Here is a 55191-nt window from a genome sequence, read left to right on the forward strand (position 1 = left end):
CGTGCGCTCAAACAGCAGCACGCCGACCCGCTTCTCGAGGTCGCCAACCTGCCGGCTAACCGCGCCGTGGGTGAGGCCGAGTTCATCGGCGGCGCGCGTCATGCTGCCGTGACGGGCGGCGGCCTCGAAGGCGGCGAGTGCGGTGAAGGGAAGGCGCGGCATGGCGGGGTAAGGCTGTCGCTGTGAGAAATCCTCACACCCGTGCACGCCGAAGTCAATTGCGCGGCGCTGGGCACGGCGGCACGCTCTGCACACGCAAATGACCGGGACGACCGCGATGACCACGCTGACCATCACCGAGATCCGCAGCCTGGACGATCCGCGGGTGCTCGCCGGGCTGAAGGGGCTTCTCGAAGACGGCGTCAACGGTGGCGCCTCGGTGGGTTTCCATCCACCGCTCGACGCACAGAGCAACACCGCCTACTGGGCCGGTGTGGCCGAACAGGTAAAGGGCGGCGCCACCGTGCTTCTGGCCGCCAGCACCGACGACGGCGAGTTCATGGGCACGGTGCAGCTCGCGCTTTGCCCGAAGCAGAACGGCCCCCATCGTGCCGAAGTGCAGAAGCTGCTGGTGCACTCCGCTTATCGCCGCCGAGGCCTTGGCCATCGCCTGCTCACCACCGCCGAGGAGCACGCCCGCGCCCTCGGCCGCACGCTGCTGGTGCTCGATACCCTGGAAGGGCGCGAGGCCGTGCCGCTCTACCAAGCCGCCGGCTGGACCGAGGTCGGCCGCATTCCCGGCTACACCGTGGAGGTGGACGGCGGCCGCCACGCGACCGTGGTGTTCTACAAGCAGCTGTGAGGCCCACTCAGGCCAGCCAAAGGTTCTGGACCAGCATGCACACCGCGGTTCCCGAGCCGACGGAGACCAGCAGGTTGCGAAAGGCGAGGTGCGCCGCCACGGTGACCGTCGCCCCGGCGGCCTGGGCCACCTGCACGCCGGCCGAAGCCTCGCCGCCCACCGCCATGTAGGCGATCAGCACCGCCAGAACGGCCGGCGGAAACAGCTCGGCGAACAGACGGCGCAAGGCCGGATCGCTCAACCGGTTGCCGAGCAGGAACGGCAGGAAGCGCACGCCGGCGGTGGCCACGCCCATCAGCACCGCGGCAACGACGACGCTCTGGCTCACCATGCGCCGCTCCGCCGGTCCACCAGCGCCACAGCCACGAGGGCCGCCGCCAGGACTGGCAGCAGCGTGTTGGCCGTCCCGAAGGCCAGAACCCCGGCAAGCGCCACCGCGCCGCCAACCGCGGCCGCAACACCTTTGCGCAGGCTGCGCACTTGTTCGAGCAGCAGCACGATGAACAGAGCCGTCAGCGCGAAGTCGAGCCCTTGCGTGCCGCCCGACACCAGCCCGCCGGCCGCCGCGCCGATGACGCAGCCCGCCACCCAGTAGCCCTGGTTCAGCAGCGCCACGCGCCACAGCAGCCCGGGCTCACGCTCCGCCGACGCGGCGGTCAGGACGGCGTAGGTCTCGTCGGTCAGGGCGAAGGCGAAATAGGCCTTGGCGGCGCTCCAGCGCGGCAGGCGCTCCAGGAACGCCAAGCCGTAGACCGCGTGACGGGCGTTCAGCACCAGGGTCGCCAGGGCGATCTCCAGCGGCCCCTGCCCGGCCGCCAGCATGCCGGCGGCCATGAACTGCGCCGCCCCGGCGTACACGACGATCCCCAGCAGGGGCGCGCCGAGCGGGTCGAGGCCCTGTTGTACCCACAGCACGCCGAACGCGATGCCGATAGGCACGTAGCCGGCAAGGATGGGAAGGCTGAGCACGAAGGCCCGCCGCCACGGCGACGGGCCCTGCGCGATGGCGAGATCGGTCATCGCGGGCGGCGTCCGCTCACTTCCGCTCGATCAGCTCGATCTTGTAGCCGTCCGGATCCTCGATGAAGGCGATGACGGTGCTGCCGTGCTTCATCGGGCCGGGCTCGCGGGTGATCTTCGCGCCTTCGGCACGCAACGTCTCGCAGGTGCCATAGATGTCCGGCACGCCGATGGCGATGTGGCCGTAGCCGCTGCCGATGACATAGGGCTCCGCCTGGTCCCAGTTGTGGGTCAGCTCGATGACCGCGGTGTCCGACTCCTCGCCGTAGCCGACGAAGGCCAGTGTGAAGCGGCCACCCTCGTAGTCGGTCCTGCGCAGCATCTTCATGCCCAGCAGCCGCGTGTAGAAATCCAGCGACTTGTCCAGGTCGAACACGCGCAGCATCGTGTGCAGAAGCCGGTACTGGCTCATGGAACCCTCTCCCTGTTTTGGTCAGCCCATTATCTGGGGCGGACGCCCCGGGCGACCACAGCCAAGACGGCATGGGCGGCCCGCTCGCTCGGCGGGGCTTCGGCCCCGGCCCCGAGCCAGTGCGCCACCTCCGCCACACCCTCGATCTGCGCGCGCCGCGCCGCCGGGTCGTCGAGCAGCCGGCCGACCGCCGTCGCCAGCCTGTCCGGCCGGCAGTCCTCCTGCAGCAGTTCCGGTACCAGCATGCGGTCGAGCATCAGGTTGACGAGGTTGACGTACTTCACCTTGATGAAGCGGCGGTACAGCGCCACCGTCAGCCGCCCCAGCCGATAGGCGATCACCGTCGGCAGGCCCGACAGCGCCAGTTCCAGCGCCACGGTGCCGGACGCCGCCAGCGCCACCTCCGACGCCGCGAAGGCGTCGTACTTCGCCGCGTCGCCCTCGACGACGATGACCGGCACCGGCCAGTCGGCCACCGCCGCGCCCACCGCGTCGCGAACCGTCGCCACCGTCGGCACCACCACCACGAGGCCGGGGTGGGTGGGCAACAGGCGCTCCACCGCGTCGCGGAAGACCGGCAGCAGCCGGCCCACCTCGCTGCGGCGGCTGCCCGGCAGGACGGCGAGGACGTGCTTGGCCGGGCTGATGCCGTGCGCCGTGCGGAAGCGCGCGGCGTCGCCGTGCCCGGCGCCGCTCTCCACCACCGAATGGCCGACGAAGGTGCAGGGCAGGCCCTCGCGCTCGAAATAGGGCGGCTCGAAGGGCAGCAGCACCAGCAGGTGGTCGTAGATCGCCGCGTACTTCTTCGCCCGCTTCGGCTTCCAGGCCCAGACCGTGGGCGCCACGTAATGGATCAGCGGAATCGCCGGCGCCGCCTTGCGCACGCGCTTGGCGACGCGCACGGTGAAGCCCGGCGAGTCGATGCCGATCACCGCGTCGGGCGTCAGCCGGATGATCTCCGCCACCGTCTGGTCCATGCGGCGCAGCAGGTTCGGCAGGTGCGGCAGCAGTTCGAACACGCCGAACAGCGCCAGTTCCGCCTGCGGCACCAGGGTCTGCAAACCCTCGGCCGCCATGCGCTCGCCGCCGATGCCGGCGAAGCGCACCTTGCCGCCGGTCAGCCGCTTCAGCGCCGCCATCAGCCGTGCGCCCAGCACATCGCCGGACGGTTCGCCGGCGATCAGGAACAGCAGCGGGCCTTGATCCGTCATTCTTCGCTTTCCTGGGCCGGAACCTCGATGCCCACCACGAACAGGCCCAGCCGGTCGGCCAGCGCCCCGACCGCCTCGCGGTCCACGGTCAGGCTGCCGCCGGCCTGCACCGCGATGCCGGCGAGGCCCGCCGCCGCGGCCTTCTCCACGGTGGTGGTGCCGATGGTCGGCAGGTCGAGCCGGCCGTCCTGCTGCGGCTTGCGCACCTTCACCAGCACGCCGCCGCCGCCCGGCCGGCGCAGCGGCCCGGCGCGCTCCAGCATGGCGTCGGTGCCCTCGATGGCCTCCACCGCCAGCACGATGCCCTGCTGCACCACGCAGCCCTGGCCGACGTCCAGCCGTCCCAGGCCCTGCGCCACCTCGACGCCGCGCGCGATGTCGGCCTGCGCCTGCTCGTCCGGCAGCCGCGTTCCGGCCGGGCCGGGCCGGGTCAGCAGTTCGCCGAGGAAGTCGTGCAGGCCGAGGACGCGGAAGCCCTCGTCCTCCAGTTCGCGCGCCACCGCGCGCAGCAGGCCGTCGTCACCGAGCGCGCGGGTGCCGACGCGCATGAAAAAGCGCGTGGTCCGCCAGTCCGGCATCAGCTCGGCGAAGGAGGGACGGCGCACCGGCCCGGCGAACACCAGGTCGCCGACGCCCTCGGCGCGCAGCCGGTCAATGATGCTGCCGGCCGCGCCCAGGCGGCTCCACAGGTGCGGCAGGCCCTGGACGGTCGCGGGGTCGGTCTGCCCCTCGAAGGCGACGACGAACACCCCGCGCCCCGCCCCCTGCACCGCGGCGGCGAGGCGGGCCGGGATCTCCCCGCCGCCGGCGAGGATGCCGAGCTTAGGCGCCATTCTCCATGCGCGGCTGCAGGAGCGGACGCGACGCCTTGTCCTTGATGAAACCGAGAATCTCGCTCACCAGCGCGTCGCCCTCGTACTCCTTGGTGACCTCGTCCAGACGAGCGGCGAAGGTGTCGCCGGCCGACGCGAAGAGCATCTTGTAAGCGGCGCGGAGCGCCCGGACCTGCTCCTTGGTGAAGCCGCGGCGCTCCAGCCCGACCAGGTTGAGCCCGGCCAGCTTCGCCCGTTCGCCCATGACGAGGCCGAAGGGGATGACGTCGTTCTCCACGCCGGACATGCCGCCGATCATGGCGTGGGCACCGATGCGCACGAACTGGTGCACCGCCGACAAGCCGCCGATGATGACGTAGTCGCCGACGTGCACATGCCCGCCCAACGTGGCGTTGTTGGCGAAGATCACGTGGCTGCCGACGACGCAGTCGTGCGCCACGTGCGCGCCGGGCATGAACAGGCCGTGATCACCGACCTGCGTCAGCATCCCGCCACCTTCGGTGCCGGGATTCATCGTGACATGCTCACGGATCTTGTTGAAGCGCCCGATGATCAACTCGGACGGTTCGCCGTGATACTTCAGGTCCTGCGGTGGGTGTCCGATCGACGAGAAGGGATAGATATTCGTCCCCTCGCCGACCTTGGTGCGCCCCTCGATCACGACGTGGGAGTGCAGGTGCACGCGGTCGCCGAGTTCAACGTTGCCGCCGACGACGCAGAAGGGACCGATGGTCACGTCCTCGCCGAGCTCGGCCGCCGGATCGACGACGGCGCTTGGATGAATCGAGACGGTCATTTCTCGTCCAGGATCATGGCGGAATAGATGGCTTCAGCGACCAGCACGCCGTTCACCTTGGCCTCGCCCTGGAACTTCCAGACGTTGCCGCGGTGGCGTTGCTTGGTCACATGGATATGGAGCGTGTCGCCCGGCATCACCGGTTTGCGGAAGCGCGCCTCGTCGATGGTCATGAAGTAGACCAGCTTGCCTTCGGCGTCCGCGCCGAGGGTGGAGACGACCAGCACGGCGGCGGTCTGCGCCATCGCCTCAATGATCAGCACGCCCGGCATCACGGGGCGCGTCGGGAAGTGGCCGGCGAAGAACGGCTCGTTGATCGACACGTTCTTGATGCCGCAGGCCTTCTCGCCCAGCGTGATGTCGACGACCTTCTCGATCATCAGCATCGGGTAGCGGTGCGGGATCATCTGCATGATCCGCATCACGTCGAGATCGGGCACCGTGTTGTTGCTGTCCGCCGTCGCTTCCATCGCCGGTCTTCCGCTTTTCCTTTGCCGCCGCCATGCGGCGGGCCTTCATTCACAACCGCCTTCAGCGGGAGATGGGGCCGTTTGTGCCCCATTTCCCGCGGCGTATCAATCGCAACCCGCCGGTCACCCGGCGGTGCCGCGTCACTTTTTCGGAATGGTCACCGCCACCTGGGGCAGCTGCTTGTTCAGCCGCTCCAGGACGGATTCCGTCACGTCCAGGTTGCTGGCGAACAGGACCAGCAGGTTGCGCGGGATCACCACGTTGGCGCCACGCTCGTCCGCGATGTCCTGGACAATGTCGAGCATCGTCTTCTGCACGTGGGTCATGGCGTCGTTGAACGCCGTGTCCAGCGTGCGCTTGCGCTCCTGCACGGTGCGCTGCACGTCGGCGACCTGCTTCTCGAAGTCGCGACGCTTGGCGGCGAAGGCATCCGGCGCCAGCACGGTCTGCTGCTTGCGCAGCTCGTTCTCGGCGTTCTGGAGCTTGTCCTCCAGGGTCTGGATCTCCTTCTGGTACGAATCGCGCTGCGATTCGATGGCCTTCTGGATGCCCTTGGAGGCGGAGGACTCCTGCATGATGCGCTGGACGTCGACGACGGCCACCACCGGAGCCTTCAGCGGCTCGCCCTTGTTGCCGGCCGGCTGGGCCGGAGCCGCCGGGGCGGGCTGCGCCGCCGGCTTCTGCTGCGCGTTGGCCTGGAGAGGCAGGAGCGCGGCGGCGGTCAGCGCGACGGCGCCGGCGATCGCGCGGATGTTCTGGAAATGCATCGTTAGAACCTGGTTCCGAAGCTGAAGCGGAAGATTTCCTTCCGGTCGTAGCTTTCCTTGAGGATCGGGATGGCAAAGTCAACACGGATCGGGCCGAACGGCGACTTCCACGATACGCCGGTGCCGACCGACAGGCGCAGCGAGCGCTCGTCCGCCACGCCCGGATCGCCGGAGATGCCGCTCTTGGCCAGCGTGCCGACGTCGGTGAAGCCATAACCCTTGATGCCGAAGTCCTCCGGCAGGCCGAGCGGGAAGCTCATCTCGACGCTGCCGCGCGCGTACTCCTTACCGCCCAGCGCGTCGCTGGTGCGCAGGTCGCGCGGGCCGATGCCGGCGGTGCGGAAGCCGCGCAGCGTGTCACCGCCGATGAAGAAGCGGTCGTTCAGCGCCACGTCCTTGCCCAGGCCGACGATGTAGCCGATCTCGGCCGAGGTGCTCAGCACCCAGTCGTTGCTGAACACCGGGATGTAGACGCCGCCGCCGATCTTGGTGCGCAGGTAGCGCGCCGCACCGCCCAGGCCCGCGGCGTCGGTCTGCACGCGCACATAATAGCCCTCGGTCGGGTCGAGGCGGCTGTTGCGGGCGTCGTAGGTGATCTCCTGGCCGACCAGCGAGGTCACGCGGCTGCCGACCTGCTGCTGCACGTAGATCGACGCGGCGGTCGGCACGTTGGAGATCGTCGTTCCCTGCAGCTGGTAGTACAGGCGCTGGCGCAGGCGATCGGACAGCGGATAGCCCATGCGCAGGGCGAAGCCGTTGTTCTTCTCGTTGTACGAGGCTTCGTTCTGGTAGTTGCGCGTCAGGCGGAACAGGTCGAAGCCGGCCGACAGGTCGCGATCCAGGAAATACGGCTCGGTGAAGCTGACGTCGTACTCCTGGCGCCGCTTCGACACGGTGGCGCCGAAACGCAGGTCCTGGCCCTTGCCGAGCAGGTTGCGCTCGCGGATCGAGAAGTCGGCCAGCGGACCGTCGGTGGTCGAGTAACCGGCGCCCACCGCGATTTCGCCCGTGGACTTCTCCTGGATATCGACGGCGACCACCGAGCGGTCGGGCGCCGATCCCTCCTGCGAGGACACCTGCACGCGCTCGAAGAAGTCGAGGTCCTTGATGCGCTGCTCGGAGCGCTTCAGCTTGGTGGCGCTGAACGGGTCGCCTTCGGCCACCAGCATCTCGCGGCGGATCACCTTGTCCAGCGTGCGGACGTTGCCGGTGATGTCGATGCGCTCGACGTACACCCGCGGCCCCTCGGCGATCTCGTAGGTGATGTCGATGGTCTGGGTGTCGCGGTTGCGCGTGATCTGCGGCCGGACGTCGACGAAGGCGTACTGCAGGTCGCCGACCGCGTTGGTCAGCTTGTTGATGGTGTCCTCGACCTCCTGCGCGTTGTACCAGTTGCCCTCCTTGGTGATGAGGGTGCTGCGCAACTGCTCGGGGTCGAGCGCCTTGAGGTTGGACTTGATGTCGACCTTGCCGAACTTGTAGCGCTCGCCTTCCTCGACGGTGAAGGTGATGATGAAGTCTTCCTTCTCCGGCGTCAGTTCGGCCACCGCCGACACGACGCGGAAGTCGGCGTAGCCTTCCTTCAGGTAGAAGCGGCGCAGCAGTTCGCGGTCATAGTTCACGCGGTCGGGATCGTAGCTGTCCTCGGAGGTGAGGAAGCGCCACCACGCGGTCTCGCGCGTCTGGATGTTCTCGCGCAGGCTGCCGGCCGAGAAGCGCTCGTTGCCGACGAAGTTGATGGCGCGCACGCCGGTGCGCGCACCCTCGTTGATCTCGAAGACCAGATCGACGCGGTTCTGGTCGAGCTTGATGACCTTCGGCTCCACCGCCGCGGCGAAGCGGCCCTGGCGGCGGTAGATGTCGAGGATGCGCTGCACGTCCGACTGCACGCGGGTACGCGTGTAGACGACTCGCGCCCGCAGCTGGATCTCCTTTTCCAGCTGTTCGGTCTCGAGGCGGCGGTTGCCCTCGAAGGCGATGCGGTTGATGATCGGGTTTTCCTGGACCGCGACGACCAGCGAGTCGCCCTCGCGCTTCAGCTGGATGTCGGCGAACAGGCCGGTGGCGAACAGCGCCTTCAGCGACTCGTCAATCTTCGCGGGATCGAAGCGGTCGCCGGGCTGCACCGTCAGGTAGGAGCGCACCGTGCTCGGCTCGATGCGCTGCGTGCCCTCGACCCGGATGTCCCGGATGGTTCCGCCCGAGAAGACCTGGGCGACCTGTGTCCCCGCGGGCCCGTTGGCTTGCGCCAAGGCGAGAGACACCGTTGTCATGGCGCAGCCGGCCATCAGGCTGAGCGCCAGAACCTTTGACGACACCCGCAAAATACGCCCCCTGGCTTAACGCTCGATTTAGGAGATCAGTCCCCGGAAGAAATCGACCACGCGGAGCTGAACCAAGTCGTTCCACGTGGCGAAGACCATGAGCGTTAATACCAGAGCAAGTCCGATGCGGAAACCGTATTCTTGCGCGCGCGGACCGAGCGGCTTGCCGCGCAGCCCCTCCAATCCGTAGAAAAGCAGGTGCCCACCGTCCAACAACGGGACGGGAAACAGGTTGATCATGCCCAGGTTGACCGACAGGAAGGCCATGAACCAGATCAGCGCGTAGACGCCGGTCTGCGCGACTTCGCCGGACATTTGGGCGATTCGCAGCGGCCCGCCGAGTTCCTCTGTGCCGCGCGAGCCCTCGATCATCTGGCCGAGCGCGGTGAAGGTGCCGCCGATCATGCCGCCGATCTCACGCGCCGACTGCCACGCCGCCGACAGCGGGTCGTGCCGCTTGTGCTCGGTGCCGGCGCGCATGATTCCGAGCTGTCCGATGCGGTGGACGTTGCCGAATCGATCCGTCACCTCGATGGAGTCGGGGGTCACGCTGACCGGCACGACGCGGCCGTCGCGCTTCACCTCGACCGCCAGGGCGCGGCCGGGATTCATGCTGACGACCTGCCGGATCTCCTCGAAGCGCTGGATGCCGGCGCCGTCGATGGTGAGGATCTCGTCGCCCGGCTTCAGGCCGGCGCGCTCGGCCGCGCTGCCCGGCTGCACGCCGCCGACGTCCGGCGGGGTGAAGGGCTGCCCGGCGGTGGCGAACAGCAGCGTCAGCGCCACGAAGGCGAACAGGAAGTTGGCGAGCGGCCCGGCGGCGACCACGGCGGCGCGCTGGCCCAGGCGCTTGTGGTGGAAGGAGACGGCCTTCTCCTCCTCGGTCATGCGCTGCAGCTCGGCCCCCGGCATGCTGGCGGGGTCGGCATCGCCGAACATCTTGACGTAGCCGCCCAGGGGAATGGCGCTGAACTTCCAGCGCGTGCCGTAGCGGTCCCACCAGCCGAACAGCTCCGGCCCGAAACCGATGGAGAACACCTCGACGCGCACGCCGTTGCGGCGCGCAATCCAGTAGTGGCCGAACTCGTGCACGAAGACGAGAACGGTGAGGACCAGCAGGAAGGCGAAAACCGACGTACCGAAACCACCCAGGAAATTCATCAACCCCATGCCTTCGCTGCGGGGAGGTTCCCTCCCCGTCCGCCCTCAGGCCCGTACGCGCCCGAGATGCTCCGCGGCGACCCGGCGCGCCTCGGCGTCGGTCGCCCTCACCGCCTCCAGGTCGCCCAGGCGCTGGTGCGGCAGGGCGTCCAGCGTCGCCTCGACGACCCGTTCGATGTCGAGGAAGCCGATTCGGCGGTCGAGGAACGCCTCGACCGCGACCTCGTTGGCGGCACTGAGGATAGTAGGAGCGCCACCCCCGCTTTGCAAGGCGGCCCGGCACAAGCGCAGGGCCGGGAAGCGCTCCAGGTCGGGTTCCTCGAAGGTCAGCTCGCGCGCCTTGAAGAGATCGAGTCGTTGCGCCGGCGTCTCCATGCGGTCGGGCCACGCCAGGGTGTAGGCGATGGGAATCCGCATGTCCGGCGTGCCCAGCTGCGCCAGGACCGAGCCGTCCACGTACTCGACCATGGAATGGATGACCGACTGCGGGTGGACCAGCACGTCGATGCGCTCCTCCGGCATGTCGAAGAGGAAGCGCGCCTCGATCAGTTCCAGCCCCTTGTTCATCAGGGTGGCGCTGTCGACCGAGATCTTGGCGCCCATCTCCCAGGTCGGGTGCGCCACCGCCTGCTCGCGCGTCGCGGTCGCCATGAAGGCGCGGTCCTTGGTGCGGAACGGCCCGCCGGACGCCGTGAGGATCAGCCGCCGGACACGGTGCGGGTGCTTGAAGTCGAAGACCTGGTAGATGGCGTTGTGCTCGCTGTCGACGGGCAGCAGCGTGGCGCCGTGCGCCTTCACCTCCTCCATCATCAGCGCGCCGGCGCAGACCAGCACCTCCTTGTTGGCGAAGGCCACCGAAGCGCCACGACGCACCGCGGCGAGCGTCGGCTCCAGCCCGGCCGCGCCGACGATGGCGGCCATCACCCAGTCGGCCTGCCCGCGCGCGGCCGCCTCGACGACCGCCTCCGGCCCTGCCGCCGCCTCGATGCCGGTGCCGGACAGCGCCGCCTTCAACTCGGCGTAGCAGGCCGGGTCGGCGACGACGGCGAGGCGGGCGTTCAGGGTCTTCGCCTGCTCGGCCAGCAGGGCCGCGTTGCGGTTGGCGGTCAGCGCTTCGACGGCGAAGGAGGCCGGATCGCGCGCCACCAGATCGACCGTCTGCGTCCCCACCGACCCGGTGGATCCGAGAATCGTCACCCGCCGCGGTGCACCCGGCGCCCGCTTCACCACCATTGCCAGCTCTTCCCAAGGGTCGCGTGGAACACCGCCAGCACCGGGGCGGCGACCAGCAGCCCGTCGATGCGGTCCAGCAGCCCCCCGTGCCCGGGGATCAGGTTGCTACTGTCCTTCACGTTGAAGCGCCGCTTCACCCAGGACTCGAAAAGGTCGCCGGCCTGCCCGACCACCGCCAGCAGCGGCGCCACCAGCAGCGCCAGCCACGGCTGGGCGGCGCCGGCCGCGAACGCCACGGCGACGCCGAACACCCCGGCCGCCACCATGCCGCCGATCAGGCCGGCCCAGGTCTTCTTGGGGCTGATGCGCGGCGCCAGCTTCGGCCCGCCGATGGCGCGCCCGGCGGCGTAGGCGCCGATGTCCGTAGCCCACACCGCGAACAGGCAGAAGATCACCAGCGGCAGCCCCGGATTCTCGCGCAGCCACGCCAGCCCGGCGACGCCCGCCGTTACGTAGGGGATGCCCAGGCCCAGCAGCCAGGAGCCCGTGCTGCCCCCCGCCGACGCCTGCACGATGAAGCCGAGCGCCACCGCCACGGCCAGCGCCGCCGCCGGCCCGCCGAGCGCGTAGACCACCATCACCACCAGCATCGCCAGCAGGGAGTGCCAGAACGCCTCCGGCGTGCGGTCGGACGCCACCATCAGCACCCATTCGCCGATGGCGACCAGGGCGGAGACGGCGAGCAGCCCGCGGAACACCCAGCCGCCGGCCCACACGGCCAGCAGCACCACCGGCCCCAGCACCAGGGCGGAGAGCACGCGGATCTTGAGGTCGGCGACCTTGCTGGCGGCCTTAGCGGCTGCCGGCTGTGGTGGCGCCGAAGCGTCGCTCCCGGCGGTGAAACTCTTCAATGGCAGCCTCCAGGTCGCGCTTGGTGAAGTCGGGCCACAGCGTGTCGGTGAACACGAACTCGGCGTAGGCCGACTGCCACAAGAGGAAATTGCTCAGCCGCTGCTCGCCGCTGGTGCGGATGATCAGGTCGGGGTCCGGGATGTCGGCGGTGAACAGGCGCCCGGTCAGCGCGTCCTCGTCGATGCTCTCCGGGTCGAGGCGCCCAGCCCGCGCCTCCTCGGCCAGACGGCGCGCCGCCAGCACGATCTCCTGCCGCGAACCGTAGCTGAGCGCCACCACCAGCGTCATGGTGGTGTTGCCGGCGGTCAGCTCCTCGGCGTTCTCGATCAGGCGGACGATGTCGGGCGACAGCCTGGGGCGCTCGCCGATCACCCGCAGGCGGATGCCGGCCTTGTGCAGCTCGGCGATCTCGCTGCGCAGGTAGAAGCGCAGCAGGCCCATGAGGTCGGAGACCTCCTCCTCCGGGCGCCGCCAGTTCTCCGAGGAGAAGCTGAAGATGGTCAGATAGCCGACGCCCAGCTCGCGCGCCGCCTCGACCGTGCGCCGCACCGCTTCCACGCCCTTCTTGTGACCGGCGGTGCGCGGCAGGCCGCGCGCCTTGGCCCAGCGGCCGTTGCCGTCCATGATGATGGCCACGTGGACGGGCGGCTCGGCCGGGCAGCTCTCCTGAGAGTCGCGCATGCCTCAGACCTGCGTGATTTCCTTTTCCTTCTGGGCGAGCGCATCGTCGATCATCTTGATGTGCTGATCGGTGACGGCCTGGACCTTGTCCTGCCAGCCCTTGTGCTCGTCCTGGGTGATGTCGCCGTTCTTCTCGGCCTTCTTCAGCAGGTCCATGCCGTCGCGGCGCACGTTGCGCACGGCGACGCGGGCCCCCTCGGCGTACTTGTGGGCGACCTTGGCCAGTTCGTTGCGCCGCTCCTGCGTCAGGTCGGGGATCGGCACGCGGATGGTCTGGCCCTCGGCCTGCGGGTTGAGGCCCAGGCCGGAATCGCGGATCGCCTTCTCCACCGCCTTCAGCATCCCGCGGTCCCACACCTGCACGGTGATCAGGCGCGGCTCCGGCACGGAGACGGTGCCGACCTCCTTGAGGTGCATCTTGCTGCCGTAGGCCTCGACCGTGACGGGTTCGAGAAGGCTGGCCGAGGCGCGCCCGGTGCGCAGCCCGCTCAGTTCCTTCTTGAAGGACTCGAGGGCCCCGTCCATGCGCCGCTTGATGTCGGAAATGTCGGGTTCGGCCACGGAAGTTACTCCTTCTCTTCGCTGATGATCGTGAACTTGCCCCGCCCGGCCATCACCTCGGCGAAGGCTTCCGGAGTGTGGATCGAGAATACGAGTATGGGGATGCGGTTCTCGCGCGCCAAGGAAATAGCCGACGCGTCCATGACCTGCAGGTCGCGCGCCAGCACGTCCAGATAGGTCAGCCGCTCGTAGCGGGTGGCGTTCGGGTCCTTCTTCGGGTCGGCGGTGTAGACGCCGTCCACCTGCGTGCCCTTCAGCAGCGCGTCGCAGCCCATCTCGGACGCGCGCAACGCTGCCGCGGTGTCGGTGGTGAAGAACGGGTTGCCGGTGCCGGCGGCGAAGATGACGACGCGGCCCTTCTCCATGTGCCGGATGGCGCGGCGCCGGATGTACGGCTCGCAGACCGAGGCCATGGGAATGGCCGACTGCACGCGGGTGTGCACGCCCAGGCGCTCCAAGGCGCTCTGCATGCCCAACGCGTTCATCACGGTGGCCAGCATGCCCATGTAGTCGGCGGTGGCGCGCTCCATGCCGGTGGCGGCACCCCGGATGCCGCGGAAGATGTTGCCGCCGCCGATGACCAGGCAGACCTGCACGCCGAGCGCCACGACCGCCTTCACCTCTTCGGCGACCGTCGTCACCATCTCCGGGTCGAGGCCGTAGTCCCGCTTGCCCATCAGGGCTTCGCCGGACACCTTCAGAAGAACTCGCTTGTACCGGATACCGTCGGCGGGCATCGGGGTCTGACCCATGGAACGCTCCCTGAAGGTGAAGGCCGTGCGCAAGCGACGTCCGGCGCTCCCCTCACATATAGGAAGGGAACGCCGGACGGTACCCTATCAGCCGTTCGAGGTGCCCGCGGCGGCGGCCACCTCGGCGGCGAAGTCCGACGCGGCCTTCTCGATGCCCTCGCCGAGCGCGAAGCGCACGAAGCCGGTCAGCTTGACCGGGGCGCCCACGTCCTTGGCGGCGGCCTCGACGACCTTGCGGATCTTGGTCTCGCCGTCGATCACGTAGGTCTGCTCGAGCAGGCAGACTTCCTCGTAGTACTTGCGCAGGCGGCCCTCGACCATCTTCTCGATGATCGACTCCGGCTTGCCGGACGCACGGGCCTGATCGGCCAGCACGCTCTTCTCGCGCTCCAGGGCAGAGACATCGACGTCGGCGACGTCCAGCGCCTCCGGACGGGCGGCGGCGACGTGCATGGCGATCGACTTGCCCAGCTCGGTCAGCTTGGCGGCGTCGCCGGTCGACTCCAGCGCCACCAGCACGCCGATCTTGCCGAGGCCCGGCGCGATGGCGGTGTGGATGTAGCTGGTCACGACACCGGCCGACACGCTCAGCTTGGCGGCGCGGCGCAGGTTCATGTTCTCGCCGATGGTGGCGATCAGGCTGGTCAGCTCGTCCTGCACGGTGTGGCCGGCGCCGGGGTAGCCGGCGGCCTTCAGCGCCTCGATGTCGTCGCCGGTGGTCAGCGCGACCTTGGCGGCCTCGGCGGCAAAGCCCTGGAACTTGTCGTTGCGGGCGACGAAGTCGGTCTCGGCGTTCACCTCGACCACCGCGCCGGCGGTGCCGGCGGTGGCGACGGCGACCAGGCCCTCGGCGGCGACGCGGCCGGACTTCTTGGCAGCGGCGGCGAGGCCCTTCTTGCGCAGCCAGTCAACGGCGCCCTCGAGGTCGCCATTGGTCTCGCCCAGCGCCTTCTTGCAATCCATCATGCCGGCGCCGGTCTTCTCGCGCAGTTCCTTGACGAGCGCAGCGGTAATCTCGGCCATGGGGGAGCCCTTTCTCCGAAAAGAGTCTAAGTACGTATCAACCGTGAACTCATGAAAAAGGGCAGCCGGACCAGACGAAGCGCGGCCCGGCTGCCCTTTTGCCTGTCTTTAGGCCTGGGCCGGAGCCTGCTCGGCCTCGGCGCCCTCTTCCGGCAGGGCCTCACCGGCCTCTTCCTGGGAGCCGATGTCCACGCCGGCGGCGACCATCTCCGCCTGCAGGCCGTCGAGCACGGCGCCCGAGATCAGCTCGCAGTAGGTGTCGATGGCGCGCAGCGCGTCGTCGTTGCCCGGGATCGGGAAGGCGATGCCGTCCGGGTTCGAGTTGCTGTCGATCACCGCGACCACCGGGATGCCCAGCTTGTTGGCTTCCTGGACCGCGATCGACTCCTTGTTGGTGTCGATGATGAACAGCACGTCGGGCAGGCCGCCCATCTCCTTGATGCCGCCCAGCGCGCGCTCCAGCTTGTCGCGCTCGCGGGTGAGCATCAGGATTTCCTTCTTGGTCAGGCCGGCGGTGTCGCCGGACAGACGCTCCTCCATCTCGCGCAGGCGCTTGATGGACTGGGAGATGGTCTTCCAGTTGGTCAGCATGCCGCCGAGCCAACGGTGGTTGACGTAGTACTGGCCGCAGCGCTTGGACGCCTCGGCGACCTTCTCCTGCGCCTGGCGCTTGGTGCCGACGAACAGGACGCGGCCGCCGCCGGCGACGACGTCGCGCACCGCCTGCATGGCGCGGTGCAGCATCGGCACCGTCTGCTCCAGGTCGATGACGTGCACGCCGTTGCGGACGCCGAAGATGTACTGCCCCATCTTGGGGTTCCAGCGGCGGGTGTGGTGGCCGAAGTGGACGCCGGCTTCCAGCAGCTGGCGCATGGTGAAGGTGGGCATTGCCATGGAAAATCTACCTTTTCCGGTTGTTCCGCCGCGGGCGCTGTCCGCAAAATGCGAACACCGGAGGGGGCCGTCGGCTCGCGCCGAAGGTCCGCCAGCCCGCGTGTGGTTTTGACGACGGCGCTTACATAGCCCGCCGCTCCCCATTTGGCAACAACCATGGAGGGGATGGGCGGTAGAACCGGAACGCTGGACGCAGGCCCCGGGACCGCCCATGTCTTTGCTGACCGGCCGACCGATGGAGGTACCCTGATGCCCGCCCCTCGCTTCGCCCTGCTCGCGCTTCTCGGAACGCTGCTGACCTCCCCTGCCCTGGCGGCGGATGTGAAGGTCTACGAAGTGCCGAAGGGTGCGCACCCGCACGACGTGGCGCCGGCGCCGGACGGCAGCGTCTGGTACACCGCGCAGCACCAGGGGGCACTCGGCATCCTCGACCCGAAGACCGGGCAGGTGCGGCAGGTCAAGCTCGGCGAGGGCTCGGCGCCGCATGGGGTCATCGCCGGGCCGGACGGCGCCGCCTGGATCACCGACAGCGGCCAGAACGCCATCGTCCGCTACCACCCGAGGACGCAGAAGGTCGACGTCTGGAAGCTGCCCAAGGACGCCGGCACCGCCAACCTCAACACCTGCGCGTTCGACGGCAAGGGCGTGCTGTGGTTCACCGGGCAGAACGGCGTCTACGGCAGTCTCGACCCGAAGACTGGGGGTCTGCGGGTCTTCAAGGCGCCGAAGGGCCGCGGCCCCTACGGCATCACCGCGACTCCGGACGGCACCGTCTATTACGTCTCGCTCGCCGGCAGCTATCTGGCGCGCATCGACTCCGCCACCGGCGCCGCGACGGTGATCGAGCCGCCGACCGAGGGCCAGGGGGCGCGCCGCGTCTGGTCGGACTCCAAGGGCAACCTGTGGATCAGCGAGTGGAACACCGGCCAGCTCAGCCGCTACACGCCCTCCAGCGGCACCTGGAAAAGCTGGATGCTGCCCGGCAACGGACCGCGCGCCTACGCGGTGTACGTGGACGAGCGCGACATCGTGTGGGTCAGCGATTTCGCCGCCAACGCGGTGGTCAGCTTCGACCCGCGCAGCGAGACCTTCACCGGCAGCGTCCCCGGCTCCGGCCGCGAGGCGGACGTGCGGCAGATCCTCGGCCGCCCGGGCGAGGTGTGGCTGCCCGAATCCGGCACCGACCGCCTGATGGTGGTCCGCACGGCGCCGGCCGGATAAAGATCGTTACCAAGCGTTCAGACGTTCATGTCAGGATGGGCTGACTTTCCGGGAGGATCACCATCATGACGTCCAAGATCGTCGGCGAATATTCGAAGGGCAAGGTGGACAAGTTACTGACGCCGGAGATCGCCGATATTGCGATGCAGCATCGCGTGCGGCACTTCCTGGAGAACCTGGAGGCGGCGATCCTCGAGGCCAACTGCCAGGTCATGGGACAGGCGATCCCGCACCTGAATCAAGAGGCGTTCCTGAAGGTCGCCGTGCGGGTGGCCGAACTGCGCGCCGACTACATCAAGTTCGGCCTCCAGGTCGCCGAGCACCGCCACCCCGATCCGGATTCGGTCACCAAGCTGGAGGCGTTGCGCAAGGCCTACGAGGAGATGGTGCACGTCTTCGAGGCGGCCGAGCGGGTGATCGAGCGCGGGTACGTGAAGCTGGGGTGAGCGTCCCGTCCGTCACAGCTCCACCACCTCGATCACGCCCTGCACCGCCTTCAGCGCGGCGCGGCTCTGCGCGGTGATGTGGTACATGCCGGGCAGCTGGATCTCGACCTCCTTCAGCGGCTCGATCTCGACCAGCACGTGGATGCGGCCACGCCCCCGCTGCAGGCGTTCCAGCATGCCCTTGAGGTTCGCCACCGGGCGGTCGTCGCGCACCACCACCTTCAAGCCCTCGGAGACCGAGGCCACCGCCTCCTCCAGCGGCTTGATCTCCTGGCAGGTCAGGCGGACCTCCTCGCCGTTGCGCTGGGCATCGACGGTCAGCAGCACCGGCCGCCCCGGCTCCAGCAGGTCGCGGCTGCCGGACAGCACCTCGGAGAACAGCGTCACCTCGTAGCCGCCGGTGGAGTCCGACAGCTCGACGAAGGCGAAGCGGTTGCCGGACTTGGCGGTCTTCTCCTTCTTCGAGACCACGATGCCCGCCATCTTGTAGCGGGTCGAGCCGCCGCGGCTCATCGCCTGGTTCAGTTCCGCCGACTTCACCACCTTCATCCGCCCCAGCGGCCCGGCGAAGGCGTCGAGCGGGTGGGCCGAGAGATAGAAGCCGATCGAGGAGAACTCGTGCTTCAGCTTCTCCAGCGGCTCCCAGTCGGAAACCTTCGGCAGGTCAGGCTCCTTGAGGCCGCCGCCGGCGCCGCCGAACAGGTTGCCGATGCCACTGTCGCGCTCCGCCGCCTCGGCCTGGGCGTAACGGATCAGCGTCTCAAGGGCGGCGTGCACCTGGGCGCGGTTCGGGTTGATGCCGTCGAAGGCGCCGGCGCAGGTCAGGTTCTCCAGCTGGCGCTTGTTGATGGTCTTGAGGTCGAGGCGGCGGGCGAAGTCGAACAGGCTCCTGTACGGGCCGTTCTTCTGCCGCTCCTCCACCACCGCCTTCATGGCCGGCAGGCCGACGCCCTTCACCGCGGCGAGCGCATAGCGCACCGCCTTCTCGCCGCCGCCCACATCCTCCACCGAGAAGATCGCCGAGGACCGGTTGATGTCCGGCGACAGCAGCTTGATCCGCAGCCGCCCCAACTCCTGCCGGAAGACGTTCAGCTTGTCGGTGTTGCCGAGGTCGAGCGTCATCGACGCCGCCATGAACTCGACCGGGTAGTTCGCCTTCAGGTACGCCGTGTGGTAGGCGACCAGCGCGTAGGCCGCCGCGTGGCTCTTGTTGAAGCCGTAGCCGGCGAACTTGGCCACCTGATCGAAGATCATGCTGGCCTGGTCGCCGTCGACGTCGTTCTTGATGGCCCCCTCGACGAACTTGGCGCGCTCCTTGTCCATCTCCTCCTTGATCTTCTTGCCCATGGCGCGGCGCAGAAGATCGGCGCCGCCCAGCGAATAGCCGGACAGCACCTGGGCGATCTGCATGACCTGCTCCTGGTAGATCATGATCCCGAAGGTCTCCTTCAGGATCGGTTCCAGGGCCGGGTTCATGTAGTCGGGCGGCTCCTCCCTGTTCTTGACCTTGATGTATTTCGGGATGTTGTCCATCGGGCCGGGACGGTAGAGCGACACCAGCGCGATGATGTCCTCCAGCCGGTTCGGCTTGAGCCGCCGCAGCACGTCGCGCATGCCCGAGCTTTCGAGCTGGAACACGCCGGTCGATTCCGCCCGGCCGAGGATCTCGTAGCTCCGCAAATCGTCCAACGGAACGGTGGTGAGGTCCGGCTTCTCCGGGATCAGGTCCACCGCGGTCTTCAGCACCGTCAGCGTCTTCAGGCCGAGGAAGTCGAACTTCACCAGGCCGGCCTGCTCGACGTACTTCATGTTGAACTGGGTGACCGGCATGTCCGAGCGCGGGTCTCGGTACAGCGGCACCAGTTCGTCGAGCGGCCGGTCGCCGATCACCACGCCGGCGGCGTGGGTCGAGGCGTGGCGGAACAGGCCCTCCAGCTTCAGCGCCATGTTGATGAGGCGCGCCACCGTCTCGTCGCCGTCGCGCGCGGCGCGCAGCATCTCCTCGGTGTCGAGTGCCTGCTGCAGCGTGACGGGGTTGGCCGGGTTGTTCGGCACCATCTTGCAGATCTTGTCGACCTGCCCGTAGGGCATCTGCAGCACGCGGCCGACGTCGCGCAGCACGGCGCGCGCCTGCAGCTTACCGAAGGTGATGATCTGAGCGACGCGGTCGTAGCCGTACTTGTCCTGGACGTAGCGGATCACCTCTTCGCGGCGGTCCTGGCAGAAGTCCACGTCGAAGTCGGGCATCGACACGCGTTCGGGATTCAGGAAGCGCTCGAACAGCAGGCCGAAGCGCAGCGGGTCGAGGTCGGTGATGGTCAGCGCCCACGCGACCACCGAGCCGGCGCCCGAACCGCGGCCCGGCCCGACCGGAATGTCGTGCTCCTTCGCCCACTTGATGAAGTCCGACACGATCAGGAAGTAGCCGGGGAACTTCATCTTGATGATGACGTCCAGCTCGAATTCCAGGCGCTCGAAGTAGGTCCTGCGGGTCTCCTCGCGCTGCTCCGGCGTCATGTCGGGGGTGTAGACGACCTTCTCCAGCCGCATCTCCAGGCCCTCGCGGGACTGGGCGCGCAGTTCCTCGTCCTCGGTGCGGCTCGCCTCGGTCGGGAAGGCCGGCAGGATGGGCTTGATCGGTTTCAGCAGGAACGAGCAGCGCTTGGCGATGGCGACGGTGTTGTCCACCGCCTCCGGCAGGTCGGCGAACAGCAGCCGCATCTCCTCCGCCGACTTGAAGCGGTGGTCGGGGGTGACGCGGCGGCGGTCGTCCTGGCTGATGTAGGCGCCCTCGGCGATGCACAGCAGCGCGTCGTGCGCCTCGTGCATGTCCGCGGTCGTGAAGTAGCAGTCGTTGGTCGCCACCAGCGGCAGGCCGTGCGCGAAGGCGAGGTCGACGAGCGCCGGCTCGATGGCGTCCTCGACGGCCGTGAAGTGGCCGCCGTGGCGCTGCAGCTCGACGTACAGCCGGCCGGGGAACAGGCCCTTCAGCCGCTCCAGCACCTCCAGCGCAAGCTCCTTCTGCCCCTCGCCGAGCAGCCGGCCGACGCTGCCCTGCGGACCGCCGGTCAGCGCGATCAGGCCCTCCGAGTGGCCCTCCAGAGCCTCCAGCGTCACCTGCGGGCCGGCCATCGGGTCCGACTCCAGGAACGCCTTGGACACCAGCTTCATCAGGTTGCCATAGCCGTCCTGGTTCTGGCACAGCAGCACCAGCTGGTCCGGCTGCGCCGCGCCCTTGCCGGGCAGGCCGGGCTTGGCGTTGGCCGGGCCGACCCGGGTGATGCCGAGCACCGTGCCGATGACCGGCTGCACGCCGACGTCCGACGCGGCCAGCGCGAACTCCAGCGCGCCGAACAGGTTGCCGGTGTCGGTGACCGCCACCGCGGGCATGTGCTGCTTCGCGCAGAGCTTGACCAGCTCCTTGACCTTGATGGCGCCCTCCGACAGCGAGTAGGCGGAGTGGACGCGCAGGTGGACGAAGTCGGCGTGCGGCATGGTGTCCAATACGGGATCGGGGATCGGGCGCGAGCATGTCGCACTTTCGCCGAAATTGCACGGGTGATATCAGGGACCCTGGCCCCGTCGAAGGGGTCGCCCGAGGAGCCCGCATGCGTCGCCCCCGCGTCCATCTCGCCTTCCTGGCCCTTGCCCTGCTGGCCGCCTGCCAGACCTCCGAAAATTCCCGCGTCACCTACGGCGGCGCGGCAGGCCTCGCAGCGCCGACACTGTCCCCCTCCCCCGGCCGCAAGATCGCCGAGCGCCGCGGCTGGGTGGTCGAGGCGGTGTCCGGCACCGTCACCGAGCCCGCGCACTGCCGAGTCTCCCGCCCCGGCGACGGCGGCGCGACGCTGAGCTTCCAGGCGGCGCCCGGCAGCTTCTCGGTGCTGATCGGCACCCCCGACCGGCTGCTGGCGCCCGGCGCCACCTACGACCTGACGCTGGCGTTCGAGGGCGCGGCGCCCGAATCGCACAAGGCGGTGGCGCTGGATTCCGGCACGCTGCTGGTGCGCATCCAGTCCCTCGACTACGAGGACATCACCGATCCCTACGCCCGCTCCAAGGGGCTGGAGGTGTCGAGTTCGCGCCTCGGCGGACGCATAGCAGCGTTTCCTCTTGCCGGATCGAACTGGGCGGTGAACGCTCTAGATGAGTGCCGCCGTCTCAACACACGCAACTGAGAGCCCATGCGCCCGCTCCACATCCTCCTCGCCGTCCTGGTGACCGCCGTCTGGGGCTTCAACTTCGTCGCCATCAAGGTGGGGCTGCGCGACTTCCCGCCGCTCCTGTTCTCCTCGCTGCGCTTCGCGCTGGCGGCGCTGCCGCTGCTGGTGCTGGGCTGGCGCGGCGGTCCGCCGGTGGCGTGGCGCTACGTGCTGGGCATCGGCCTCGTGCTGGGCGTGGTGAAGTTCTCGCTGCTGTTCGTCGGCATGGACGTCGGCATGCCCGCCGGCCTGTCATCGCTGGTGCTGCAGAGCCAAGCCTTCTTCACCGTCCTGTTCGCCGCGCTGGCACTGGGCGACCGGCCGGGCCCGCGGCCGCTGGCCGGCATGGCGGTGGCGTTCGCCGGGATCGGGGTGATCGCGCTGGAGATGCCGGCCGGCGATTCGCTGTTCGGCCTGGCGCTGTGCATCGGCGCCGCGGTGGCCTGGGGCGTGGCCAACATCTTCATGAAGCAGGCCAAGGCGCCCGACCTGTTCCGGCTGATCGTCTGGGTCAGCGTCGTGCCGCCGCTGCCGCTGCTGGCGCTGTCGCTCGCCCTGGAGGGGCCGGAACGGATCGGCCACGCGCTGACCTCCCTGACGCCGCTGGGCGTCGGGGCGCTGGTCTACATCGCCGCCGGCGCCACCCTGTTCGGCTTCGCCAGCTGGGGTTTCCTGCTGCGCCACTACCCGACCAGCCTCGTCGCCCCCTTCTCGCTGCTGGTGCCGATCTTCGGCATGAGTTCCAGCGCCCTGCTGCTCGGCGAGGAGTTCAGCCCGGCCAAGGCGCTGGGCGCCGTGCTGGTGTTCGGCGGGCTGGCGATCACCGTGCTGAAGCTGCCCGGCGGGCAGCCCGCGGCGGCGCAGCCGGTGCCGGTCAGTCGACGTTGATGACGTTCAGGTCGCGCAGCTTGTCGTTGGTCAGCCGCACCGGCTCGGCGTTCGGGGTGTCGGCGAACAGGGTCAGGTAGCGCAGCGACACCGACATCTCGACCAGATAGCGCGCCACCCGCGCGGCGGTGATGGCGGTGTGCTGCTCGGTGCTCTGGATCACCGCCTTGGCGCCCTCGCCGCCCTGCTCCTTGATCACCTTCTGCACCACATCGACCAGGGCGGCGTTGCCGCTGGCGGTGGAGAGGTGGACCTCGAACACGGCGTCGGGATCGACTTGGCGAATCACCCCGCCCATCAGCACGAAGTTGCAGGCGCTGGCGCACTTGGCGCCCGACGGCACCCGCGTCGCCAGCTTGCGGGCGCGCAGCAGCCGGCCGATCTCCATCGCCTCCTCGATGACGCCGCCGCCCGAATCGAGCAGTACGCCATCCACCGGACCGGCCTCCTCCAGCGCGGCCACCGTCGTCCGGTAGTCGCCGGGCGTGATCGGGCCGGCGATCAGCAGGTAGCGGCCGCGGCCCGCCCGCACCACCTGGAACCTCAGCCGCTTGCCGGACAGATCCTCCTTCGACGGCACCGGCCCCAGCCCGATCTGCGCCACCTTGGCGCCGCCGCCGCCCCCGCCGCCGCCGGACGGCAGCGCCCCGCCGCCTCCCGACACGCCGGAGAAGCCGTCGCCCGGATCCACCGAGGCCATCGCCGGCGCGGTGAAGTAGAAGTCGCCGATCAGCGACGAGGCCTCCCACGGCACCTGCTCGTTGCGGGTCGCGTGCGCGACGTTGATGCGCACGCGCTTGAAGACGTCCTCGACCTTGATGCCCGGCACCGCCATCGCGTCCAGCAGCTTGGAGGTGTAGAGGCCGTTGCCGCCGGCCGCGCCGTCGCGCGCCGTCTTGCCCGGCGCGGTGGCGTAGGCGATCAGCGTCCCGGTCGGCGCGTCGATGGCCGCCAGCCCGGCGCCCGCCCCGCTGCGCACGGCGCGTTCGAACGGGTTGTTGCGGCAGGCGTCGAGGATGATCAGGTTGAGCCGGGTGTTGGCGGAGAGCTGCTGCATCACCGAATCCACGTCGACGGATTCGGAGATGGCGGAGCTTTCGCTGGTGATCTCGGCATCGACCGGGATCAGGAAGTTGCGGCCGCGCACCTGCATGCCGTGCCCGGCGTAGTAGAACAGCGCCACGCCGTCGGGGCGCAACCGCTGGCCGAACTGCGAGATCCCCCGGGTCATGGCGCGCAGCCCGACGTTCTCCAGCACCGTCACCTCGAACCCGAGGCTGCGCAGCGACTTGGCCACGGCGCGGGCGTCGTTGACGGGGTTGGCCAGCGTGCCGCCGCTGACGTAGGCGGCGTTGCCGATCACCAGCGCCACCCGCGTTTCGGCACGGGCCGCCATGGGAAGGGCGAGCAGGCAGCACAGGACAAGCAGACGGCGGAGCATGGCGCATCCTCCGCATGGACCGGCGCATGGGCCGGATGCGGGCATCCTAGCAACCGCAAGACCGTCGCAGCACGGCAATGGCGGGGTAGGTCCGCAACCCCGAATGGAGCGCACCAGTCGGTGCGAAGGCCGCTGGGATTACCCCGTTTCCGGATCTCAAGGCGCGCTCCGCCCAAGCCTACACTGCGCCAGTTCCGCTCCAGGCAGGTGCGCCATGAAGATCGTTCCGGCCGTCGTCCTCGCCACCGCCTTGTGCCTGAGCGGCTTCAGCCTGGCCGGCTGCCAGACGAACCAGCAGACGGGCGCCCTGGTGGGGACCGCCGGAGGCAGCGCCGTCGGCGCCCTCCTCGGCAAGTCCCTGGGCCACAGCGGCGGCGCCACGCTGATCGGCGGTCTGGCCGGGGGCGCCGCGGGGTACTTCATCGGCAGTTCCATCGGCCAGTCGCTCGACGAACGCGACCGCATGCGCGCGCAGACGGCGACCGCGGCGGCGCTCAACGCGCCGCTTCCCGTGAAGGCGTCGAGCCCGTCCGCGGCGCCCCGCCCGGTCCCAGCGGCGCAGCGCCCCAGCAAGACCTGGACATCGGACCACAAGACCGGTGCCAAGGGCTCCGCCACCGTCACCGCGGTCGAGGCGGCGTCGGACGGGCGGGAGTGCCGCACCGTCCACGAAGTCGCCTACGTCCAGGGCCGCGAGGTGACACAGGACACCAAGTACTGCCGCAACGCCCAGAACCAGTGGCAGCCCGCCTGATCAGGTCCCGATCAGACGAGATACTGCCGCAGGAACTCCACCGTCCGCCCCCAGGCCAGCCTGGCGACCTGCTCGTTGTAGCGGTCGGCGGAGGTGTCGTTGTTGAAGGCGTGGTTGGCGCCCTCGTAGACGTAGATCTGGTGCGGCACGCCGGCCTTCTTCAGCGCCTCCTCGTAGGCGGGAATGCCGGCGTTGATGCGCTGGTCGAGCCCGCCGTAGTGCAGCAGCATCGGCGCCTTGATCGAGCCGACCTGCGCCGGGTCCGGCGTCGGGCCGTAGTAGGCGACGGCGGCCTTGAGATCGGGCGCCTTGATGGCGAACTGGTTGACCATGCCGCCGCCCCAGCAGAAGCCCACCGCCCCCACCTTGCCGCTGGAATAGCGGTAGGACATCAGGAAGCTCTGCGCCGAGACCAGGTTGTTCACCGTCTTGCCGGCGTCGAGCTGGGCGATCATGTCGCGCGCCCGGTCGGCGTCGGCCGGCGTGCCGCCCAGCGGCGACAGCAGGTCCACCGCCAGCGCCACGAAGCCGTCGGCGGCGAAACGGCGCGCCACGTCCTCGATGTGCGGGTTGAGGCCGCGGTTCTCGTGGATGACGATCACCGCCGGCGCGCGCTCCGCCGTCTTCGGCCGCGCGAGGTAGCCGCGGACGTCGCCGGTGGCGCCCTGGAACGTCACGTTTTCGACGCTGATTCGCGGGTCGCCCGGTTCCACCACCGCCGCGCGGGCGTAGTTCGGCTCGATGGCGGCCAGCACGGCCGGCACCGCGGCGGCGGAGCCGAGCAGCGCCGTCAGCCGCTCCAGGAACACCCGGCGTGGCAGCGGCGCGTGCGTGTACTCGTCGTAGAGGTCGATGATCGTCTGGTCCATGCGGCTCTCTCCCGTCCCCGCGGTTTTGCGGGCAAGTCTGCCGCACGGACCGGCGATCGCCAATTCACCAAACGGTGAGGAGTGCCGTTCAGACGGTTGCGTGTTCGATCAGCACGCCTTCGTGCATTTCGAGCACGCGATCCATCCGTCGCGCCAGTTCCAGGTTGTGGGTGGCGATCAGCGCGCCGACGCGGGCCTGCCGGACGATCCCTGTCAGCGTAGCGAACACGCTTTCCGCCGTGTGCGGGTCGAGGTTGCCGGTGGGCTCGTCGGCGATCAGCAGGCCCGGCGCGTTGGCCAGCGCGCGGGCGATGGCGACGCGCTGCTGCTCGCCGCCCGACAGCCGCCCCGGCCGGTGGCTGCCGCGCTGGTCGAGGCCGACCATGTGCAGCAGCTCCTTGGCCCGCGCCGCCGCCTCCGACCGCTTCAGACCGGCGATCATCTGCGGCAGCACGATGTTCTCCTGCGCCGTGAACTCCGGCAGCAGGTGGTGGAACTGGTAGACGAAGCCGATGGCCTTGCGGCGGAGCTCCGTGCGCTTGCCGTCGTCCAGCGCCGAGGCGTCGGTGCCGCCGATGCGCACCGTGCCCGACGACGGCCGCTCCAGCAGGCCGGCGATGTGCAGCAGCGTCGACTTGCCGGCGCCCGACGGCCCGACCAGCCCGACCAGCTCGCCCGGCCGCACGGTCAGCTGCACGCCGCGCAGCACCTCCAGCTTGGTGCCGCCCTGCTCGAAGGTGCGCACCACGTCCCTAAGCTCAAGCATCGGCTGTTCCAGCATCGGCCCCTCACTCATAGCGCAGGGCCTCCACCGGATCGAGCCGCGCCGCCCGCCAGGACGGGTACACCGTGGCGGCGAAGGACAGGCCGAGCGCCATCGCCGTCACCTGCGCCACCTCGCCCCAGTCGATCTTCGCCGGCAGCTGCGAGAGGAAGTAGATCTCCGGCGAGAACAGCTCGGTGCCCGACAGCATCTGGATGAACTGCCGGATGCTCTCGATGTTCTGGCAGAACACCACGCCGAGGATCAGCCCGCCCACCGTGCCCATCACGCCGACCGAGGCGCCGGACAGCAGGAAGATGCGCATGATCATGCCGCGCGTGGCGCCCATGGTGCGCAGGATGGCGATGTCGCGCCCCTTGTCCTTCACCAGCATGATCAGGCTGGAGATGATGTTGAACGCCGCCACCATGATGATCAGCGACAGGATCAGGAACATCACGTTGCGCTCGACCTGCAAGGCGGTGAAGAAGCTGGCGTTCGACTGCTGCCAGTCGACCACGCGCCCGATGCCGGCCACCGCCGGCTGCAGGGCGGCGCGCTGCGCACGGATCTGCACGGGGTCGGCGACGAACACCTCCAGCGAGGTCACCGCCTCGCCGGTGCGGAAGAACAGCTGCGCCTGCTCCAGCGGCATGAAGATGAAGGAGTTGTCGTACTCGAACATGCCGACGTCGAAGATGGCACCGATGTTGTAGGCGCGCATGCGCGGCACGGTGCCGAAGGCGGTGGCGTTGCCCTGCGGCGCGATCAGTGTGATCTGGTCGCCGACCGACAGGCCCAGGCGCTGCGCCATGCGGATGCCGATGGCGACGTTGTCCTCGCCGAAGGCGTCGGCGGTGCCGCGCAGGATGTGCCTGGACAGGGTCGGCCGCACCCGGAAGTCCTCCGGCCGCACGCCGCGCACCACGGCGCCGGACGCGATGCCGCGCACGGTGACCAGCGCCTGCCCCTCCACCGTCGGCGTCACGTTGGTGACGCCCGGCACCTGCCGCACGCGGTCGGCCAGCGCGTCGAAATCGGTCAGCGGCCCCGGCTGCGCCGAATAGACGTTGAGGTGCCCGTTGAGGCCGAGCACGCGCCCCAGCAGCTCCGCCCGGAAGCCGTTCATCACCGCCATGACGATGATCAGCGTCGCCACCCCCAGCCCGATGCCGAGCAGCGAGAACCACGCGATGACGGAGATGAACCCCTCCTGCCGGCGGGCGCGGAGATAGCGCATCGCGACCATGCGTTCGAACGCGGAGAAGATCATGGGGGGCGGTGTTCCGGAGTTGCGGCCGGCTGCCGGACGGCAGCGCTCAAGCGTAGATACGTGCCGCACGCCGGATGCGCAAGCGCGGCGCGGACCGGGGCCGCCCTGCCCCGGCCCGCCGCGCGATGCTCAGCACCCCTCTTTCAATGGGCCCCGCCGTCAATGCAGGGTGCCGGGCTGCGGAACCATGCGGATATAGGGCTTGGGCGCCGTCCAGCCGCCGGGGAACTTCTGGCGGGCCTGCTCGTCCGACACGCTGGGGACGATGATGACGTCGTCGCCCTCCTTCCAGTTGGCGGGGGTGGCCACCTGGAACTGGGCGGTGAGCTGGCAGGAATCCAGCAGCCGCAGCACCTCGTCGAAGTTGCGGCCGGTGCTCATCGGGTAGGTGAGCATCGCCTTGACCCGTTTGTCCGGGCCGATGACGAACACCGAGCGCACGGTGGCGTTGTCGGCCGGCGTGCGGCCTTCCGAGCTGCTGCCGGCGTCCTCCGGCAGCATGTCGTAGAGCTTCGCCACGGCGAGGTCGCGGTCGCCGACCAGCGGATAGGTCACGGCGTGGCCCTGCGTCTCCTCGATGTCCTTCAGCCACTTGGTGTGGTTGTCGACCGGATCGACGCTGAGGCCGAGGATCTTGCAGTTGCGCTTGTCGAACTCTGGCTTGAGGCCGGCCAGATAGCCCAGCTCGGTGGTGCAGACCGGGGTGAAGTCCTTGGGGTGCGAGAACAGGATGGCCCAGCCGCTGCCCATCCAGTCGTGGAACCTGATCGTGCCCTGCGTCGTCTCGGCGGTGAAATCCGGAGCTTCGGAGTTGATCCTCAGCGACATGGTATCCTCCTACCCGCCACCCCCGTTCGGGGCATGGCGCTCTCAAGGGTGAACCGTTCGCGGGTGATGGGGCGCAGTGTGCGGCGGCGCGCGCTTGAGCGTCAATTCGACCGATGGGGCAACCTCCATCCCGACGGCGTACCTCGTTTTCCACGGGGCGCGGACGGGCCTGCGCTTTGTCCCGATTGCCATTCCCCGCCGCCCGGAGCGAAAGTGGGGTGCTGAAGAAAACCACAGGTGGGAGCGGCCGATGCCCGCGCTCGTCCAGCCTTTCTTCCACGCGCCAACCTCCACGGTGAGCTACGCCGTGTACGACCGGCCGGGCGGCATCGCCGCGGTCATCGATTCCGTCCTCGACTTCGACGCCGCCGCCGGCCGCACCGGCACAGGCTCGGCCGACGCCATCGCCGCCTTCCTGGCGGAGCACGGGCTGACGCTCGACTGGATCCTGGAGACGCACATCCACGCCGACCATCTGTCGGCGGCCCCCTACCTGCAGCGCCGGCTCGGCGGGCGCATCGGCATCGGCGCCGGAGTGACCCAGGTGCAGGAACATTTCGGCAAGATCTTCAACGACCCGCTGTCCTTCCGCCCGCAGGGCCAGCCCTTCGACCGGCTGTTCGCCGACGGCGAAACCTTCGCGGTCGGCACACTGCAGAGCCGCGTGCTGCACACGCCGGGTCACACGCGGGACTCGGTGAGCTACCTCATCGACGACGCGGTGTTCGTCGGCGACACGCTGTTCATGCCGGACGGCGGCACCGCGCGCTGCGACTTCCCCGGCGGCAGCGCCGCCGAGCTGTTCGGCTCGATCCGCCGCCTGCTGGCGCTGCCGGAGGGAACGCGGCTGTTCGTCTGCCACGACTACGCCCCGGGCGGGCGGGTGCACGCCTGGGAGACCACGGTGGCCGAGCAGCGCCGGGCCAACATCCACGTGCGCGACGGCGTCGACGAGGCCGCCTACGTGGCGCTGCGCACCGCCCGCGACCGGACGCTGCCGATGCCGGCGCTGATCATCCCGGCGGTGCAGGTGAACGCCGCGGCCGGGCGCCTGCCACCGCCGGACAGCAACGGGGTGGTGTACCTGAGGGTGCCTGTGAACGTGCTGTAGAGGGCTTCCCCTACCCCGTCAGCGCGCCAGCTTCGCCAGCGCGCTCTCCTCCGACAGCTCCTCGCGCTCGCCGGTGGCGCGGCGCTTCAGCTCGACGACGCCGTTCTTCAGGCCGCGCGGGCCGACCACGAGGTGCCACGGCAGGCCGATCAGGTCCATGTCGGCGAACTTCACGCCCGGCCGCTCGTCGCGGTCGTCGTACAGCACCTCGACGCCCTGGGCGCGCAGCTTGACGTACAGCTCCTCGCAGACGCGGTCGGTCTCGGCGTCGCCGGGCTTCAGGTTGACGAGGCCGACGTTGAAGGGCGCCACCGCGTCCGGCCAGATGATGCCGTTGTCGTCGTGGCTGGCCTCGATGATCGCCGCCACCAGACGCGACACGCCGATGCCGTAGCTGCCCATCTCCACGTGCACCGGCTCGCCGTTCGGGCCGGCGACGGTGGCGTTCATCGGCTTGGAGTACTTTGTGCCGAAGTTGAAGATGTGGCCGACCTCGATGCCGCGCGCGCTCTCCAGCCGCTCCGCCGGCACCGGGCAGGTGGCCGCGTCGTGCTTCTCGTCGGTGGCGGCGTAGATCGAGGTGTACTTGTCGAAGAACGGCTGCAGGTCGTCCTTGTAGTCCGGCGCGTCGGCCAGCACGTCGAGGTCGAGCCAGGCCTTGTCGCAGAACACGCCGCTCTCGCCGGTCTCGGCCAGGATGATGAACTCGTGGCTGAGGTCGCCGCCGATGGGACCGGTGTCGGCGCGCATCGGGATCGCCTTCAGGCCCATGCGGGCGAAGGTGCGCAGGTAGGCCAGGAACATCGCCTGGTACGAGCGGCGCGCGCCCGCCGGGTCGATGTCGAAGGAGTAGGCGTCCTTCATCAGGAACTCGCGGCCGCGCATCACGCCGAAGCGCGGGCGGACCTCGTCGCGGAACTTCCACTGGATGTGGTAGAGGTTCAGCGGCAGCTGGCGGTAGCTGCGCACGAACGTGCGGAAGATGTCGGTGATCATCTCCTCGTTCGTCGGGCCGTAGAGCATCTCGCGCTCGTGCCGGTCGGTGATGCGCAGCATCTCCTTGCCGTAGTCATCGTAGCGCCCGCTCTCCTTCCACAGGTCGGCCGACTGGATGGTCGGCATCAGCAGTTCCTGGGCGCCGGCGGCGTCCTGCTCCTCGCGGACGATCTGCTCGATCTTCTTCAGCACCTTGTGGCCGAGCGGCAGCCACGCGTAGATGCCCGCCGACTGCTGGCGGATCATCCCGGCGCGCAGCATCAGCCGGTGCGAGACGATCTGCGCCTCGGTCGGGGTTTCCTTGAGGGTCGGCAGGAAGAAGGAGGAGAGCCGCATGACGGAATTCCAAGTCGCTCGGGTCTGAGGGTCAGCGACTTTAGGAACCCGCCGCGCGCTTGTCTACCGAACCGTTCTGCACAATGCGACCAGCTCCGCCTCGCTGGCGGCGTTCAGCGGCTGGCCGTTGAAGAACATGCGATTGCCCTGGACGGTCAGCCGGCCGACCTCCGCCGTCCGCGGCAGCGCGCCGGCTCCCGGCGTGGCGAACCCCAGCCGGCGGGCGAAGTCGAGGGTCACCGGAATCTCGAAGCGGTCCACCGGCACCGCGCCGGCCAAGCCCGGCAGGTCCGCCGGGGCGACGCGCTTGCCGCGCGCATCGAGGCCAGGCTTGTACTCGACATCCGCCGAGGGCGCGTGACGCGGCAGGTAGCGGCAGACGGCGATGTCGAACGGCGGCGCCTGCGCCGCTGCGGGCACCGCGGACAGCATAAGGCTCAGCAGAACGGCGGCGTCAGTCCTGCACCGTGACCGCACTGGGCATCGCCTTCCAGTAGATGGAGAGGTAGGGCATGCCCTTCTCCGCCTCCTCCTGGGAGCGGGCCGACTGGCGGATGTACTTGCCGATGTAGGTCTTGTTCACGTGCTCGAGATCGATCGCGCACTTGATGACCAGCATCTCGCCGACGCGGTCGGGCAGGTTGAACTGCCACTTCTGCAGGGCGTCGTTCAGCACGCCGGCCTTGGCCTGCTCCTTGCCCTGCACGACGAACTCCTGGTGGTGGTACTGGCTCAGCTCCTTGATCGCCGAGGCGATCTTGCCGGGCTTGGTGCGCACCAGCGCCTTGAACACCCGGGTGTCGTCGCGAAACAGCGGCAGGTAGCCGCGCTTGTCCGCCAACTGGTTCAGCATGGTGTAGAGGCCGGCCATGACGCCGCCCTCCTCCTCGCCGCCGTCGTTGGGTTTGGACTCGGGCTTGGCGGCGTTCTTGCGGCCGAACAGCGAGGCGAGGAAGCCGCCCTTCTTCTTTTCCGTCTCCTGCGCGGCGGAGGGAGCCGACGCCTTGCGCTCGTCCCACAGCGCGTCCCAGGCGTAGTCCCAGGCGGGGAACACCACGTTGTTGCGGTCGTCCAGCACGGTCTGCAGGTACTCGCGCCCGTCCTTGGCCCAATCCACGTCGCCGACGATGGCCCGCACCGGACGGCGGCTGAGCACGACCGGGAAGATGCCGACCCGCACCACCTCGCTGTAGATGTCGAGGAACGACGGCGTCTGCGCGAACGGCAGAGGCGCGCACGGACGGCGGTCGGGCTGCAGCAGCTCCATGTTTTTCCTGGTGCGCTCCAGCAGCTCGGTCAGCAGGACCGAGGAAAACTGTTCGAACCGTTCGCTTTCGGATACGGCCATGGATGCCTCGATCACTCTCCCTTGCGCACCATAGGCCAGGGCGGCCGTCCGGTGCCAGCGCCTATGGAAGGCGCATCACGCGAACATCATCCGCGGTCGTTCATCTCGCCTCATGGCATTTGATTCTACTACATTAAAAAAATCCTAAAAGACCCTTCACGAACAAATCACTTTTCGGTCCGGAAACGGGACAGGAAATATCAACCGCCAGCGCCGCCGGCAACCGCACAAAGTGAGGGCCGCGGGCGGGTGCCGCGCGGCCCGAGTCTAGGGAGGAATCGCCACCAGGCGTAGGAAAAGGGGATGCGCCCTTTTCTGTGATGAATACTGCGCCAAACCTTGATGAAAGGCAAGACCACGAGCGAGTTAACGCCAGTTGCCAACACATTTTCTTGGGTTTTGCTGATCGACTGTGCGATTGCTCATGCAACGGGCAGCAATTTGCCTGCATCGCGGGCATCATAGCCGGTGAAGCCCTGGCGCATGGCGGCCATCCAGGGCGGGTTGCGCGCCTCCACCACCGCCCAGACCGGACAGCCCGGGTGGTGCGCGCCGGGCAGGTAGCCGAGACTCATCAGGAACTCGCCGACGATCTCCCCGCCGGTGAAGCGGAAGTTGCGCTTGAACAGCTTGACCCACTCGGCCTTGGGCAACGGGTGGTGCGCCGCCAGCCAGCCGGCGAAGGAGCCGTGCTGCGGGCGCAAGGCGACGATGCGCCGGGCGTTCTCGATGGCGGCGTCCACCTTCAGCCGGTTGCGGATGATCCCGGAGTCGGCGAGCAGCCGCGCCCGCTCCGCCTCGCCGTACGCGGCGACGCGGTCGATGTCGAAAGCGTCGTAGGCGGCGCGGAACGCGTCGCGCTTCTTCAGGATGGTCAGCCACGACAGGCCGGCCTGGTTGATCTCCAGCACCAGCCGCTCGAACAGCAGGGAATCGTCGCTGGTGGGGAATCCATACTCGGTGTCGTGGTAGGGGGCGTGGAGCGGATGGCCGGGCGCGGCCTCGCAATAGGTCTGGGCAGCCACCACGTCATCTCCCCCGCTTCGCTGGTTGCAGGGGAGTCTACATCCCCTTGGCCATGTCGCGGAACGAAATCAGGTCGGAGTTGTACAGCAGCACGATGCCCAGCGTGATCACCGCCGACAGCGCGGTGGTGACGGCGAACTTGCGCAGCAGCATGGGCTTCTGCGGCGCGCTGTCGGCCATGCCGGGCTCCGCCCGCTCCGGGGTGCGGACACCCCAGGGCAGGACGGCGAAGAGGACCGTCCACCACACCGTGAAGAAGATCGCGCCGATGGTGACCGGTCCCATGGGATGCCCCTACGCCTGTTCGAGTTCCACCAGGGTGCCGCAGAAGTCCTTCGGGTGCAGGAACAGCACCGGCTTGTCGTGCGCGCCGATCTTCGGCTCGCCGTCCCCGAGCACGCGCGCGCCCTGCGCCTTGAGCTGGTCGCGCGCCGCCAGGATGTCCTCCACCTCGTAGCAGATGTGGTGGATGCCGCCGGACGGGTTCTTCTCCAGGAACGGCGCGACGGGGGACTTGTCGCCCAGGGGGTGCAGCAGCTCGATCTTGGTGTTGGGCAGGGCGACGAAGACGACGGTGACGCCGTGCGGCGGCAGGTCCACCGGCGCCGAGACCTGGGCGCCGAGCGTGTCGCGGTAGAGCGCGGTCGCCGCCGGCAGGTCCGGAACGACGATGGCGACGTGGTTGAGCTTGCCGATCATGTGAGTTCCCCGATGTCTTCTTTTTTATGGAGCGGTCCAACCTACCGCTAAACGCGGACGAGGTGAACGTCCGTCACCGGCTTCTTGCCGTGCGAGGTGTTGAAGGTACGGCGCACCGCGACCCGCGCCGCCTCCTTCACCAGGGCGTCGTCCTGGCGCGCCGGCTTCGGCAGGCCGGCGATGGCCTCGCGCACCGCGTCCACCACGTCGAGCAGCACCTCGTGGTCGGTCTCGCCGCTGTCCAGCAGGCCCATCACCGCCACCTGCGGCGCGGTGACCAGTTCCCCCCTGGCGTTGAGCACCAGCGTCGCCACCGCGGCGCCGTTGTGCACCATGCGGGTGCGCGCCCGCATCAGCCCGGTGTCGAGCGGCACCAGCCGCTTGCCGTCGATGGCCAGCCGGCCGGTGCGCACCTGGGTCACCACCTCCACCGGCCCCGGCGCGAGCCGCACGACGTCGCCGTCGCCGGGCACCAAACCGTGCGGCACCTGGCAGCCCTGGGCAATCCGGGCGTGCGCCAGCTGATGGCGCTGCTCGCCGTGCACCGGCACCGCGACCTTCGGGCGGACCCACTGGTACATCTGCACCAGCTCGTCCTGCGCCGGGTGGCCGGAGACGTGGACGAACGCGTCGTCCGCGGTCACCACCTCGATGCTCTTGTTGACCAGCAGGTTCTGCACGCGGCCGATGGCGCGCTCGTTGCCGGGGATCTCGCGCGAGGAGAAGATCACCGTGTCGCCGGGGTCCAGCGTCACCTGCGGATGGTCGCCGCCGGCGATGCGCGCCAGCGCCGAGCGCGGCTCGCCCTGGCTGCCGGTGCAGATCATCACCAGCTTGTCCTTGGGCAGGTAGGCGGCGTCGTGCTCGCTGAGGAACGGCGGCACGTCCTTGAGGTAGCCGTTGGAACGCGCCGCCTCGTTGATCCGCCACAGCGAGCGGCCGACCAGCGCGACGTTGCGCCCGTTCGCCGCCGCCGCCACGGCGATGCTCTCCAGCCGCGCCACGTTGGTGGCGAAGCAGGTCACCGCGATGCGGTTCGGGTAACGGCCGAGCAGGTCGGTCAGCGTCGCCCGCACCTGCGCCTCGGAACCGGAACGGCCGGGCACCATGGCGTTGGTGCTGTCGCCGATCAGCGCCAGCACGCCCTCGTCGCCGAGCGCACGCAGCCGCGCCTCGTCGGTCACGGAGCCGATCAGCGGCTCCGGGTCGAGCTTCCAGTCGCCGGTGTGCAGCACGAGGCCCGACCCGGTGCGGATCGCCAGCGCGTTCGGCTCCGGGATCGAGTGGGTGAGCGTGACGTACTCCAGCTGGAACGGCCCCAGCTCGAACCGGCCGCCCAGCGGAATCTCGTGGATCGGCACCTTGGTGGCGAGCTGGCGCTCGTACAGCTTGGCGCGCAGCACCGAGGCGGTGAACGGCGTGCAGTAGACCGGGCATTGCAGCTGCGGCCACAGGTACTGCACGGCGCCGAGATGGTCCTCGTGCGCGTGCGTCAGCACCAGCCCGACGAGGTTCTCCCGCTGCTCCTTGATGAAGGCCGGGTCCGGCATGATGACGTCGAGGCCGGGCATGGTGTCGTCGGCGAACGAGATCCCTAAGTCCACCATCAGCCATTTGCCGCGGTGGCCGTACAGGTTCAGGTTCATGCCGATCTCGCCCGACCCGCCGAGCGGCAGGAAATACAGGCCGTCCCCGTCCGGGGTGAACTGGCTGTCCACTAGCTCTTTACCGCTGTCTGGTTGTTTGGCGTGTTGCGTTTGTAGACCGACAACAGGCCGCGCATGGTCAGCTCGTTGTCGACATGGTGGATCATGGAGGTGGCCTCGGCGAACGTCCGGCCAAGCCCCCCGGTGGCGATCACCGTCACGGGCGGGTCGCCCGTCGGCGACAGCTCGGCCGAGATGCGGGTGATCAGCCCTTCGATCATGCTGGTGTAGCCCCAGAACATGCCGGACTGCATGGCCGCCACCGTCCCCTTGCCGACGACGCGCGCCGGGCGGACGATCTCCACCTTCGGCAGCTGCGCCGCCACCTTGTGCAGGGCGTCGAGCGCCAGGCTCGGCCCCGGCGCGATGGCGCCGCCGACGAAGTTGCCGTCCCGGTCCACCACGTCGAAGGTCGTGCCGGTGCCGATATCGACGATGATCAGCGGCGCCGGGTAGGTCTCAGCCGCGGCGATGGAGTTGACCAGCCGGTCGGCGCCGGCCTCCTTCGGGTTGTCCAGCAGCACCTTGATGCCGAGATCCACGCCGGGATCGCCGACCCGCATCGGCTCGCACTGGAAGTGGTTGCTGCACAGCCGGGTGAGATCGAAGGTGGCGGCCGGCACCACGCTGGACAGCACGGCGGCGTGGATGTCCGCGGGCTTCAGCCCCTTGACCGCCATCAGGCTGAACAGCCAGACGGCGTACTCGTCGGCGGTGCGGCGGCTGTCGGTGGAGATGCGCCACTGGCCGCGCTTCTCGTCGCCGTCGAACACGGCGAAGACCACGTTGGTGTTGCCGGCGTCGATGGCGAGCAGCATGCGTCACGATCCCGGAAAGAAGACGTCGCCGGCGGCGATCCGCACCGGCACGCCACCGTCGCCCCTATCGAGCAGCAGAACACCGTCGCTGTCCAGGTCGACGAAGGTGCCGGTCAGTTCGCGGTCGCTCAGGCGCACCACCACCGGTCCGCCGCGGTTGGCCGCCCGCGCCAGCCATGCGGCGCGCACCGGGTCGAAGCCCTCGGCCTGCCAGCGCGCGTACCAGTGCGCCAGCTTCTGGGCATACATCTCCAGCGCCGCCGCCGGTTCGGCGTGCCCCGCCCCCTCCTCGGCCAGCGAGGTGGCGGCGAACTCGGTCCCTTCCGGGAAATACCTGAGGTTGATGCCGACGCCGAGCACCAGCCACGCCAGCCGCCCGTCGGCCGACGCCTCGGACTCCAGCAGGATGCCGGCGACCTTGCGGCCGTTGACCAGCACGTCGTTCGGCCACTTGCAGCGCACCGCGGCCATGGCCGGCAGGAACGCCTCCGCCGTCTCGGCGATGGCGAGCGAGGCGACGAACGACATCTGCGCGGCGACGGCGGGCGTCACGCGCGGGCGCAGGATGGTGGAGGTGTAGAGGTTGCCCTCGGGCGAGGTCCAGGCCCGCCCCCGCCGGCCACGGCCGGTCTGCTGGCTGCGGGCCCAGACGACGGTGCGCTCCGGAGAACCGGAGCGCGCGCGATCCTTGGCTTCGTCGTTGGTGCTGCCGACGGCGCCGAGGGCGATGACCTGGAAGCCCGGGGGCAGGGACAGCTTCCCCGCCCCCGGTAATGCTCCGTCGATCATGCCGTCAGCCGGCGAACAGCGCCGCCGCGGCGGTGGCGGCGTAGTTCAGGATCGGCGCCGGGACGATGAAGAACAGCAGCGTGAACGCGGTGGTGCCGACCAGGATGGCGGACATGCCGTCGTCCGTCACCTTGTCGAAGCCGCCGACCGGCTCGTCGAAGTACATGACCTTGATGATGCGCAGGTAGTAGTACGCGCCCACCACGCTGGTCAGCACGCCGATGATGGCGGTGACGTACAGCCCGGCCTGCACGGCGGCCAGGAAGACGTACAGCTTGCTGAAGAAGCCGGCCATCGGCGGGATGCCCGCCATCGAGAACATGAAGATCGCCATGGCGGCGGCCAGCATCGGGTTGGTGCGGGCGAGGCCGGAGAGGTCCTTGATGTCCTCGACCATGCGGCCCTTCTGCTTCATGCAGAGGATGACCGCAAAGGCGCCGACGTTCATGAACAGGTAGATCGCCATGTAGATCAGTACGCCGCGGACACCTTCCTGCGTGCCGGTGGCGAGGCCGACCAGCGCGTAGCCGATGTGGCCGATCGAGCTGTAGGCCATCAGGCGCTTGATGTTGGTCTGCACGATGGCGGCGAAGGCGCCGAGCGCCATCGACATGATCGACGAGGCGATGATGATCTGCTGCCAGCTGTGCGCCATGTGGCCGAACGGCTCGATCAGAACGCGGGTGAGCAGCGCGATGGCGGCGACCTTCGGGGCGACCGCGAAGAAGGCGGTCACCGGCGTCGGGGCGCCCTGGTAGACGTCCGGCGTCCACATGTGGAACGGCACGGCCGAGATCTTGAAGGCGAGGCCGGCGGCGACGAACACCAGGCCGATGATCAGGCCGACCGACGGGTGCGTGCCGCCGGCCAGCAGCGTGGCGATCTTGTCGAACGCCGTGGTGCCGGCGAAGCCGTACACCAGCGAGGAGCCGTACAGCAGCAGGCACGACGACAGCGCGCCGAGCACGAAGTACTTCAGGCCGGCCTCCGACGAGCCGGTCGAGTCACGCCGGAAGGCGGCGATGACGTACAGCGACAGGCTCTGCGTCTCCAGGCCGACGTACAGCGAGATGAGGTCGTTGGCCGAGATCATCATCAGCATGCCCAGCGTGGCGAAGAGCATGAGGATGGGGAACTCGAACCGGTTCATCTGCTCGCGCTCGATGTAGCCGAGCGACATGACGACGGCGAGCGACGAGGCCACCAGCACCAGCACCTTCATGAAGACGCCGAAGGCGTCCATCACGAACAGGCCGTTGAAGGTGACGACGCGGCCGGAGCCGTAGCCGAGCGAGAGGAATGCCGCGAACAGCAGCGCGCCGACGGTGAGGTAGGCCACCATGCGGGTGGAGCCCTCGCCGCGGAACACGCCAAGCATGAGCAGCGCCATGCCCGCGCACGCCAGGAAGATTTCCGGCAGGGCCGGCCAAAGGTCGGGGAACTGGGCGATCATGGCATACCCTCTAGCGCGCGGCCACGTTGACGCCGCCGGCGGCGGCCAGCTTGGTCTCGTAGGTCTTGATCAGGTTGTCGACCGACGCCGACGTGATCTTCAGGAAGCTGGTCGGGTAGATGCCCATCCACAGCACCACGATGACCAGCGGCACGAACACGGCGATCTCTCGGATGTTCATGTCGTACATCGCCTTCAGGTCGGCCTTGACCAGCTTGCCGAAGACGATGCGGCGCAGCAGCCACAGCGCGTAGGCGGCGCCCAGGACCAGGCCGGTGGCCGCCAGCGCCGCCACCCAGGTGTTGTCCTGGAAGGCGCCCAGCAGCACCAGGAACTCGCCGACGAAGCCCGAGGTGCCGGGCAGGCCGACCGAGGCCATGGTCATGAAGCCGAACACGATGGCGTACTTCGGCATGTTGTGCACGAGACCGCCGTAGCGCGCGATCTCGCGGGTGTGCAGCCGGTCGTACACCACGCCGACGCACAGGAACAGCGCACCCGACACGATGCCGTGCGACAGCATCTGGAAGATCGAGCCTTCCACACCCTGCGCGTTCAGCGTGAACATGCCGATGGTGACGAAGCCCATGTGCGCGACCGACGAGTAGGCGATCAGCTTCTTCATGTCCTCCTGCGCCAGCGCCACCAGCGAGGTGTAGATCACCGCGACGATGGACAGCGTGTAGATCAGCGGCGCGAAGTACTCGGTCGCCTCGGGCAGCATCGGGATGTTGAAGCGCAGGAAGCCGTAGCCGCCCATCTTCAGCAGCACGCCGGCCAGGATGACCGAGCCGGCGGTCGGCGCCTCGACGTGGGCGTCCGGCAGCCAGGTGTGCACCGGCCACATCGGCACCTTCACCGCAAAGGAGGCGAAGCAGGCCAGCCACAGCCAGATCTGCATCTGGCGGTCGAAGTGCGTGGCGGTGATCGTCGGGATGTCCGTGGTGCCGGCGACGAACCACATCGCCAGGATGGCGATCAGCATCAGCACCGAACCGAGCAGCGTGTACAGGAAGAACTTGAACGCCGCGTACACGCGCCGCTGTCCGCCCCACACGCCGATGATCAGGAACATCGGGATCAGCACGCCCTCGAAGAACATGTAGAAGAGGACGAAGTCGAGCGCGCAGAACATGCCGACCATCAGGGTCTCGAGGACCAGGAAGGCCACCATGTACTCCTTGACGCGGGTCTGGATGCTCTCCCACGAGGCGAGGATGCACAGCGGCGTCAGGAAGGTGGAGAGGATGACGAACAGCATCGAGATGCCGTCGACACCCATGTGATAGTTGACCTTGAAGGCCGGGATCCACTCCGCCTTCTCGACCATCTGGTAGCCCGGGTTGGCCGGGTCGAAGTGGAACCAGATGAACAGCGACAGCACGAAGTTGATGAGCGTCGTGATCAGGGCGATCTTGCGCGCCTGATTGGCCACGGCCTCCGGGCTCCCGCGCTGGATCAGGATGAACAGCGCGCCGACGAGCGGCAGGAAGGTGGTGATCGACAGGATCGGCATTTTCTTATTCCCCTTGAGCCGCTCAGCCGAACAGCGAGAGCCACACGACCAGCGTGACGACGCCGATCACCATCGCGAACGCGTAGTGGTAGACGTAGCCGGACTGCATGCGCGAGGCCTTGGCCGCGACGTTCTGCGTGGCCGCCGCCAGCCCGTCCGGGCCGACGCCGTCGATGAGCGCGCCGTCGCCGCCCTTCCACAGGCCGTGGCCGAGCCAGCGCGCCGGACGCACGAAGGCCCAGTCGTACAGCTCGTCGAAGTACCACTTGTTGTACAGGAAGGCGTGGACGCCGCTGAACGTGCTGGCGATCGCACCCGGCAGGCGCGGCAGCAGCAGGTACAGCAGGTAGGCCAGCGCGATGCCGATCAGGCCGACGATGATCGGCAGCGTGCCAACCCAGCCCGGCAGGTAATGGTGCGCCGCCTCGATGCTGTCGTGGGCCGGCAGCACGAAGATCGACTTGCCCCAGAAATCGGCGCGGTGGTGGCCGATGAAGCGGTCGGCGAACAGGATGCCGGAGAGCACCGCGCCGGCGCCCAGCACGAACAGCGGCACCAGCATGACCAGCGGCGACTCATGGGCGTGCTCGAACACCTTCTTCGGCATGCGCGGCGCGCCGTGGAACGACATGATGAGCAGGCGCCAGGAGTAGAATGCAGTCATCAGCGCCGCCGAGATGCCGAGCCAGAAGGCCAGCATGCCGACCGGACTGTTCGCCGCGAACGCCGCCTCGAGGATCATGTCCTTGGAATAGAAGCCGGCGAAGATCGGCAGGCCGGCCAGCGCCAGGTTGCCGATCCACATCAGCGCGTAGGTGACCGGGATCTTCTTCCACACGCCGCCCATGTTGCGCATGTCCTGCTCGTGGTGCAGGGCGTGGATGACCGAGCCGGCGCCGAGGAACAGCAGCGCCTTGAAGAAGGCGTGCGTGAACAGATGGAACATGGCCGCGTCGTAGGCCGAGACGCCGGCGGCGAAGAACATGTAGCCGAGCTGCGACATCGTCGAATAGGCGATGACGCGCTTGATGTCGAACTGGGTGAAGCCGATGGTCGCGGCGACGAACGCGGTGAAGGCGCCGACCACGGTCACCACCTGGAGCGCGGCGGGCGCGTACTCGAACAGCGGCGACAGGCGGCACACCATGAACACGCCGGCGGTCACCATGGTGGCGGCGTGGATGAGCGCTGACACCGGGGTCGGGCCTTCCATCGCGTCCGGCAGCCAGGTGTGCAGGCCGAGCTGCGCCGACTTGCCCATGGCGCCGACGAACAGCAGCAGACAGGCGATGGTCAGCGCGTCGAAGTCCCAGCTCAGGAAGTGCAGGGTCTTGCCGACCAGCTCCGGCGCCTTGGCGAAGGCGACGTCGAACTGCAGCGAGCCCGTCAGCACGAACACCGAGAAGATGCCGAGCGCGAAGCCGAAGTCGCCGACGCGGTTGACCAGGAAGGCCTTCATCGCCGCGTTGTTGGCCGAGGGCTTCTCGTACCAGAAGTTGATCAGCAGGTAGGAGGCGACGCCGACGCCCTCCCAGCCGAAGAACATCTGCACGAAGTTGTCGGCCGTCACCAGCATCAGCATGCAGAAGGTGAAGAACGACAGGTAGGCCTGGAAGCGCGGCTTGTTCGGGTCATCGGCCATGTAGCCGACCGAGTAGACGTGCACGCACGCCGACACGGTGTTGACCACCACCAGCATGACCGCGGTCAGCTGGTCGACGCGCAGCGCCCAGAACACGTCCAGCGTGCCGGACTTCATCCAGCGGAACAGCTCGATGGTGCGCGGCGTGCCGCCGTGGCCGGTGACCTGGAAGAACAGGATCCACGACATGACGGCGGCGAGGACCACGGCGCCGCAGGTGACGACCTGCGCGGTGCGGTCGCGCCAGTCCGCCGGGGCGGCCGGGTGATGGTCGTCGTGCCCGTGGTCATCGTGCCCATGGTCGTCATGGCCATGCGCGTCGTGATGGTGGTCGTGGTGGCCGTGGTCATGCCCGTGGCCGTGTGCGGCGGCGCCCTTCGGCGCGCCGTTGTGGCCGTAGGCGAACAGCGACAGCGAACCGGCGATGAGGAACGCCAGCAGCGGCAGGAATACGACAAGGACTTCCATGGCGCGTCCTCAGCCCCTCATCATGTTGATGTCTTCGACTCGGATCGAGCCGCGGTTGCGGAAGTAGACCACCAGGATGGCGAGGCCGATGGCCGCCTCGGCGGCCGCCACGGTCAGGATGATCATCGAGAACACCTGGCCGACCAGATCGTGCAGGTACACCGAGAAGGCGACGAGGTTCAGGTTCACCGCCAGCAGCATCATCTCGATCGACATCAGGATGATGATGACGTTCTTGCGGTTCAGGAAGATGCCGAAGATCCCGAGGGTGAACAGGATCGCGGCGACCGTCAGGTAATGACCGAGCCCGATTTCCATTTTTAGACGCCTTCTCCGGTCGGGACCTTGCGGATCGCCATCGTCTCTTCGCGGCGGCGGGCCAGCTGGGCCGAGATGTCCTGCTTGCGCACGCCCTCGCGGCGACGCAGCGTCAGCACGATGGCACCCATCATGGCGATCAGCAGCACGATGCCCGACGCCTGGAACAGGTACGCGTAGTGGGTGTAGATGAGCTGCCCGAGCGCCCGGGTGTTGTTCACCTGCTCGATCGCCGGGGTCGGCGCGCCGAGGACCTGGTTGGCCGCCGGAGCCACCACCCAGGCGCCGAACACCACGGCCAGCTCGGCCAGCAGCACGAGACCGAGCAGCGCGCCGAACGGCATGTACTGCGCGGCGCCCTGGCGCAGCTCGCGGAAATTGATGTCGAGCATCATCACGACGAACAGGAACAGCACCGCGACAGCGCCCACGTAGACGATGACCAGGATCATCGCCAGGAACTCCGCCCCCATCAGCACGCACAGGCCGGCGGCCTGGAAGAACGCCAGGATGAGGTAGAGCACCGAGTGAACCGGGTTCCGCGCGGAGATGACCATCACGCCGGAGGCCACCAGGATGGCGGAGAAAAGGTAAAACGCCAGGACTTGAACAATCATTGTATCCCCGCCTCCGCGGTCGAGGTTTTTCCGTTCGTCATCGGGGCCGGGAGCGCAATCCCCCTACCCCGCCAAGGGCGATCGAGTGTTTAGCGGTAGGGCGCTTCGTTCGCAAGGTTGGCGGCGAGCAGGGCTTCCCAGCGGTCGCCGTTCGCCAGCAGCTTTTCCTTGTTGTAGAAGAGCTCCTCGCGCGTCTCCGTCGAGAACTCGAAGTTCGGGCCTTCGACGATGGCGTCCACCGGGCAGGCTTCCTGACAGAAGCCGCAGTAGATGCACTTCGTCATGTCGATGTCGTAGCGCGTGGTGCGGCGGCTGCCGTCCTCGCGCGGTTCGGCCTCGATGGTGATGGCCAGCGCCGGGCACACCGCCTCGCACAGCTTGCACGCGATGCAGCGCTCCTCGCCGTTGGGATAGCGGCGCAGCGCGTGCTCGCCGCGGAAGCGCGGGCTGATCGGGCCCTTCTCGAACGGGTAGTTCAGCGTCACCTTCGGCCTGAACATGTAGCTGAAGGTCAGGCTGAGGCCGCGGACCAGCTCCACCAGGAAGAAGCTGCGCGCCGTGCGGTCGAGGAATGCCATGGCCTCTTGTTCTCCTTTAAGCACGGGGGCAGGCCCTGCCCCCGCGTTTTCTTCCCTTTCGGTCCGATTACTTCGGCAGCCAGCCGAAGGTGACGAGCACGCCGGCAGTCAGCACCACCCAGGCCAGCGACAGCGGCAGGAACACCTTCCAGCCGAGGCGCATGAGCTGGTCGTAGCGGTAGCGCGGCACGGTCGCGCGGACCCAGATGAACGTGAACAGGCAGAAGGCGACCTTCAGGGCCAACCAGACCACGCCGGGGATCCAGTTCAGCGGCGCGATGTCGAACGGCGGCAGCCAGCCGCCGAGGAACAGGATCGAGGTCATGGCGCTGACCAGGAACATGTTCGCGTACTCGCCCAGGAAGAACAGCGCGTACGGAGCCGAGCTGTACTCCACCATGAAGCCGGCCACCAGCTCCGACTCGCCTTCCGGCAGGTCGAAGGGCGCGCGGTTCGTCTCGGCCAGCCCGGAGATGAAGAAGACCACGAACATCGGCAGCATCGGGATGACGAACCACACCGTCTTCTGCGCCATCACGATGTCGGTGAGGTTCAGCGAGCCGACGATCAGCAGCACCGAGATGATGACGAAGCCCATGGAGACTTCGTAGGACACCATCTGCGCCGCCGAGCGCAGGCCGCCGAGGAAGGCGTAGCGCGAGTTCGACGCCCAGCCCGCGACGATGATGCCGTACACGCCGAGCGAGGAGATGGCGAACAGGTACAGGATGCCGACGTTGATGTTGGTGAGCGCCATGCCGTAGTCGAACGGCACCACCGCCCAGCCCAGCAGCGCCAGGAAGAAGGTCATCATCGGCGCCATGTAGAACAGCGCGCGGTTGGCGCCGGCCGGCAGCACCTGCTCCTTGGCGAACAGCTTGACGCCATCGGCGAAGGGCTGCAGCAGGCCGAACGGACCGACGAGGTTCGGACCCTGGCGCATCTGCATGGCGCCCAGAACCTTGCGCTCGGCCAGCGTCATGAAGGCGACGCCCACCAGCAGCGGAACGACGATCGCCAGGATCTTCAGCACGATGATGATCAGCGGCAACAGGAAGCCGCTCCAAATCTCAGCCATGGGTGCCGGTCCTCTCCTGGGCGCTATCCGCGGCGGTGGTCAGGAACGTCTCGGTGCAGCGCGCCATGGTGACCGAGGCGCGGCTGATCGGATCGGTCATGTAGAAGTTCGCGATCGGGCTGACGAACGGCGCCGGGTCGATGGCGCCGGCGGTGCCGAACGCGGTCCACGCGGCCGGAGTCAGGCCACCAATGTTACCGAACACCGGGTTCACTTCAACCAGCCGGCGGCGCAGCTGAGTCAGGCTGTCATACGGCAGCGTGGCACCCAGGTGTTCCGACAGCGCGCGGATGATCTTCCAGTCCTCGCGCGCCTCGCCCGGCGGGAAGGCCGCCAGACGGGCGAGCTGCGGCCGGCCCTCGGTGTTGACGTAGGTGGCGTTCTTCTCGGTGTAGGCGGCGCCCGGCAGGATCACGTCGGCGCGGCTGGCGCCGGCATCGCCGTGGTGGCCCTGGTAGACGACGAAGGCCTTGCCGAGCTTGGCCATGTCGATCTCGTCGGCGCCCAGCAGGTACACCAGCGAGACCTCGCCCTTCTGCGCGCCCTCCAGGATGCCGGCGACGTCGCGGCCGCCCGGCCCCGGCAGGAAGCCGATGTCGAGGCCGCCGACCCGCGAGGCGGCGGTGTGCAGGACGTTGAAGCCGTTCCAGTCCGCCTGGACCACGTTGTAGGTCTCGGCCAGCTGGCGGACGGCGGCGTGCACCGCCGCACCGTCGGCGCGCCGGAACGCGCCCTGGCCGACGATGATCAGCGGCCGCTTGGCGCCCTTCAGCACCTCGGCGAAGTCGCCGTTGCCGGCGACCAGATCCTGCAGCGCCTGCGGGCCATTGCCCAGGTGGGTCGCCGGGTAGGTCAGATCGACCTGCGGGCCGACAACGCCGACCTTCAGGCCGCCCATCAGGTACCGCTTGCGGATGCGGGCGTTGACGATCGGCGCTTCCCAGCGCGGGTTGGTGCCGACCAGCAGGATGACGTCGGCCTTCTCGATCCCGGCGATGCCGGAATTGAAGATGTAGCCGGCGCGCGACGAGGTGTCGTAGCGGGCGCCGTCCTGGCGGCAGTCGATGCTGGACGAGCCCAGGGCCACCATCAGCTCCTTGAGCGCCAGCATGGACTCGGTGTCGGCGAGGTCGCCGGCGATGGCGGCCAGTCCGTTGCCCGGCTTGCCCTTCACCTGCTCGGCGATGGCGGCGAACGCCTCGGCCCAGGTGGCGGGCTGCAGCTTGCCGTTCCGGCGGACGTACGGGCGGTCGAGGCGCTGGCGCTTCAGGCCGTCATAGGCGAAGCGGGTCTTGTCGCTGATCCACTCCTCGTTGACGTCCTCGTTGGTGCGGGGGATGACGCGCATCACCTCCGGGCCGCGGGTGTCGACGCGGATGTTGGAGCCGACGGCGTCCAGCACGTCCACCGTCTCGGTCTTGCGCAGCTCCCACGGGCGCGTGGTGAACGCGTAGGGCTTGGAGGTCAGGGCCCCCACCGGACAGACGTCGGCGAGGTTGCCCGACAGCTCCGAGGCGATCGCCTTCTCGACGAAGGTGGTGATCTCCATGTGCTCGCCGCGGTTGACCGCGCCGATGTCGGCGACGCCGCAGATCTCGTTCACGAAGCGGATGCAGCGGGTGCAGTGGATGCAGCGGGTCATGATCGTCTTGATCAGCGGACCCATGTACTTGTCCTTGACCGCCCGCTTGTTCTCGCCGTAGCGCGAGCGGTCGTAGCCGTAGGCGACGGCCTGGTCCTGCAGGTCGCACTCGCCGCCCTGGTCGCAGATCGGGCAGTCGAGCGGATGGTTGATCAGCAGGAACTCCATCACGCCCTTGCGGGCCTTGTGCACGGTCTCGGTGTCGGTCTTGATCACCATGCCGTCGGCACAGGGCATGGCGCAGGAGGCCACCGGCTTCGGCGCCTTCTCCATCTCCACCAGGCACATGCGGCAGTTGGCCGGCACGCTCAGGCGCTCGTGGTAGCAGAAACGCGGGATTTCGATACCGAGCTGCTCGCAAGCCTGCAGCACGGAGGTGCCCGGCTCGACTTCGATCTCGATCCCGTCGATGGTCAGTTTCGGCATGGCCCCTCGGGCTCCCTTACTCGGCGGCTGCGCGGACGGAGGCGGCGTTGCGGTAGGCGGCGATGCGGGCCTCCATCTCCGGCCGGAAATGCCGGATCAGGCCCTGCACCGGCCACGCCGCGGCGTCGCCCAGCGCGCAGATGGTGTGACCTTCGATCTGCTTGGTCACCTCGAAGAGCATGTCGATCTCCTCGACGGCGGCGTTGCCCTTGACCATGCGATCCATCATGCGCATCAGCCAGCCGGTGCCCTCGCGGCACGGCGTGCACTGGCCGCAGCTCTCGTGCGCGTAGAACTTCGACAGGCGCGCGATGGCCTTCACGATGTCGGTGGACTTGTCCATAACGATGACCGCCGCGGTGCCGAGGCCCGAGCGGACCTCGCGCAGGCTGTCGAAGTCCATCAGCACCGTGTCGCAGATCGACTTCGGCAGCGCCGGCACCGACGAGCCGCCGGGGATGATCGCCAGCAGGTTGTCCCAGCCGCCGCGCACGCCCCCGGCGTGGCGCTCGATCAGCTCCTTCAGCGGGATGCCCATCTCCTCTTCCACATTGCACGGCTTGTTCACGTGGCCGGAGATGCAGAACAGCTTGGTGCCGGTGTTCTTCGGACGGCCCAGGCCGCCGAACCAGCCGGCCCCGCGGCGCAGGATGGTGGGCACCACCGCGATGGATTCGACGTTGTTCACCGTCGTCGGGCAGGAGTACAGGCCGGCCTGCGCCGGGAACGGCGGCTTGTTGCGCGGCTGGCCCTTCTTGCCCTCGATGGACTCGATGAGCGCCGTCTCCTCGCCGCAGATGTAGGCACCCATGCCGCGGTGGATGAAGACGTCGAAGTTGTAGCCGGTGCCGCAGGCGTTCTTGCCGATCAGGCCCGAGGCGTAGGCCTCGTCGATGGCGACCTGGGTGGCCGAGCCCTCGTTGTAGAACTCGCCGCGGATGTAGATGTAGGCGGCGCTGGCGCCGATGGCGAAACCGGCGATCAGGCAGCCCTCGATCAGCTTGTGCGGATCGTGGCGCAGGATGTCGCGGTCCTTGCAGGTGCCCGGCTCGCCCTCGTCGGCGTTGATGACCAGGTAGACCGGCTTGTCGGTGACGTTCTTCGGCATGAAGGACCACTTCATGCCGGTCGAGAAGCCGGCGCCGCCGCGCCCGCGCAGGCCGGATTCCTTGACCTGCTCGATGATCCAGTCCTTGCCCTTGTCCAGGATGGCCTTGGTGCCGTCCCAGTCGCCGCGCTTCTGCGCCGCGGCGAGGCGGAAGTCCTGGAAGCCGTAGAGGTTCGTGAAGATGCGGTCTTCGTCGCGAAGCATGCCCCGGGCCCCCTTAGTCGTCGCCCTGCGCGGGCTCGCCCGCGAAGGCATGCAGCGTGGTGAGGCCGCCCACCGGCTCGGACGAGCGGCGGCCGATCTGCGAACCCGCCTTCGGCGTCTCGCCACGCGACAGCGCGTCGATGATCCGCTCCATATGCTCCGGGCCGAGATCCTCGTAGAAGTCGTCGCCGATCTGCACCATGGGGGCGTTGACACAGGCACCCAGGCACTCGACCTCGCGCAGGGTGAACAGCCCGTCGTCGGTGGTCTCGCCGAGCGCGATGCCCATCTTGGTCTCGCAGGCCTTGACGATGTCGTCCGAGCCGCGCAGCCAGCACGGCGTCGTCGTACACACCTGCACCACGTGCTTACCGACGGGGTTCAGGTTGTACATCGTGTAGAAGGTGGCGACCTCGTACACCCGGATGCGCGGCATCTTCAGCATGTCGGCGACGTAGTCCATCGCGACGCGCGGCAGCCAGCCGGCGTTCTGGCGCTGCGCCAGATCGAGCAGCGGCATCACCGCGCTGGCCTGCCGGCCCTCGGGATACTTGGCGATGATCCTCTGCGCCCGGTCCATATACTCGGGCGTGAAGACGAAGGACGCCGGCTCGGCGGCGTGGGAGCGGGCGGGCGCGCTCATCGGTCGATCTCTCCGAACACGATGTCCATGGAGGCGATGTTGGCCACCGCGTCGGCCAGCATGTGGCCCTTGGACATGAAGTCGAGGCCCTGCAGGTGGGCGAAGCCGGGCGCCTTGATGTGGCACTTGTAGGGCTTGTTGGTGCCGTCCGACACGAGGTAGACGGCGAACTCGCCCTTGGGCGCCTCGATGGCGGTGTAGGTCTCGCCGGCCGGGACGTGGAAACCCTCGGTGAACAGCTTGAAGTGGTGGATCAGCGACTCCATGGAGCGCTTCATCTCGCCGCGCGGCGGCGGCGCCACCTTGCGGTCCTGGTGGCGCACCGGGCCGTCCGGCATCTCCTTCAGGCACTGGCGGATGATGCGCAGCGACTGCGTCATCTCCTCCATACGGATCAGGTAGCGCGCCCAGCAGTCGCCGGTCAGGCCGACCGGCACGTCGAAGTCCATGCGGTCGTAGACCTCGTAGGGCTGCGACTTGCGCAGGTCCCAGGCGACGCCGGAACCGCGCAGCATCGGGCCGGTGAAGCCCCAGTCGAGCGCCTGCTCCTTGGTCACGATGCCGATGTCGACGGTGCGCTGCTTGAAGATCCGGTTCTCGGTCAGCAGCGTCTCGATGTCGTCGATGAACTTCGGGAAGCGCTCGGTGAACGCCCAGATGTCGTCGGCCAGACCGGCCGGCATGTCCCAGGCGACGCCGCCGACGCGGAAGTAGTTGGCATGGAGCCGCGCGCCGGAGACGCGCTCGTAGAACTCCATGAGGATCTCGCGCTCCTCGAACGCCCACAGCGCCGGCGTGATGGCGCCGACGTCGAGCGCACCCGTCGTGATCGACAGCAGGTGGTTGAGGATGCGGGTGATCTCGGAGAACAGCACGCGGATGTACTGGGCGCGCTCCGGCGGCTTGATGCCGAGCAGCTTCTCGATGCCCAGGACGTAGGCATGCTCCATGCACATCGGCGACACGTAGTCGAGCCGGTCGAAGTACGGCGTCGCCTGGATGTAGGTCTTGTACTCGATCAGCTTCTCGGTGCCGCGGTGCAGCAGGCCGATGTGCGGATCGCAGCGCTCGACCACCTCGCCGTTCAGCTCCATCACCAGGCGCAGCACGCCGTGGGCCGCCGGGTGCTGCGGCCCGAAGTTCATGGTGTAGGGCTTGATCTGGACCTTGCCCGACTGCTCGTCGGTCGGGCTGGCCATCGTCTTGATGTCGGAGGTGACGATGCTCACGGCTTGCTCCCTGCTTCAGGGGCCTGAGCCTTCTCGTCGCCGGGCAGCATGACGTTGGTCATGCCTTCCCAGGGGCTCAGGAAGTCGAAGGTGCGGAAATCCTGCGTCAGGCGCACCGGTTCGTAGACGACGCGCTTCTGGTCCTCGTCGTACCGGCACTCGACGTAACCGGTCAGCGGGAAGTCCTTGCGCAGCGGATGCCCCTCGAACCCGTAATCGGTGAGGATGCGGCGCAGGTCGGGGTGGCCGTCGAAGAACACCCCGTACATGTCCCAGGTCTCGCGCTCCATCCAGTTGGCGGCGCTGAACACCGGCACGGCGGAGGGCACGGGCGTATCCTCGTCGGTGCAGGCCTTCACGCGGACGCGCTGGTTGTGCTTGATGCTCAGCAGATTGTAGACGACCTCGAAACGCTCGGCGCGCTCCGGGTAATCCACGGCGGTGACGTCCACCAGCAACTGGAACAGGCAGCGCGGGTCGTCGCGCAGCGTCGTCAGCGCGGGCACGATCTGCTCGCGCTGCACCGTCACCATCAGCTCGCCGAGCTTCAGCTCGACCTTGAGGACCGCCTGCCCCAGCGTGGAGGCGATGTGATCCCCGAGTTCTTTCAGCGCTTGTTCGGACATGGGCTTGTCGCCTGCTTTTTATCGCGCGATGCGGTTGCTGCGCCGGATCTTCTTCTGGAGCTGCAGGATGCCGTACACCAGGGCCTCGGCCGTCGGCGGGCATCCGGGGACGTAGATGTCGACCGGCACGATCCGGTCACACCCGCGCACCACCGAGTAGCTGTAGTGATAGTAGCCGCCGCCGTTGGCGCACGAGCCCATCGAGATCACCCAGCGCGGCTCCGGCATCTGGTCGTAGACCTTGCGCAGAGCGGGGGCCATCTTGTTGGTCAGCGTGCCGGCCACGATCATGCAGTCGGACTGGCGCGGGCTGGGGCGTGGGATGACGCCGAAGCGGTCCAGGTCGTACCGGCTCATGTAGGCGTGGATCATCTCCACCGCGCAGCAGGCCAGACCGAAGGTCATCGGCCACAGCGAGCCGGTGCGGGCCCAGTTCAGCACATCCTCGTACTTGGCGAGGATGAAGCCCTTCTCCTGGATCTCCTCGGAGACCGCGCGGAAATAGGCGTCCTGTTCCGGTCCGGGCGGAATCGGCGCCAGCTTGGCAGCCTCTACTCCCATTCCAGAGCTCCTTTCTTCCACTCGTAGACGAAGCCGATGGTCAGGATGCCGAGGAAGACCATCATCGACCAGAAGCCGAACAGCCCGATGTCGCCCAGGGCGACCGCCCACGGGAACAAGAAGGCGACCTCGAGGTCGAAGATGATGAACAGGATCGAGACCAAGTAGAACCGCACGTCGAACTTGGTGCGGGCATCCTCGAACGGCTCGAAGCCGCATTCGTAGGGGGAGACCTTCTCGGGGTCCGGATTGTTCGGACTGATCACGTACGACGCGATGACCATGACGGCCGACAGCGCGATCGCGATGAACAGGAACACCAGGATCGGAAGGTATTCGTAGATCAGCGGGTTGGCCACCGCATGTCCTCCCAAAAACCCACGCTCCGCAGCCCCGTGCGGCCCCCGGCGGAGGGGCCGACGCGCCACGCGGAGGTGGTATTAGACTGGATTAGCCCGTCAGACGCGGCGCAATATAGGCCGGTTGTCCGCACAGGGAAAGCGCTTTTATACGTCTTTCGGAAGGCGGAAAACACCCGCTCCACGTGGTCTTACCACGTAGATGGCGAGGCGTTTTAAAGTGTTTTTAAAATGAAGGGAAAGTGGCGCGAGTGACGGGACTTGAACCCGCGGCCTCCGGCGTGACAGGCCGGCGCTCTAACCAACTGAGCTACACCCGCGCAAGACCACCTTTGACTGTGCCGTTCTGCGTTGCCGTTCAAGGGCTTCGTTCGCGGCGCCGTCCGTGTGGCGTGGGCCGGTTTCTATCCGCCCCATGCCGCCCTGTCAATCACCAAAACGAAAAAAAGTCAGACCACCGTTTCCCGGCCGCCCAGCGTGGCGTGGCGCAGCCGGTCGAGCCGGTCGAAGGCCGCCAGGAACGGCTCCGGCATCGGCCGGTGCTCCACCGCGTCCTTGCCGCCGAAGCGGGTCAGCGCGGTTTCCAGCGCCTTGCCGAGCAACTCGCAAACATCGAGGTCCTGCTGGTCGAGGGCGAGTTCGAGCGCGTGCAGGATGCGGTCGCCCAGCCGCCGTTCGTCCCCGGTAAACCCTGCGCCCATCGCGCGCTCCTCCCCCGTACCTCGGTCTTTCGGGAACTGTAGCACAGAAGCGCGGCCGGACCCTAAGCAACGCGGAGTCGCAGGGGTGCGGCGAACCGCCCGGGTTTGAAGGGTTCCAGACGAATCGCCGGATGCGGTGCCGACGGGAAGGAATGGTGGGCGATGAGGGGATCGAACCCCCGACCCTCTCCGTGTAAAGGAGACGCTCTACCGCTGAGCTAATCGCCCATCCCAGAAAACACGTCCTGAAAAGACGAAACCGGCCACGCCCGTCGAAGGCGTCGGCCGGTCCCGTATATGACCCGGAAGCCTGGAGCAGCGCAAGCCGCTTAGTTCAGCGCGTCCTTGAGGTTCTTGCCCGGCTTGAACTTCGGCTGCTTGGACGCCGGGATCGAGATCTTCTCGCCCGTGCGCGGGTTGCGGCCCTCGGAGGCGGCGCGCTCGGCGATGGCGAACGTGCCAAAGCCCACGAGACGCACCTCGTCGCCCTTCTTCATCGCGCCGGCGATGCCCTCGAAGACCGCGTCCACGGCCTTGGTCGCATCATTTTTAGACAAACCGGCCGCTTCGGCGACCTGCGCCACGAGATCATTCTTGTTCACTTATTCCCCCTTCCTGAATCTGCAAAGACTTTAAGGTCAAAGCCGCCCCACGACTTTGCGGGCCGAAGTGTAAACACAGCGACGGCCGCCCGTCAATTGCCGACGGGCGGCCGTAGCCGCAAAAAGCGCCGATTCGCAACGGTTTCGGCCGATTTGACGCAGCCTCGACAGGGTTAATGCCGGAGCACCTCGCCCGCCTCGCCGTCGCGCGGCTTGGCGGCCGTCTCGACGGGTTCCACCGGCTCCGACCACTCGATGGGCTCGATCGGGCGGACCAAGGCGTTGCGCAGCACGTCGTCCGCCGAACTGACCGGGATGATCTGCAGGCCCCGTTTCACGTTGTCGGGAATGTCCGCCAGATCCTTCTCGTTGTCCTTGGGGATCAGCACCGTCTTCAGGCCGCCGCGCAGGGCGGCCAGCAGCTTCTCCTTCAGGCCGCCGATCGGCAGCACCCGGCCGCGCAGCGTGATCTCGCCGGTCATCGCCACGTCCTTGCGGACCGCGATGCCGGTCAGCACGGAGACGATCGAGGTGATCATCGCCACGCCGGCCGACGGGCCGTCCTTGGGAGTGGCACCCTCCGGAACGTGGACGTGGATGTCCTTCTTCTCGAAGAGCGTCGGCTTGATGCCGAAGGCGACGGCGCGCGACTTCACGTAGGACTCGGCCGCCTGGACCGATTCCTTCATGACGTCGCCCAGCTTGCCGGTGGTGGTCACGCGGCCCTTGCCCGGCAGCGACACGGCCTCGATGGACAGCAGTTCGCCGCCCACCTCGGTCCAGGCCAACCCCGTGGTGACGCCCACCAGGTCCTCCAACTCGGCCTCGCCGAAGTGGAAGCGGCGCACGCCGGCGTACTTGTCGAGGTTCCGGCGGGTGATGGACACCTTCTCGGTGCCCTTCATCAGGATCTCCTTCACCACCTTGCGGGCCAGGCCGGCGATCTCGCGCTCCAGGTTGCGCACGCCGGCTTCCCGCGTGTAGTAGCGGATCAGGTCCTTCAGCGCGTCGTCGGAGATGGCGAACTCGCCCTTCTTCAGGCCCGAGGCCTTGACCTGCTTGTCCAGCAGGTGGCGCTTGGCGATCTCGACCTTCTCATCCTCGGTGTAGCCGGCGACGCGGATCACCTCCATGCGGTCCAAGAGCGGCTGCGGCAGGCGCAGCGTGTTGGCCGTGCAGACGAACATCACGTCGGACAGGTCGTAATCGACCTCCAGGTAATGGTCGTTGAAGGTGGAGTTCTGCTCCGGATCCAGCACCTCCAGCAGTGCCGAGGACGGGTCGCCGCGCCAGTCGGCGCCGAGCTTGTCGATCTCGTCGAGCAGGAACAGCGGGTTCGACGACTTCGCTTTCTTCATGCCCTGGATGACCTTGCCGGGCATGGAGCCGATGTAGGTGCGCCGGTGGCCGCGGACCTCGGCCTCGTCGCGCACGCCGCCCAGCGACATGCGCACGAAGTTGCGGCCCGTGGAACGCGCGATCGACTTGCCCAGCGAGGTCTTGCCCACGCCCGGCGGCCCGACCAGGCAGAGAATCGGCCCCTTCACCTTGTTCATGCGGTTCTGCACGGCAAGGTATTCCAGGATGCGTTCCTTGACCTTCTCCAGGCCGTAGTGGTCGGCGTCGAGGATCTTCTGCGCCAGCTTGATGTCCTTCTTCACCTTGGTGCGCTTCTTCCAGGGAATGGACAGCATCCAGTCCAGGTAGTTGCGGACCACGGTGGCCTCGGCCGACATCGGGCTCATGGAGCGGAGCTTCTTCAGCTCGGCGAGCGCCTTGTCGCGGGCCTCCTTGGTGAGGCGCGTCTTGTTGATCTTCTCTTCCAGCTCGGCCGCCTCGTCGCGGCCGTCCTCCGATTCGCCCAGCTCCTTCTGGATCGCCTTGAGCTGTTCGTTCAGGTAGTACTCGCGCTGAGTCTTCTCCATCTGCCGCTTGACGCGGTTGCGGATGCGCTTCTCCACCTGCAGCACGCCGATCTCGCCTTCCATGAAGGCATAGACGCGTTCCAGGCGCTCGGAGACGGTGGCCGTCTCCAGCAGCTGCTGCTTCTCGGGGATCTTCAGGGCGAGGTGCGAGGCGACGGTGTCGGCCAGCTTGCCGGAGTCCTCGATCT

57 protein-coding genes and 2 tRNA genes (2 of these 59 cut by a window edge) are annotated in these 55191 nt (G+C 68.1%); 7 read left to right on the top strand and 52 right to left on the bottom strand.

The genetic code is table 11. The features are described from left to right. A protein-coding gene (locus tag TSO221_RS03790; protein WP_158283983.1) for a LysR substrate-binding domain-containing protein crosses the window boundary here: on the bottom strand, positions 1-162 show its start. The gene continues 741 nt to the left of window position 1, outside the view; only the first 162 of its 903 coding nucleotides appear in the window; its start codon is at positions 160-162; the stop codon falls past the left edge of the window. 97 nt (positions 163-259) lie between these two features. On the opposite strand from TSO221_RS03790, the gene TSO221_RS03795 reads away from it, so the two are divergent. After that, a complete protein-coding gene (locus TSO221_RS03795) occupies positions 260-802 on the top strand; it encodes a GNAT family N-acetyltransferase (RefSeq protein ID WP_199229377.1) in 543 nt (180 codons plus the stop codon). A gap of 7 nt (positions 803-809) precedes the next feature. Here the strand turns inward: TSO221_RS03795 and TSO221_RS03800 are convergent, their stop codons facing one another. The 17 genes from TSO221_RS03800 to rpsB form a co-directional block, all read right to left on the bottom strand. Continuing rightward, positions 810-1133, bottom strand: a complete 324-nt coding sequence (locus TSO221_RS03800) for an AzlD domain-containing protein (protein ID WP_109117150.1) — start codon at positions 1131-1133, stop codon at positions 810-812. Further along, complete coding sequence (locus tag TSO221_RS03805; RefSeq protein ID WP_109117151.1) at positions 1127-1822, bottom strand: AzlC family ABC transporter permease; 696 nt, start codon at positions 1820-1822, stop codon at positions 1127-1129. The genes TSO221_RS03800 and TSO221_RS03805 overlap by 7 nt, the downstream gene beginning before the upstream one ends. A gap of 16 nt (positions 1823-1838) precedes the next feature. Next, on the bottom strand, positions 1839-2234 hold the full coding sequence (gloA, locus tag TSO221_RS03810) for a lactoylglutathione lyase (RefSeq protein WP_109117152.1): 396 nt from the start codon (positions 2232-2234) through the stop codon (positions 1839-1841). Positions 2235-2263: 29 nt separating this feature from the next. Then, on the bottom strand, positions 2264-3445 hold the full coding sequence (lpxB, locus tag TSO221_RS03815; RefSeq protein ID WP_109117153.1) for a lipid-A-disaccharide synthase: 1182 nt from the start codon (positions 3443-3445) through the stop codon (positions 2264-2266). Further along, complete coding sequence (gene lpxI, locus TSO221_RS03820; RefSeq protein WP_109117154.1) at positions 3442-4278, bottom strand: UDP-2,3-diacylglucosamine diphosphatase LpxI; 837 nt, start codon at positions 4276-4278, stop codon at positions 3442-3444. The genes lpxB and lpxI overlap by 4 nt, the downstream gene beginning before the upstream one ends. Continuing rightward, positions 4268-5074: an acyl-ACP--UDP-N-acetylglucosamine O-acyltransferase gene (gene lpxA / locus TSO221_RS03825; RefSeq protein WP_109117155.1), complete on the bottom strand. Its 807-nt coding sequence runs from the start codon at positions 5072-5074 to the stop codon at positions 4268-4270. Before lpxA ends, lpxI begins: the two co-directional genes overlap by 11 nt. Next, complete coding sequence (gene fabZ / locus TSO221_RS03830; protein ID WP_109117156.1) at positions 5071-5544, bottom strand: 3-hydroxyacyl-ACP dehydratase FabZ; 474 nt, start codon at positions 5542-5544, stop codon at positions 5071-5073. Before fabZ ends, lpxA begins: the two co-directional genes overlap by 4 nt. Before the next feature lie 141 nt (positions 5545-5685). After that, positions 5686-6312: an OmpH family outer membrane protein gene (locus TSO221_RS03835; RefSeq protein ID WP_109117157.1), complete on the bottom strand. Its 627-nt coding sequence runs from the start codon at positions 6310-6312 to the stop codon at positions 5686-5688. Positions 6313-6314: 2 nt separating this feature from the next. Then, positions 6315-8630: an outer membrane protein assembly factor BamA gene (gene bamA, locus TSO221_RS03840; protein WP_348770249.1), complete on the bottom strand. Its 2316-nt coding sequence runs from the start codon at positions 8628-8630 to the stop codon at positions 6315-6317. A gap of 33 nt (positions 8631-8663) precedes the next feature. Beyond that, on the bottom strand, positions 8664-9797 hold the full coding sequence (gene rseP / locus TSO221_RS03845; RefSeq protein WP_109117159.1) for an RIP metalloprotease RseP: 1134 nt from the start codon (positions 9795-9797) through the stop codon (positions 8664-8666). Between the two features lie 45 nt (positions 9798-9842). Then, complete coding sequence (locus TSO221_RS03850; RefSeq protein WP_109117160.1) at positions 9843-11030, bottom strand: 1-deoxy-D-xylulose-5-phosphate reductoisomerase; 1188 nt, start codon at positions 11028-11030, stop codon at positions 9843-9845. After that, entirely contained in the window at positions 11021-11881 is an 861-nt protein-coding gene (locus TSO221_RS03855; protein ID WP_109117161.1) for a phosphatidate cytidylyltransferase, read from the bottom strand. Before TSO221_RS03855 ends, TSO221_RS03850 begins: the two co-directional genes overlap by 10 nt. After that, positions 11823-12563, bottom strand: a complete 741-nt coding sequence (locus tag TSO221_RS03860; protein WP_109117162.1) for an isoprenyl transferase — start codon at positions 12561-12563, stop codon at positions 11823-11825. The genes TSO221_RS03855 and TSO221_RS03860 overlap by 59 nt, the downstream gene beginning before the upstream one ends. A 3-nt stretch (positions 12564-12566) precedes the next feature. Then, positions 12567-13088 carry a ribosome recycling factor gene (gene frr / locus TSO221_RS03865; RefSeq protein ID WP_211099123.1) on the bottom strand — a complete coding sequence of 174 codons (522 nt, stop codon included), beginning with the start codon at positions 13086-13088 and terminating at the stop codon, positions 12567-12569. Positions 13089-13129: 41 nt separating this feature from the next. Further along, positions 13130-13861, bottom strand: coding sequence for a UMP kinase (gene pyrH, locus TSO221_RS03870; RefSeq protein WP_109117223.1), 732 nt, complete (start codon positions 13859-13861; stop codon positions 13130-13132). A 102-nt stretch (positions 13862-13963) separates the two neighbouring features. After that, positions 13964-14899 (bottom strand): translation elongation factor Ts, encoded by a 936-nt coding sequence (tsf, locus tag TSO221_RS03875; protein ID WP_109117164.1) that lies wholly within the window; start codon positions 14897-14899, stop codon positions 13964-13966. A 108-nt stretch (positions 14900-15007) separates the two neighbouring features. After that, positions 15008-15793, bottom strand: a complete 786-nt coding sequence (gene rpsB / locus TSO221_RS03880; protein WP_109117165.1) for a 30S ribosomal protein S2 — start codon at positions 15791-15793, stop codon at positions 15008-15010. Positions 15794-16042: 249 nt separating this feature from the next. Here rpsB and TSO221_RS03885 point away from each other — a divergent pair, with 249 nt between their 5' ends. Together TSO221_RS03885 and TSO221_RS03890 are read left to right on the top strand one after the other, a co-directional pair. After that, positions 16043-17014 (top strand): hypothetical protein, encoded by a 972-nt coding sequence (locus TSO221_RS03885; protein ID WP_199229378.1) that lies wholly within the window; start codon positions 16043-16045, stop codon positions 17012-17014. A gap of 65 nt (positions 17015-17079) precedes the next feature. Then, positions 17080-17460, top strand: coding sequence for a hypothetical protein (locus tag TSO221_RS03890; RefSeq protein ID WP_109117166.1), 381 nt, complete (start codon positions 17080-17082; stop codon positions 17458-17460). A 12-nt stretch (positions 17461-17472) separates the two neighbouring features. On the opposite strand, the gene dnaE is transcribed toward TSO221_RS03890, so the two are convergent. Then, the gene (gene dnaE / locus TSO221_RS03895) at positions 17473-20955 is read right to left on the bottom strand and encodes a DNA polymerase III subunit alpha (protein WP_109117225.1); all 3483 of its coding nucleotides are present in this window, start codon (positions 20953-20955) and stop codon (positions 17473-17475) included. A gap of 113 nt (positions 20956-21068) precedes the next feature. On the opposite strand from dnaE, the gene TSO221_RS03900 reads away from it, so the two are divergent. Both TSO221_RS03900 and TSO221_RS03905 read left to right on the top strand, forming a co-directional pair. Then, positions 21069-21638 (top strand): hypothetical protein, encoded by a 570-nt coding sequence (locus TSO221_RS03900; RefSeq protein WP_109117167.1) that lies wholly within the window; start codon positions 21069-21071, stop codon positions 21636-21638. Between the two features lie 6 nt (positions 21639-21644). After that, on the top strand, positions 21645-22550 hold the full coding sequence (locus TSO221_RS03905) for an EamA family transporter (protein WP_109117168.1): 906 nt from the start codon (positions 21645-21647) through the stop codon (positions 22548-22550). Here the strand turns inward: TSO221_RS03905 and TSO221_RS03910 are convergent. Next, on the bottom strand, positions 22537-23991 hold the full coding sequence (locus TSO221_RS03910) for a caspase family protein (RefSeq protein ID WP_158283984.1): 1455 nt from the start codon (positions 23989-23991) through the stop codon (positions 22537-22539). The two genes, TSO221_RS03905 and TSO221_RS03910, sit on opposite strands and share 14 nt — an antisense overlap. Positions 23992-24205: 214 nt before the next feature. Between TSO221_RS03910 and TSO221_RS03915 the strand changes: the two genes are divergently transcribed. Then, on the top strand, positions 24206-24745 hold the full coding sequence (locus TSO221_RS03915; RefSeq protein WP_158283985.1) for a glycine zipper domain-containing protein: 540 nt from the start codon (positions 24206-24208) through the stop codon (positions 24743-24745). A gap of 11 nt (positions 24746-24756) precedes the next feature. Here the strand turns inward: TSO221_RS03915 and TSO221_RS03920 are convergent, their stop codons facing one another. From TSO221_RS03920 to TSO221_RS03935, 4 genes are all read right to left on the bottom strand, one after another. Continuing rightward, positions 24757-25614, bottom strand: coding sequence for a dienelactone hydrolase family protein (locus TSO221_RS03920; RefSeq protein WP_109117170.1), 858 nt, complete (start codon positions 25612-25614; stop codon positions 24757-24759). An 88-nt stretch (positions 25615-25702) separates the two neighbouring features. Next, entirely contained in the window at positions 25703-26380 is a 678-nt protein-coding gene (locus TSO221_RS03925) for an ABC transporter ATP-binding protein (protein WP_247877902.1), read from the bottom strand. Positions 26381-26402: 22 nt separating this feature from the next. Then, positions 26403-27650 (bottom strand): lipoprotein-releasing ABC transporter permease subunit, encoded by a 1248-nt coding sequence (locus TSO221_RS03930; RefSeq protein ID WP_109117172.1) that lies wholly within the window; start codon positions 27648-27650, stop codon positions 26403-26405. Positions 27651-27809: 159 nt separating this feature from the next. Beyond that, positions 27810-28478: a peroxiredoxin gene (locus TSO221_RS03935; protein WP_109117173.1), complete on the bottom strand. Its 669-nt coding sequence runs from the start codon at positions 28476-28478 to the stop codon at positions 27810-27812. Between the two features lie 250 nt (positions 28479-28728). Between TSO221_RS03935 and TSO221_RS03940 the strand changes: the two genes are divergently transcribed. Beyond that, positions 28729-29589, top strand: coding sequence for an MBL fold metallo-hydrolase (locus TSO221_RS03940; RefSeq protein WP_109117174.1), 861 nt, complete (start codon positions 28729-28731; stop codon positions 29587-29589). Positions 29590-29607: 18 nt separating this feature from the next. Here the strand turns inward: TSO221_RS03940 and proS are convergent, their stop codons facing one another. The 28 genes from proS to lon all read right to left on the bottom strand — a co-directional run. Beyond that, positions 29608-30921 carry a proline--tRNA ligase gene (proS, locus tag TSO221_RS03945; RefSeq protein WP_109117175.1) on the bottom strand — a complete coding sequence of 438 codons (1314 nt, stop codon included), beginning with the start codon at positions 30919-30921 and terminating at the stop codon, positions 29608-29610. 63 nt (positions 30922-30984) lie between these two features. Next, a complete protein-coding gene (locus TSO221_RS03950; protein WP_109117176.1) occupies positions 30985-31353 on the bottom strand; it encodes a hypothetical protein in 369 nt (122 codons plus the stop codon). Between the two features lie 22 nt (positions 31354-31375). Next, positions 31376-32269, bottom strand: a complete 894-nt coding sequence (locus tag TSO221_RS03955) for a hypothetical protein (RefSeq protein WP_109117177.1) — start codon at positions 32267-32269, stop codon at positions 31376-31378. Positions 32270-32691: 422 nt separating this feature from the next. Then, positions 32692-33294, bottom strand: a complete 603-nt coding sequence (locus tag TSO221_RS03960) for a DNA-3-methyladenine glycosylase I (RefSeq protein ID WP_109117227.1) — start codon at positions 33292-33294, stop codon at positions 32692-32694. A 37-nt stretch (positions 33295-33331) separates the two neighbouring features. Next, complete coding sequence (locus tag TSO221_RS03965) at positions 33332-33580, bottom strand: DUF1467 family protein (protein WP_109117178.1); 249 nt, start codon at positions 33578-33580, stop codon at positions 33332-33334. Between the two features lie 9 nt (positions 33581-33589). Then, positions 33590-33994 carry a methylmalonyl-CoA epimerase gene (gene mce / locus TSO221_RS03970; protein ID WP_109117179.1) on the bottom strand — a complete coding sequence of 135 codons (405 nt, stop codon included), beginning with the start codon at positions 33992-33994 and terminating at the stop codon, positions 33590-33592. Between the two features lie 47 nt (positions 33995-34041). Further along, positions 34042-35640, bottom strand: a complete 1599-nt coding sequence (locus TSO221_RS03975) for a ribonuclease J (RefSeq protein WP_109117228.1) — start codon at positions 35638-35640, stop codon at positions 34042-34044. A 71-nt stretch (positions 35641-35711) separates the two neighbouring features. Beyond that, positions 35712-36518: a type III pantothenate kinase gene (locus TSO221_RS03980; RefSeq protein ID WP_109117180.1), complete on the bottom strand. Its 807-nt coding sequence runs from the start codon at positions 36516-36518 to the stop codon at positions 35712-35714. A 3-nt stretch (positions 36519-36521) separates the two neighbouring features. After that, on the bottom strand, positions 36522-37307 hold the full coding sequence (locus TSO221_RS03985; RefSeq protein WP_109117181.1) for a biotin--[acetyl-CoA-carboxylase] ligase: 786 nt from the start codon (positions 37305-37307) through the stop codon (positions 36522-36524). A 4-nt stretch (positions 37308-37311) separates the two neighbouring features. Continuing rightward, positions 37312-38760: an NADH-quinone oxidoreductase subunit NuoN gene (gene nuoN, locus TSO221_RS03990; protein WP_109117182.1), complete on the bottom strand. Its 1449-nt coding sequence runs from the start codon at positions 38758-38760 to the stop codon at positions 37312-37314. A 10-nt stretch (positions 38761-38770) separates the two neighbouring features. After that, positions 38771-40276: an NADH-quinone oxidoreductase subunit M gene (locus TSO221_RS03995; RefSeq protein WP_109117183.1), complete on the bottom strand. Its 1506-nt coding sequence runs from the start codon at positions 40274-40276 to the stop codon at positions 38771-38773. 22 nt (positions 40277-40298) lie between these two features. Then, positions 40299-42386 carry an NADH-quinone oxidoreductase subunit L gene (gene nuoL / locus TSO221_RS04000; protein ID WP_146208703.1) on the bottom strand — a complete coding sequence of 696 codons (2088 nt, stop codon included), beginning with the start codon at positions 42384-42386 and terminating at the stop codon, positions 40299-40301. A 9-nt stretch (positions 42387-42395) separates the two neighbouring features. Beyond that, positions 42396-42704 (bottom strand): NADH-quinone oxidoreductase subunit NuoK, encoded by a 309-nt coding sequence (gene nuoK / locus TSO221_RS04005; RefSeq protein ID WP_109117184.1) that lies wholly within the window; start codon positions 42702-42704, stop codon positions 42396-42398. Between the two features lie 2 nt (positions 42705-42706). Beyond that, positions 42707-43321 carry an NADH-quinone oxidoreductase subunit J gene (locus TSO221_RS04010; protein WP_109117185.1) on the bottom strand — a complete coding sequence of 205 codons (615 nt, stop codon included), beginning with the start codon at positions 43319-43321 and terminating at the stop codon, positions 42707-42709. Between the two features lie 89 nt (positions 43322-43410). Beyond that, entirely contained in the window at positions 43411-43899 is a 489-nt protein-coding gene (nuoI, locus tag TSO221_RS04015) for an NADH-quinone oxidoreductase subunit NuoI (RefSeq protein ID WP_109117186.1), read from the bottom strand. Between the two features lie 67 nt (positions 43900-43966). Next, entirely contained in the window at positions 43967-44977 is a 1011-nt protein-coding gene (nuoH, locus tag TSO221_RS04020) for an NADH-quinone oxidoreductase subunit NuoH (protein WP_109117187.1), read from the bottom strand. Further along, positions 44970-47045 carry an NADH-quinone oxidoreductase subunit NuoG gene (gene nuoG / locus TSO221_RS04025; protein WP_109117188.1) on the bottom strand — a complete coding sequence of 692 codons (2076 nt, stop codon included), beginning with the start codon at positions 47043-47045 and terminating at the stop codon, positions 44970-44972. Before nuoG ends, nuoH begins: the two co-directional genes overlap by 8 nt. Positions 47046-47061: 16 nt before the next feature. Then, positions 47062-48357 carry an NADH-quinone oxidoreductase subunit NuoF gene (nuoF, locus tag TSO221_RS04030; protein WP_109117189.1) on the bottom strand — a complete coding sequence of 432 codons (1296 nt, stop codon included), beginning with the start codon at positions 48355-48357 and terminating at the stop codon, positions 47062-47064. A 13-nt stretch (positions 48358-48370) separates the two neighbouring features. Then, on the bottom strand, positions 48371-49000 hold the full coding sequence (gene nuoE / locus TSO221_RS04035; protein ID WP_109117190.1) for an NADH-quinone oxidoreductase subunit NuoE: 630 nt from the start codon (positions 48998-49000) through the stop codon (positions 48371-48373). Next, a complete protein-coding gene (locus TSO221_RS04040) occupies positions 48997-50199 on the bottom strand; it encodes an NADH-quinone oxidoreductase subunit D (RefSeq protein WP_109117230.1) in 1203 nt (400 codons plus the stop codon). The genes nuoE and TSO221_RS04040 overlap by 4 nt, the downstream gene beginning before the upstream one ends. A 26-nt stretch (positions 50200-50225) precedes the next feature. Beyond that, a complete protein-coding gene (locus TSO221_RS04045) occupies positions 50226-50855 on the bottom strand; it encodes an NADH-quinone oxidoreductase subunit C (RefSeq protein WP_109117191.1) in 630 nt (209 codons plus the stop codon). A gap of 18 nt (positions 50856-50873) precedes the next feature. Continuing rightward, a complete protein-coding gene (locus tag TSO221_RS04050) occupies positions 50874-51416 on the bottom strand; it encodes an NADH-quinone oxidoreductase subunit B (RefSeq protein ID WP_199229379.1) in 543 nt (180 codons plus the stop codon). Then, complete coding sequence (locus tag TSO221_RS04055; RefSeq protein WP_109117193.1) at positions 51407-51775, bottom strand: NADH-quinone oxidoreductase subunit A; 369 nt, start codon at positions 51773-51775, stop codon at positions 51407-51409. Before TSO221_RS04055 ends, TSO221_RS04050 begins: the two co-directional genes overlap by 10 nt. Before the next feature lie 243 nt (positions 51776-52018). After that, positions 52019-52095, bottom strand: a tRNA-Asp gene (locus TSO221_RS04060). Between the two features lie 129 nt (positions 52096-52224). Then, complete coding sequence (locus TSO221_RS04065) at positions 52225-52476, bottom strand: hypothetical protein (RefSeq protein WP_109117194.1); 252 nt, start codon at positions 52474-52476, stop codon at positions 52225-52227. Positions 52477-52629: 153 nt separating this feature from the next. Further along, a tRNA-Val gene (locus tag TSO221_RS04070) sits at positions 52630-52704 on the bottom strand. Between the two features lie 101 nt (positions 52705-52805). Beyond that, positions 52806-53078 (bottom strand): HU family DNA-binding protein, encoded by a 273-nt coding sequence (locus TSO221_RS04075; protein WP_109117195.1) that lies wholly within the window; start codon positions 53076-53078, stop codon positions 52806-52808. Positions 53079-53251: 173 nt separating this feature from the next. Then, on the bottom strand, positions 53252-55191 hold the 3' portion of the coding sequence (lon, locus tag TSO221_RS04080; protein ID WP_109117196.1) for an endopeptidase La. It continues 469 nt past the right edge of the window; the window shows 1940 of its 2409 coding nt (coding positions 470-2409); its start codon lies beyond the right edge, outside the window — the gene reads right to left on this strand; its stop codon occupies positions 53252-53254.

This window comes from Azospirillum sp. TSO22-1 (genome assembly GCF_003116015.1).
In the GTDB taxonomy this organism is placed as follows: Bacteria; Pseudomonadota; Alphaproteobacteria; order Azospirillales; family Azospirillaceae; genus Azospirillum.

Coding starts and splice junctions, on each gene's coding strand:
- nuoK (WP_109117184.1), bottom strand. CDS start 42,704: ATGGAAATCGGGCTCGGTCATTACCTGACGGTCGCCGCGATCCTGTTC.
- proS (WP_109117175.1), bottom strand. CDS start 30,921: ATGCGGCTCTCCTCCTTCTTCCTGCCGACCCTCAAGGAAACCCCGACC.
- TSO221_RS03795 (WP_199229377.1), top strand. CDS start 260: ATGACCGGGACGACCGCGATGACCACGCTGACCATCACCGAGATCCGC.
- TSO221_RS03955 (WP_109117177.1), bottom strand. CDS start 32,269: ATGGCCGTATCCGAAAGCGAACGGTTCGAACAGTTTTCCTCGGTCCTG.
- rseP (WP_109117159.1), bottom strand. CDS start 9,797: ATGAATTTCCTGGGTGGTTTCGGTACGTCGGTTTTCGCCTTCCTGCTG.
- frr (WP_211099123.1), bottom strand. CDS start 13,088: ATGGACGGGGCCCTCGAGTCCTTCAAGAAGGAACTGAGCGGGCTGCGC.
- TSO221_RS04010 (WP_109117185.1), bottom strand. CDS start 43,321: ATGATTGTTCAAGTCCTGGCGTTTTACCTTTTCTCCGCCATCCTGGTG.
- lpxI (WP_109117154.1), bottom strand. CDS start 4,278: ATGGCGCCTAAGCTCGGCATCCTCGCCGGCGGCGGGGAGATCCCGGCC.
- TSO221_RS03920 (WP_109117170.1), bottom strand. CDS start 25,614: ATGGACCAGACGATCATCGACCTCTACGACGAGTACACGCACGCGCCG.
- TSO221_RS03800 (WP_109117150.1), bottom strand. CDS start 1,133: ATGGTGAGCCAGAGCGTCGTCGTTGCCGCGGTGCTGATGGGCGTGGCC.
- mce (WP_109117179.1), bottom strand. CDS start 33,994: ATGATCGGCAAGCTCAACCACGTCGCCATCGTCGTTCCGGACCTGCCG.
- lpxB (WP_109117153.1), bottom strand. CDS start 3,445: ATGACGGATCAAGGCCCGCTGCTGTTCCTGATCGCCGGCGAACCGTCC.
- nuoF (WP_109117189.1), bottom strand. CDS start 48,357: ATGCTTCGCGACGAAGACCGCATCTTCACGAACCTCTACGGCTTCCAG.
- TSO221_RS04045 (WP_109117191.1), bottom strand. CDS start 50,855: ATGTCCGAACAAGCGCTGAAAGAACTCGGGGATCACATCGCCTCCACG.
- lpxA (WP_109117155.1), bottom strand. CDS start 5,074: ATGACCGTCTCGATTCATCCAAGCGCCGTCGTCGATCCGGCGGCCGAG.
- rpsB (WP_109117165.1), bottom strand. CDS start 15,793: ATGGCAATGCCCACCTTCACCATGCGCCAGCTGCTGGAAGCCGGCGTC.
- TSO221_RS03930 (WP_109117172.1), bottom strand. CDS start 27,650: ATGATCTTCTCCGCGTTCGAACGCATGGTCGCGATGCGCTATCTCCGC.
- nuoG (WP_109117188.1), bottom strand. CDS start 47,045: ATGCCGAAACTGACCATCGACGGGATCGAGATCGAAGTCGAGCCGGGC.
- TSO221_RS04050 (WP_199229379.1), bottom strand. CDS start 51,416: ATGGGAGTAGAGGCTGCCAAGCTGGCGCCGATTCCGCCCGGACCGGAA.
- pyrH (WP_109117223.1), bottom strand. CDS start 13,861: ATGCCCGCCGACGGTATCCGGTACAAGCGAGTTCTTCTGAAGGTGTCC.
- TSO221_RS03950 (WP_109117176.1), bottom strand. CDS start 31,353: ATGCTGTCCGCGGTGCCCGCAGCGGCGCAGGCGCCGCCGTTCGACATC.
- TSO221_RS03975 (WP_109117228.1), bottom strand. CDS start 35,640: ATGAACCTGAACCTGTACGGCCACCGCGGCAAATGGCTGATGGTGGAC.
- TSO221_RS03985 (WP_109117181.1), bottom strand. CDS start 37,307: ATGATCGACGGAGCATTACCGGGGGCGGGGAAGCTGTCCCTGCCCCCG.
- TSO221_RS03925 (WP_247877902.1), bottom strand. CDS start 26,380: ATGCTTGAGCTTAGGGACGTGGTGCGCACCTTCGAGCAGGGCGGCACC.
- nuoE (WP_109117190.1), bottom strand. CDS start 49,000: ATGAGCGCGCCCGCCCGCTCCCACGCCGCCGAGCCGGCGTCCTTCGTC.
- TSO221_RS03915 (WP_158283985.1), top strand. CDS start 24,206: ATGAAGATCGTTCCGGCCGTCGTCCTCGCCACCGCCTTGTGCCTGAGC.
- nuoL (WP_146208703.1), bottom strand. CDS start 42,386: ATGGAAGTCCTTGTCGTATTCCTGCCGCTGCTGGCGTTCCTCATCGCC.
- TSO221_RS03890 (WP_109117166.1), top strand. CDS start 17,080: ATGACGTCCAAGATCGTCGGCGAATATTCGAAGGGCAAGGTGGACAAG.
- TSO221_RS03860 (WP_109117162.1), bottom strand. CDS start 12,563: ATGCGCGACTCTCAGGAGAGCTGCCCGGCCGAGCCGCCCGTCCACGTG.
- TSO221_RS03905 (WP_109117168.1), top strand. CDS start 21,645: ATGCGCCCGCTCCACATCCTCCTCGCCGTCCTGGTGACCGCCGTCTGG.
- dnaE (WP_109117225.1), bottom strand. CDS start 20,955: ATGCCGCACGCCGACTTCGTCCACCTGCGCGTCCACTCCGCCTACTCG.
- TSO221_RS03835 (WP_109117157.1), bottom strand. CDS start 6,312: ATGCATTTCCAGAACATCCGCGCGATCGCCGGCGCCGTCGCGCTGACC.
- TSO221_RS03885 (WP_199229378.1), top strand. CDS start 16,043: ATGCCCGCCCCTCGCTTCGCCCTGCTCGCGCTTCTCGGAACGCTGCTG.
- TSO221_RS04040 (WP_109117230.1), bottom strand. CDS start 50,199: ATGGCCAGCCCGACCGACGAGCAGTCGGGCAAGGTCCAGATCAAGCCC.
- TSO221_RS03980 (WP_109117180.1), bottom strand. CDS start 36,518: ATGCTGCTCGCCATCGACGCCGGCAACACCAACGTGGTCTTCGCCGTG.
- tsf (WP_109117164.1), bottom strand. CDS start 14,899: ATGGCCGAGATTACCGCTGCGCTCGTCAAGGAACTGCGCGAGAAGACC.
- TSO221_RS03935 (WP_109117173.1), bottom strand. CDS start 28,478: ATGTCGCTGAGGATCAACTCCGAAGCTCCGGATTTCACCGCCGAGACG.
- TSO221_RS03940 (WP_109117174.1), top strand. CDS start 28,729: ATGCCCGCGCTCGTCCAGCCTTTCTTCCACGCGCCAACCTCCACGGTG.
- TSO221_RS03805 (WP_109117151.1), bottom strand. CDS start 1,822: ATGACCGATCTCGCCATCGCGCAGGGCCCGTCGCCGTGGCGGCGGGCC.
- nuoI (WP_109117186.1), bottom strand. CDS start 43,899: ATGGCATTCCTCGACCGCACGGCGCGCAGCTTCTTCCTGGTGGAGCTG.
- nuoH (WP_109117187.1), bottom strand. CDS start 44,977: ATGGCTGAGATTTGGAGCGGCTTCCTGTTGCCGCTGATCATCATCGTG.
- TSO221_RS03995 (WP_109117183.1), bottom strand. CDS start 40,276: ATGCCGATCCTGTCGATCACCACCTTCCTGCCGCTCGTCGGCGCGCTG.
- TSO221_RS03850 (WP_109117160.1), bottom strand. CDS start 11,030: ATGGTGGTGAAGCGGGCGCCGGGTGCACCGCGGCGGGTGACGATTCTC.
- nuoN (WP_109117182.1), bottom strand. CDS start 38,760: ATGATCGCCCAGTTCCCCGACCTTTGGCCGGCCCTGCCGGAAATCTTC.
- gloA (WP_109117152.1), bottom strand. CDS start 2,234: ATGAGCCAGTACCGGCTTCTGCACACGATGCTGCGCGTGTTCGACCTG.
- TSO221_RS03965 (WP_109117178.1), bottom strand. CDS start 33,580: ATGGGACCGGTCACCATCGGCGCGATCTTCTTCACGGTGTGGTGGACG.
- TSO221_RS03910 (WP_158283984.1), bottom strand. CDS start 23,991: ATGCTCCGCCGTCTGCTTGTCCTGTGCTGCCTGCTCGCCCTTCCCATG.
- TSO221_RS03900 (WP_109117167.1), top strand. CDS start 21,069: ATGCGTCGCCCCCGCGTCCATCTCGCCTTCCTGGCCCTTGCCCTGCTG.
- TSO221_RS04065 (WP_109117194.1), bottom strand. CDS start 52,476: ATGGGCGCAGGGTTTACCGGGGACGAACGGCGGCTGGGCGACCGCATC.
- fabZ (WP_109117156.1), bottom strand. CDS start 5,544: ATGGAAGCGACGGCGGACAGCAACAACACGGTGCCCGATCTCGACGTG.